The 57671-nt window shown below is 39.1% G+C and carries 59 protein-coding genes, 1 pseudogene and 2 riboswitches (2 of these 62 running past the window's edge); of the genes and pseudogenes, 39 read left to right on the top strand and 21 right to left on the bottom strand.

What is annotated here, in order from left to right; translation table 11 throughout:
• The 5 genes from hmpA to AAHB15_RS10530 form a co-directional block, all read left to right on the top strand.
• A protein-coding gene (gene hmpA, locus AAHB15_RS10550; RefSeq protein WP_342042351.1) for an NO-inducible flavohemoprotein crosses the window boundary here: on the top strand, positions 1-482 show its end. It extends 733 nt beyond the left edge of the window; the window shows 482 of its 1215 coding nt (coding positions 734-1215); the start codon falls outside the window, past its left edge; the stop codon is at positions 480-482.
• A gap of 164 nt (positions 483-646) precedes the next feature.
• Entirely contained in the window at positions 647-1423 is a 777-nt protein-coding gene (locus AAHB15_RS10545) for an SGNH/GDSL hydrolase family protein (RefSeq protein WP_335575790.1), read from the top strand.
• Positions 1424-1435: 12 nt separating this feature from the next.
• Positions 1436-2350 (top strand): ABC transporter ATP-binding protein, encoded by a 915-nt coding sequence (locus AAHB15_RS10540; protein WP_335575789.1) that lies wholly within the window; start codon positions 1436-1438, stop codon positions 2348-2350.
• Positions 2343-3323: an ABC transporter permease gene (locus AAHB15_RS10535; RefSeq protein WP_335575788.1), complete on the top strand. Its 981-nt coding sequence runs from the start codon at positions 2343-2345 to the stop codon at positions 3321-3323. The genes AAHB15_RS10540 and AAHB15_RS10535 overlap by 8 nt, the downstream gene beginning before the upstream one ends.
• Before the next feature lie 149 nt (positions 3324-3472).
• On the top strand, positions 3473-3841 hold the full coding sequence (locus AAHB15_RS10530) for a VOC family protein (RefSeq protein WP_335575787.1): 369 nt from the start codon (positions 3473-3475) through the stop codon (positions 3839-3841).
• A gap of 148 nt (positions 3842-3989) precedes the next feature.
• Here the strand turns inward: AAHB15_RS10530 and AAHB15_RS10525 are convergent, their stop codons facing one another.
• The 3 genes from AAHB15_RS10525 to AAHB15_RS10515 form a co-directional block, all read right to left on the bottom strand.
• Complete coding sequence (locus AAHB15_RS10525) at positions 3990-4259, bottom strand: hypothetical protein (protein WP_335575786.1); 270 nt, start codon at positions 4257-4259, stop codon at positions 3990-3992.
• On the bottom strand, positions 4217-4747 hold the full coding sequence (locus tag AAHB15_RS10520; RefSeq protein WP_342042350.1) for an NAD(P)/FAD-dependent oxidoreductase: 531 nt from the start codon (positions 4745-4747) through the stop codon (positions 4217-4219). The genes AAHB15_RS10525 and AAHB15_RS10520 overlap by 43 nt, the downstream gene beginning before the upstream one ends.
• 156 nt (positions 4748-4903) lie before the next feature.
• Positions 4904-5218: an FAD-dependent oxidoreductase gene (locus AAHB15_RS10515; protein WP_335575784.1), complete on the bottom strand. Its 315-nt coding sequence runs from the start codon at positions 5216-5218 to the stop codon at positions 4904-4906.
• Between the two features lie 280 nt (positions 5219-5498).
• Between AAHB15_RS10515 and AAHB15_RS10510 the strand changes: the two genes are divergently transcribed.
• Complete coding sequence (locus AAHB15_RS10510) at positions 5499-6032, top strand: hypothetical protein (protein WP_335575783.1); 534 nt, start codon at positions 5499-5501, stop codon at positions 6030-6032.
• A gap of 308 nt (positions 6033-6340) precedes the next feature.
• Here AAHB15_RS10510 and AAHB15_RS10505 read toward each other — a convergent pair whose 3' ends face one another.
• From AAHB15_RS10505 to AAHB15_RS10480, 6 genes are all read right to left on the bottom strand, one after another.
• Positions 6341-6556: a twin-arginine translocase TatA/TatE family subunit gene (locus tag AAHB15_RS10505; protein ID WP_098531656.1), complete on the bottom strand. Its 216-nt coding sequence runs from the start codon at positions 6554-6556 to the stop codon at positions 6341-6343.
• A gap of 81 nt (positions 6557-6637) precedes the next feature.
• Positions 6638-7222 carry a hypothetical protein gene (locus AAHB15_RS10500; protein ID WP_342042349.1) on the bottom strand — a complete coding sequence of 195 codons (585 nt, stop codon included), beginning with the start codon at positions 7220-7222 and terminating at the stop codon, positions 6638-6640.
• Positions 7223-7370: 148 nt separating this feature from the next.
• Positions 7371-8420 carry a M42 family metallopeptidase gene (locus AAHB15_RS10495; protein WP_335575780.1) on the bottom strand — a complete coding sequence of 350 codons (1050 nt, stop codon included), beginning with the start codon at positions 8418-8420 and terminating at the stop codon, positions 7371-7373.
• Positions 8421-8781: 361 nt separating this feature from the next.
• Positions 8782-9732 carry a magnesium/cobalt transporter CorA gene (corA, locus tag AAHB15_RS10490; protein WP_342042348.1) on the bottom strand — a complete coding sequence of 317 codons (951 nt, stop codon included), beginning with the start codon at positions 9730-9732 and terminating at the stop codon, positions 8782-8784.
• A gap of 77 nt (positions 9733-9809) precedes the next feature.
• Positions 9810-11243, bottom strand: a complete 1434-nt coding sequence (locus AAHB15_RS10485; RefSeq protein WP_335575911.1) for a hypothetical protein — start codon at positions 11241-11243, stop codon at positions 9810-9812.
• Positions 11244-11468: 225 nt separating this feature from the next.
• Entirely contained in the window at positions 11469-12650 is a 1182-nt protein-coding gene (locus AAHB15_RS10480; RefSeq protein ID WP_342042367.1) for a TIGR04053 family radical SAM/SPASM domain-containing protein, read from the bottom strand.
• Between the two features lie 362 nt (positions 12651-13012).
• Here AAHB15_RS10480 and AAHB15_RS10475 point away from each other — a divergent pair, with 362 nt between their 5' ends.
• The 3 genes from AAHB15_RS10475 to AAHB15_RS10465 all read left to right on the top strand — a co-directional run bounded on the left by AAHB15_RS10475 (position 13013) and on the right by AAHB15_RS10465 (position 16107).
• Positions 13013-13774, top strand: coding sequence for a C40 family peptidase (locus AAHB15_RS10475; protein ID WP_342042347.1), 762 nt, complete (start codon positions 13013-13015; stop codon positions 13772-13774).
• Between the two features lie 187 nt (positions 13775-13961).
• Positions 13962-15392: a PAS domain S-box protein gene (locus tag AAHB15_RS10470; RefSeq protein WP_335575461.1), complete on the top strand. Its 1431-nt coding sequence runs from the start codon at positions 13962-13964 to the stop codon at positions 15390-15392.
• 82 nt (positions 15393-15474) lie between these two features.
• Positions 15475-16107 (top strand): TVP38/TMEM64 family protein, encoded by a 633-nt coding sequence (locus AAHB15_RS10465; protein WP_335575462.1) that lies wholly within the window; start codon positions 15475-15477, stop codon positions 16105-16107.
• Here AAHB15_RS10465 and AAHB15_RS10460 read toward each other — a convergent pair.
• The gene (locus AAHB15_RS10460) at positions 16104-16454 is read right to left on the bottom strand and encodes a hypothetical protein (protein ID WP_335575463.1); all 351 of its coding nucleotides are present in this window, start codon (positions 16452-16454) and stop codon (positions 16104-16106) included. The two genes, AAHB15_RS10465 and AAHB15_RS10460, sit on opposite strands and share 4 nt — an antisense overlap.
• A gap of 291 nt (positions 16455-16745) precedes the next feature.
• On the opposite strand from AAHB15_RS10460, the gene AAHB15_RS10455 reads away from it, so the two are divergent.
• From AAHB15_RS10455 to AAHB15_RS10435, 5 genes are all read left to right on the top strand, one after another.
• Positions 16746-17108 carry a hypothetical protein gene (locus AAHB15_RS10455; RefSeq protein ID WP_342042346.1) on the top strand — a complete coding sequence of 121 codons (363 nt, stop codon included), beginning with the start codon at positions 16746-16748 and terminating at the stop codon, positions 17106-17108.
• Positions 17109-17440: 332 nt separating this feature from the next.
• On the top strand, positions 17441-18457 hold the full coding sequence (locus AAHB15_RS10450) for an XdhC family protein (protein ID WP_335571542.1): 1017 nt from the start codon (positions 17441-17443) through the stop codon (positions 18455-18457).
• A 25-nt stretch (positions 18458-18482) separates the two neighbouring features.
• Positions 18483-20813, top strand: a complete 2331-nt coding sequence (locus tag AAHB15_RS10445; protein ID WP_342042345.1) for a xanthine dehydrogenase family protein molybdopterin-binding subunit — start codon at positions 18483-18485, stop codon at positions 20811-20813.
• The gene (locus AAHB15_RS10440) at positions 20800-21636 is read left to right on the top strand and encodes an FAD binding domain-containing protein (protein ID WP_335571544.1); all 837 of its coding nucleotides are present in this window, start codon (positions 20800-20802) and stop codon (positions 21634-21636) included. Before AAHB15_RS10445 ends, AAHB15_RS10440 begins: the two co-directional genes overlap by 14 nt.
• Before the next feature lie 19 nt (positions 21637-21655).
• On the top strand, positions 21656-22111 hold the full coding sequence (locus AAHB15_RS10435) for a (2Fe-2S)-binding protein (RefSeq protein ID WP_335571562.1): 456 nt from the start codon (positions 21656-21658) through the stop codon (positions 22109-22111).
• A gap of 69 nt (positions 22112-22180) precedes the next feature.
• Here the strand turns inward: AAHB15_RS10435 and AAHB15_RS10430 are convergent, their stop codons facing one another.
• Positions 22181-24250: a peptidoglycan D,D-transpeptidase FtsI family protein gene (locus AAHB15_RS10430; protein ID WP_342042344.1), complete on the bottom strand. Its 2070-nt coding sequence runs from the start codon at positions 24248-24250 to the stop codon at positions 22181-22183.
• 171 nt (positions 24251-24421) lie between these two features.
• Between AAHB15_RS10430 and AAHB15_RS10425 the strand changes: the two genes are divergently transcribed.
• The 3 genes from AAHB15_RS10425 (at position 24422) to pssA (ending at position 28088) form a co-directional block, all read left to right on the top strand.
• On the top strand, positions 24422-25957 hold the full coding sequence (locus tag AAHB15_RS10425) for a carboxypeptidase M32 (protein WP_335571546.1): 1536 nt from the start codon (positions 24422-24424) through the stop codon (positions 25955-25957).
• A 267-nt stretch (positions 25958-26224) separates the two neighbouring features.
• Positions 26225-26998 carry a TerC family protein gene (locus tag AAHB15_RS10420; RefSeq protein ID WP_335571547.1) on the top strand — a complete coding sequence of 258 codons (774 nt, stop codon included), beginning with the start codon at positions 26225-26227 and terminating at the stop codon, positions 26996-26998.
• 388 nt (positions 26999-27386) lie between these two features.
• Positions 27387-28088 (top strand): CDP-diacylglycerol--serine O-phosphatidyltransferase, encoded by a 702-nt coding sequence (gene pssA / locus AAHB15_RS10415; RefSeq protein WP_176541289.1) that lies wholly within the window; start codon positions 27387-27389, stop codon positions 28086-28088.
• Positions 28089-28159: 71 nt separating this feature from the next.
• On the opposite strand, the gene qoxD is transcribed toward pssA, so the two are convergent.
• Genes qoxD through qoxA form a run of 4 tightly spaced genes read right to left on the bottom strand, consistent with a single transcriptional unit; the run spans position 28160 to position 31994 of the window.
• The gene (qoxD, locus tag AAHB15_RS10410) at positions 28160-28453 is read right to left on the bottom strand and encodes a cytochrome aa3 quinol oxidase subunit IV (protein ID WP_335571548.1); all 294 of its coding nucleotides are present in this window, start codon (positions 28451-28453) and stop codon (positions 28160-28162) included.
• 1 nt (position 28454) lies between these two features.
• The gene (gene qoxC / locus AAHB15_RS10405) at positions 28455-29060 is read right to left on the bottom strand and encodes a cytochrome aa3 quinol oxidase subunit III (RefSeq protein ID WP_098531637.1); all 606 of its coding nucleotides are present in this window, start codon (positions 29058-29060) and stop codon (positions 28455-28457) included.
• Positions 29050-31026 (bottom strand): cytochrome aa3 quinol oxidase subunit I, encoded by a 1977-nt coding sequence (gene qoxB / locus AAHB15_RS10400; RefSeq protein ID WP_335571549.1) that lies wholly within the window; start codon positions 31024-31026, stop codon positions 29050-29052. The genes qoxC and qoxB overlap by 11 nt, the downstream gene beginning before the upstream one ends.
• A complete protein-coding gene (gene qoxA / locus AAHB15_RS10395) occupies positions 31026-31994 on the bottom strand; it encodes a cytochrome aa3 quinol oxidase subunit II (protein WP_335571550.1) in 969 nt (322 codons plus the stop codon). Before qoxA ends, qoxB begins: the two co-directional genes overlap by 1 nt.
• A 370-nt stretch (positions 31995-32364) precedes the next feature.
• On the opposite strand from qoxA, the gene AAHB15_RS10390 reads away from it, so the two are divergent.
• The 13 genes and pseudogenes from AAHB15_RS10390 to AAHB15_RS10330 all read left to right on the top strand — a co-directional run bounded on the left by AAHB15_RS10390 (position 32365) and on the right by AAHB15_RS10330 (position 45068).
• On the top strand, positions 32365-32670 hold the full coding sequence (locus tag AAHB15_RS10390; RefSeq protein ID WP_335571551.1) for an iron-sulfur cluster assembly accessory protein: 306 nt from the start codon (positions 32365-32367) through the stop codon (positions 32668-32670).
• Positions 32671-32813: 143 nt separating this feature from the next.
• Entirely contained in the window at positions 32814-33563 is a 750-nt protein-coding gene (locus tag AAHB15_RS10385) for a Cof-type HAD-IIB family hydrolase (protein WP_420491078.1), read from the top strand.
• A gap of 109 nt (positions 33564-33672) precedes the next feature.
• On the top strand, positions 33673-33873 hold the full coding sequence (locus AAHB15_RS10380; protein ID WP_098531632.1) for a cold-shock protein: 201 nt from the start codon (positions 33673-33675) through the stop codon (positions 33871-33873).
• 295 nt (positions 33874-34168) lie between these two features.
• The gene (gene katA / locus AAHB15_RS10375) at positions 34169-35629 is read left to right on the top strand and encodes a catalase KatA (RefSeq protein WP_342042340.1); all 1461 of its coding nucleotides are present in this window, start codon (positions 34169-34171) and stop codon (positions 35627-35629) included.
• 355 nt (positions 35630-35984) lie between these two features.
• Complete coding sequence (locus tag AAHB15_RS10370) at positions 35985-36455, top strand: GyrI-like domain-containing protein (RefSeq protein WP_335573253.1); 471 nt, start codon at positions 35985-35987, stop codon at positions 36453-36455.
• Positions 36456-36577: 122 nt separating this feature from the next.
• A riboswitch (FMN riboswitch) is annotated at positions 36578-36724 on the top strand.
• Between the two features lie 187 nt (positions 36725-36911).
• A complete protein-coding gene (gene ribE / locus AAHB15_RS10365) occupies positions 36912-37571 on the top strand; it encodes a riboflavin synthase (RefSeq protein WP_335573252.1) in 660 nt (219 codons plus the stop codon).
• Between the two features lie 30 nt (positions 37572-37601).
• Positions 37602-38228 (top strand): annotated as a pseudogene (ribB, locus tag AAHB15_RS10360) (3,4-dihydroxy-2-butanone-4-phosphate synthase); the annotation flags it as partial.
• 26 nt (positions 38229-38254) lie between these two features.
• Positions 38255-38725 carry a 6,7-dimethyl-8-ribityllumazine synthase gene (ribH, locus tag AAHB15_RS10355; RefSeq protein WP_098531626.1) on the top strand — a complete coding sequence of 157 codons (471 nt, stop codon included), beginning with the start codon at positions 38255-38257 and terminating at the stop codon, positions 38723-38725.
• Positions 38726-38855: 130 nt separating this feature from the next.
• Positions 38856-39043, top strand: a riboswitch (cobalamin riboswitch).
• A gap of 131 nt (positions 39044-39174) precedes the next feature.
• Positions 39175-40998: a DUF4430 domain-containing protein gene (locus AAHB15_RS10350; protein ID WP_335573251.1), complete on the top strand. Its 1824-nt coding sequence runs from the start codon at positions 39175-39177 to the stop codon at positions 40996-40998.
• Between the two features lie 49 nt (positions 40999-41047).
• Positions 41048-41875, top strand: coding sequence for a DUF4430 domain-containing protein (locus tag AAHB15_RS10345; RefSeq protein ID WP_335573250.1), 828 nt, complete (start codon positions 41048-41050; stop codon positions 41873-41875).
• An 18-nt stretch (positions 41876-41893) separates the two neighbouring features.
• A complete protein-coding gene (locus AAHB15_RS10340) occupies positions 41894-42772 on the top strand; it encodes an energy-coupling factor transporter transmembrane component T (protein ID WP_335573249.1) in 879 nt (292 codons plus the stop codon).
• Positions 42754-44376 (top strand): ABC transporter ATP-binding protein, encoded by a 1623-nt coding sequence (locus AAHB15_RS10335; RefSeq protein WP_342042339.1) that lies wholly within the window; start codon positions 42754-42756, stop codon positions 44374-44376. Before AAHB15_RS10340 ends, AAHB15_RS10335 begins: the two co-directional genes overlap by 19 nt.
• Positions 44376-45068, top strand: a complete 693-nt coding sequence (locus tag AAHB15_RS10330) for an ECF transporter S component (protein WP_335573247.1) — start codon at positions 44376-44378, stop codon at positions 45066-45068. The genes AAHB15_RS10335 and AAHB15_RS10330 overlap by 1 nt, the downstream gene beginning before the upstream one ends.
• Positions 45069-45103: 35 nt before the next feature.
• Here the strand turns inward: AAHB15_RS10330 and AAHB15_RS10325 are convergent, their stop codons facing one another.
• On the bottom strand, positions 45104-47206 hold the full coding sequence (locus AAHB15_RS10325) for a transglycosylase domain-containing protein (protein WP_335573246.1): 2103 nt from the start codon (positions 47204-47206) through the stop codon (positions 45104-45106).
• A gap of 169 nt (positions 47207-47375) precedes the next feature.
• Between AAHB15_RS10325 and AAHB15_RS10320 the strand changes: the two genes are divergently transcribed.
• Together AAHB15_RS10320 and AAHB15_RS10315 are read left to right on the top strand one after the other, a co-directional pair.
• On the top strand, positions 47376-47642 hold the full coding sequence (locus tag AAHB15_RS10320; RefSeq protein WP_335573245.1) for a phage holin: 267 nt from the start codon (positions 47376-47378) through the stop codon (positions 47640-47642).
• A gap of 164 nt (positions 47643-47806) precedes the next feature.
• Entirely contained in the window at positions 47807-48016 is a 210-nt protein-coding gene (locus AAHB15_RS10315) for a hypothetical protein (protein ID WP_335573244.1), read from the top strand.
• A gap of 48 nt (positions 48017-48064) precedes the next feature.
• Here the strand turns inward: AAHB15_RS10315 and AAHB15_RS10310 are convergent, their stop codons facing one another.
• Positions 48065-48304, bottom strand: a complete 240-nt coding sequence (locus AAHB15_RS10310) for a hypothetical protein (RefSeq protein WP_144562040.1) — start codon at positions 48302-48304, stop codon at positions 48065-48067.
• 158 nt (positions 48305-48462) lie between these two features.
• Between AAHB15_RS10310 and AAHB15_RS10305 the strand changes: the two genes are divergently transcribed.
• From AAHB15_RS10305 to AAHB15_RS10295, 3 genes are read left to right on the top strand one after another with little or no spacing between them, the layout of a single operon-like run.
• Positions 48463-50064 carry a spore germination protein gene (locus tag AAHB15_RS10305; RefSeq protein WP_446715856.1) on the top strand — a complete coding sequence of 534 codons (1602 nt, stop codon included), beginning with the start codon at positions 48463-48465 and terminating at the stop codon, positions 50062-50064.
• The gene (locus AAHB15_RS10300; RefSeq protein WP_335573242.1) at positions 50061-51269 is read left to right on the top strand and encodes a Ger(x)C family spore germination protein; all 1209 of its coding nucleotides are present in this window, start codon (positions 50061-50063) and stop codon (positions 51267-51269) included. Before AAHB15_RS10305 ends, AAHB15_RS10300 begins: the two co-directional genes overlap by 4 nt.
• 22 nt (positions 51270-51291) lie before the next feature.
• Positions 51292-52398, top strand: a complete 1107-nt coding sequence (locus tag AAHB15_RS10295) for a GerAB/ArcD/ProY family transporter (protein ID WP_335573241.1) — start codon at positions 51292-51294, stop codon at positions 52396-52398.
• Between the two features lie 45 nt (positions 52399-52443).
• On the opposite strand, the gene AAHB15_RS10290 is transcribed toward AAHB15_RS10295, so the two are convergent.
• From AAHB15_RS10290 to AAHB15_RS10275, 4 genes are all read right to left on the bottom strand, one after another.
• Positions 52444-54102 (bottom strand): PAS domain-containing sensor histidine kinase, encoded by a 1659-nt coding sequence (locus AAHB15_RS10290; protein WP_335573240.1) that lies wholly within the window; start codon positions 54100-54102, stop codon positions 52444-52446.
• Positions 54103-54226: 124 nt separating this feature from the next.
• Complete coding sequence (locus tag AAHB15_RS10285; RefSeq protein WP_335573239.1) at positions 54227-54484, bottom strand: YpbS family protein; 258 nt, start codon at positions 54482-54484, stop codon at positions 54227-54229.
• Positions 54485-54512: 28 nt separating this feature from the next.
• A complete protein-coding gene (locus AAHB15_RS10280; protein ID WP_335573238.1) occupies positions 54513-55016 on the bottom strand; it encodes a GNAT family N-acetyltransferase in 504 nt (167 codons plus the stop codon).
• 193 nt (positions 55017-55209) lie between these two features.
• Entirely contained in the window at positions 55210-55362 is a 153-nt protein-coding gene (locus AAHB15_RS10275; RefSeq protein ID WP_098531610.1) for a YpzG family protein, read from the bottom strand.
• Positions 55363-55524: 162 nt separating this feature from the next.
• Here AAHB15_RS10275 and AAHB15_RS10270 point away from each other — a divergent pair, with 162 nt between their 5' ends.
• The 4 genes from AAHB15_RS10270 to AAHB15_RS10255 form a co-directional block, all read left to right on the top strand.
• Positions 55525-56292, top strand: a complete 768-nt coding sequence (locus AAHB15_RS10270; protein WP_342042335.1) for an SDR family oxidoreductase — start codon at positions 55525-55527, stop codon at positions 56290-56292.
• A gap of 175 nt (positions 56293-56467) precedes the next feature.
• Positions 56468-56827, top strand: a complete 360-nt coding sequence (locus AAHB15_RS10265) for a DUF3147 family protein (RefSeq protein WP_098531608.1) — start codon at positions 56468-56470, stop codon at positions 56825-56827.
• An 18-nt stretch (positions 56828-56845) separates the two neighbouring features.
• Positions 56846-57217 carry a DUF3147 family protein gene (locus AAHB15_RS10260; protein ID WP_098531607.1) on the top strand — a complete coding sequence of 124 codons (372 nt, stop codon included), beginning with the start codon at positions 56846-56848 and terminating at the stop codon, positions 57215-57217.
• A 187-nt stretch (positions 57218-57404) separates the two neighbouring features.
• On the top strand, positions 57405-57671 hold the start of the coding sequence (locus AAHB15_RS10255; RefSeq protein WP_335573236.1) for an acyl-CoA dehydrogenase family protein. It continues 912 nt past the right edge of the window; only the first 267 of its 1179 coding nucleotides appear in the window; it begins with the start codon at positions 57405-57407; the stop codon falls past the right edge of the window.

Genomic DNA, 57671 nt, shown 5'->3' with positions numbered 1-57671 from the left:
GCGAAGGAGACATTCTTAAAGTCAGTGCACCTGCAGGTGATTTTATTCTTGATACCAACAAGACGACTCCTGTTGTGTTATTAAGTGGTGGGGTCGGCTTAACACCAATGATGAGTATGTTGAAAACAGTTGTAGAAGTGCAGCCTGGACGTCAGGTAACGTTTGTCCATGCAGCAGCAAATAGCAATGTTCATGCCCTAGGCGATGAAGTTAAAGAATTATCTGATCTCGATTATGTGAATTCATACGTTTTTTATGATGCACCTACAGATGAGGACCGTTTAAACAAAAGGTTTGATGTTGAAGGTTATGTCACTCGTGAGTGGCTAAAGGATAATGTATTGATTGAGGAAGCAGCCTTTTATTTCTGTGGACCAGTGCCTTTTATGAAAGCCATCAACCGTTCTTTAAAAGAATTAGGTGTCAATGAAGGCAGAATTCACTTTGAGTTCTTTGGACCAATGGGGAATTTAGAAGAATAGTAAATGGATTAGCCGGTTTCCAATTTGGAAATCGGCTTATTTTTTGTTTAATATTTAAAAAAATGAATTTAATGTTTTTTTAATCTAAGACACCTATGTCAAAAGTTTGATTCGGACCACAACTGTGATTTAATAAAAGAAAAAGGGCAGAAAGGGTTTTAAGTATGGGTAAGAATACCATCCGTACCATCACGGCCATTGGGGGATTGTTTTTACTCCTCTGGGTGATTGGACTTGGCTGGGCAGTAGGGCAATATTATGCAGACCAGCCGGACAAGGTTCCTGTGACAAATACCGTTAGCAAAAAAGTGGAAAACAAAAAGGGTCTCACGATAGTCGCTTTAGGTGACTCGTTAACGAGGGGAACAGGGGATGAGACCGGAAAAGGGTATGTCGGAGATCTGACCGATGAAATCAAAGAAAAAACAAAAAAGCCGGTCCAGCTTACCAATTTAGGCATCAATGGGCAAACATCAGACCAGCTTCGTAAACAGGTTCAACAAACAGAAGTGGCTCGTCAAATCAAAAAGGCGGACATGGTGTTAGTAACCATTGGCGGAAATGATTTGTTCCGGGGAGGTCAAGGCCTAACCGATTATTCATCAAAAAATATAGCTGCCATCGAAAAAAAATATCTGGAGAACCTAAAGTTTATTCTTGAGCAGATTCGCAAGAACAACAAAACAGCCAATGTTTTTTTCATTGGATTATACAATCCGTTTATAGAATTAGATCAGGGAAAAGAAATGTCAAAAGTTGTTCGTCATTGGAATTATGACAGTGCCGAGGTAAGTGCAGCATTCTCGAAAGTCGTATTTGTACCAACATTTGATTTATTTGAATTAAAAGTGAATGATTATTTATATTCAGACAAGTTTCATCCGAACTCAAAAGGGTATCGTTTAATTGCAGAACGTGTAGCCTCACTGCTTACCTGGTAAGGAGAAGAATGAATGGAGAAAAAAATTACCTTAGCTGTAGAAAATTTAAAAAAAGTCATTGGAAAAAGAGAAATTATTAAGGGCTTGACATTTGATCTGCGAGAAGGGGAAGTATTTGGGTTCTTGGGACCAAATGGTGCCGGAAAAACAACAACAATCCGAATGTTGGTTGGGCTTATCAAACCGACGGATGGGAACATCCATATCTGCGGATACAATGTAACGGATCAATTTCAAAAGGCGATGAGAAACCTTGGCTGTATTGTCGAAAATCCGGAATTATATCCTTACTTATCAGGCTATAACAACCTGCTCCACTTTGCCCGTATGCTTGATGGAATAGGGGAAGAACGTATTAAAGAGGTCACTGAGCTAGTCGGATTGACGGATCGAATCCATGATAAAGTGAAAACTTATTCGTTAGGAATGAGGCAGCGTTTGGGGATTGCCCAAGCCCTTTTAGGCCGGCCCAAGGTATTAATACTCGATGAACCGACAAATGGGCTAGACCCAGCAGGAATTCGGGAGATGCGCCAATTTATTCGCTTTCTAGCGGAGCAGGAAGGGTTAAGCGTCCTTGTATCGAGCCACTTATTAAGTGAAATTCAATTATTGTGCGATCGGGTCGCTATTATTTCAAAAGGAACGATTATTAAAATTGATACAGTAGAGCAGCTCCTTGCGAATCGTGAACGGGCCGTCTGGCGGTTATTTCCGCTTGAAAAAGGGGAACAGGTATTAAGTACTTTAACTACAATTGAAGTTAGTGATGATGGGACGTTTTTAACGGAATATGATGAACAAAAAATACCGGTATGGAATAAGGAGCTTGTTTCGGCAGGAGTGTCCGTCACGGAAATTAATCGAAAAATGCCTGTGTTGGAAGATTTATTCCTCGAACTAACGGGGGGGGACTCGATTGAGTAAATTAATCCAAAATGAAATGATGAAGCTGATCGCTAAAAAGAGGTTAGTGGTCATTGCATTAATAATCGGTGTCCTTGTCATGTTGTTTACATATGCGCAATATAAGCAAGTCCAGACACAGCGCGAAAAATTAGGAACAAGTGATTGGCGTACGATACTACAACAGCAGATTGTCGATACGACCAACCGTTTAAGCAGCAGCCGATTATCAGACGAATGGAAAAAGCAGCTGCAAATCTCATTGCAGCAGCAGCAATATTATTTGGATCATGATATCAACCCATCAGAGCCTGGTGCACCTACGTTCATGCGCATCTTTTTAGAAAACTCAATTGATTTATTTATCCCTTTGATGGTCATGGTTATTGCCAGTGATTTAGTTTCCTCGGAACACAGTCTTGGTTCGATTAAGCTGCTGCTGACTAGGCCGGTCAAAAGGTGGAAGGTGCTATTAAGTAAATATATCACGCTATGTTTAGCAGTATCGTTAATTATTGCGATAACTGGGATCCTCTCCTATCTCATTTCTGGATTGGTCTTTGGATATAAGGGGTGGGGTGCGCCAATCTTAACGGGGTTTAATGTAACGGACACGGGATTAAATACTACAGATGTAAAACTTCTCAGCCTATGGAAGTTTCTATTGATGGATTTTGGATTAGTTTGGTTTGTTGCTATTGTCGTCGGCACCTTATCGTTTATGCTATCAGTACTAATCCGGAGCACCGCCGCCGGAATGGGGGTTATGCTGGCTGCACTGATCTCTGGAGCGATTTTAAGTAACATGGTATCCTCCTGGGAATCGGCCAAATACCTTTTTATGGTGAATTTACGGTTAACCGATTACATGAAGGGAACCGCTCCACCAATTGAGGGAATGGATCTTTCCTTTTCCTTGATGGTCCTACTGATTTGGTGGGCCGTGGCATTAGTAGTTTCCTTCGTGGTCTTTACAAAAAAAGATGTTTATTAAAATAAGAAGCTATTCCTATCCTGGGAATAGCTTTTTTTATTGCGCTTTTTGCATATTTCCGTCAATTTAAAGTAGCGTAACTTAAAATTTGATAGAATATTATTAATTTTATAAAATGGTGATGAAAGATGAGAAACGGAGGGGTCTAAATGTCATTTGCAATAAAAAAGATCGATCATGTGCAGCTTGCCGGTCCAAAAGGGTGCGAAGATGCCGCAAGAGGATTTTTTTCAGGCATCCTTGGATTAACAGAGGTTGAAAAACCGGAAGAGTTAAAAAAACGCGGCGGAGTGTGGTTTGAGTTTGGAACTTTTCAACTGCATATTGGCATTGAAGATCCATTCTCACCAGCTAGAAAGGCTCATCCAGCATTAATCGTTGAAAATATCGAGGGACTAAAAAAACATCTAAAAGAACATGAAATTGCTTTTACAGAGGATGATAGCCTCCCAGGAGCTAGTAGAATCCATGTATTTGATCCTTTTGGTAATCGTCTTGAATTCCTTGAATGGGAATAAAGGTAATCCTGCAAAATAAAACAGCCCCATCCCCAATATGTAGGGATGGGGCTGTCTACCTTACGATCGGGGGATTTAAGGCATTCATTTTGGGAGCCATTAGCCAATGGCAGGGAGGAGGGGGATCCTCTGCTTGGAAAACAAGATTTTAATTTATTTTACTTTTTGCTGCTGTTTTCAACGGTACACGGTTAACTCCAAAATGCTGCTTGATGATTAAGGATGGACCGCCAAGATAAAAGAGATAACGAGCTTCAATGACTAGTTTCATAAAGGCTCCAATTAACCCGGATAAGCGGACACTTCCAACCTTGCCGACACCGCTTTTAAGTCCAATGGATGCAACTGAACCCTTATGGTGGTACTCAAAAGCCTTTAAGGATTCACCTGAATAGAAGCGATAATATTTTTCGCACATACAGGCGCTTGTTGGAGTGCAACTTGGGCAGTTGGTGCCAACGCATTCTTTTCATCTTTCATAAATAGGGAGCAATCTCCAAGGCTAAAGACATTCTTCATGTTTTTAACACGAAGATAAGAATCAACCGCAATTTTTCCTCTTTCAATTGGCAAACTCCAATGATGAACAATGGTATTTCCTTTTACACCACAGGACCAAATTAAGGTCCGAGTTGGAATATCGCAATTAGGATCTATGACAACCTTTTTGGGTGTACATTCAAGAATCTTTCTGCCAGTGATCAGTTCGATATTCATTTTTTCCAAGACCTCAGTTGTATACTCAATCGATTGTTTAGGGAAGAAAGGAATGACTGATGGCGCGGCCTCAATGGCAACAATTTTAACCTTTTCAAATGGAATATTGTGTTCCTTGCATAGTTTTGGAAGTCCACAGCAAACTCTCCAAGCATTTCGACGCCAGTAAAACCGCCGCCAGCAAGACAAAGGTTAAGCGGGAAGGATCTTGATCTTGTTTATACAAGTTAAATTGTTTAATAATTTGATTATAAATAGCTTTTGAACTTCTAAAACTTCTTATTTCGAAGGCATTTTCCTTAATACCAGGTGTCCCGTATGTTTCAACCTCAAATCCTAACGCGATTAATAGATAATCATATGGAACTGTGTCGCCGCCTGCAAGGAGCACTTCTTTTTTTGAATGTCGACAGATGATACTGTAGCTTGTAAAAAGTGTGTTTTACTGGAATTAATTAGTTCAGGGATGGACATAGCAATTTGGCGATCGGCTGCTGTTCCTGCTACTGTTTTATGAAGCTGAGTAGTAATGTAGTGATATTCATGCTTATTAATCAGGGTAACATCTGCTTCTTCTGATTTTAGTAGTTTCTCAAGACTTTTACTTGTGATGATTCCGCCATATCCGGCACCTAAGATTACAATTTTTGGCTTATTCATTGAACTTCCCACTCCAAACCCATTTATTTATCTATTGTCTATTTATCAATTTGTGAAATTGTTCACATTATAACATTAAAAAAATAGAGCAAAGCTCTCTTTCTAAAAAATGTGAAATGTTTCACATTTAATTTATGATTATAGAATACGCTAACCTTTTTGATTTCACAAGTGTTTGTTACCTAAAAATATGTCAAATTGGTAAATTTTTTTTGACAAATGGGGCATAATAATTCCATGCTTTAAGAAAATTTTTAAGACAGTTGGAAGGAGAGTTGTTATGAAGTTTAGAGGATTAGTTTTAACATTTGCAATATTAGTAATGCCTACTGTTGCACTAGCTAATACGTTCCCTGAGGAAAAACCGTGTGATTGCAAGGAAGGAAAACGCCACCATATGACCCATAAAGATTGGCAGGCGATGATGGCGGAAAGAGAGCAAAAGCTTCTTGCATGGGTTAGCCAATATACCCCTGAAAAAAAGGCCGAATGGACGAGGGTTCTTGAGGAAAAGAAAAATCTTCGCAACCAATGGATGAGCCCTGAAAATTCCGCCAAACGTCAGCAATGGAAAAAAGAAAGAATAGCGAAAATGGAAGCTCTGAAGAAGCAATTTGAATCGGGAAAGATTACAAAAGAGGAGTTTATTAAACAATCACATGGCGGGAAAGAAATGGGCCACTGGAAAACCTTCCATGAGCTAAGAATAGCTGTTGATAAAAAGGATAGCAAACAAGCAGCCATTCTTTTAAATCAACTGTTAGAACAAACCAAACAGCATAATCAGCTAATGAAAGAAAAACTGGCAAAGTAAAAAACGTTCAGGAGCATCTTTGGGTAAAAGTGTTCAAAAGTCAATTTCCTAATTGGAATTAACTTCTCTTCTTTATAGGTACTAATATCGTCGTTCTAAGGAAAAATAAATTAAAGATGGCAATTCCATGGAGGATGATACAAATGAAAAGAAAAACATTGATGATGACAACCATTGGTTTAGGAGCAGCATATTTGCTGCGCAATCCCGATTCTAGAAAAAAATTAATCAATCAATTCCAAACGATGACAAAAAGAAGGTAACACACGAGGCACCCCCTTAGAATGGGGATGCCTCATGTTTATTCCTTACTTCTTTAAATTGATTTGGTCTTTTTTTGCCTCGATAATATCCTCTTTAATTTCTTCTTTTATATCATCAGCAATTCCTTCAGTTGCCTTTTTGAATTCGCGAATCGATTTCCCAAATGCACGTCCGATTTCAGGAAGTTTGTTTGGACCAAAGATAACTAAAGCCACAATTAGAATTAAGATTAATCCGGGTACACCAATATTAGAAAACATTTCTTCATCTCCTAGTGATGAGTTATAACCAATTTAACGTTATTATAACGTTTTTTCTCCTATAGTACTAGTGAAGAATGGTTAAGAGAAGTTAGCATGGATGAAAAATAAAATCAAAAAAGTGATGGCAAGTTTGAAATGCCAATTGCGATCCTTTCTTTTAAAGCGCATAAGACCCATAAACATTAGAGGAAGTAGAACAAGGACTGTCACAATTCCGGAAATATAAGTAAAATCCAGCTTAAATCCACGCAAAATAGCCATATAAACATGGAGAAAAACGATACCAGTTGACAGTAATGCAATAGGAACATGCCATTTACGAACCAGTTTACCGATAAATTGTAATCCCGTTTTTAACTCAATTGTTCCCCATTTAATCCCTTTTATCTGTTTACTTTTTAATAAAAGAAAAACTGGATAAATAGAGAGCGCAGTATAGAAACCTATTTGTGCAATGGAACCTAACTGCTTAAATGTTCCCTTGTAGTGTCGAAAATCTTGGGTCATTAGCTGTTGCCGATTGAAATAAACAAACAACACTTCAACCAAAATTAGACCAATCGTTATCATTAAAAATAGATTGATTCTTCGCCTATCTTTTGGATTAGCAATTAAATTTGCAAATAAGCCGTATTTTCTCTGCGGAAGGGAACCTTGTTTCATGTATTTCACACCTTCATCCAACTTTACTTTGATTATAAATGACAAAAAGGAAAAGTGTTTAATTTTAAGGGGATTTTAATGAAAGGAATGGTTGTAAGCATCAGCCGGTGGAATGATTGCCGGCTGATGTTTTATGTTTATGCCAACATTAAATTACTAATTTAGATTGAACGTAATAGTATAAAAGCTTGGCTGTATTTTCAATTGAAGATACATGTGTTCGTTCAAACGCATGGGATGAATCAATTCCCGGTCCAATTAAGCCATGGACAATATCATGGCCTGAACGAATTGCTGCAGAAGCATCTGATCCATAGAAGGGATAAATGTCGAGTTTATAGCCAATTTTATTTTCTTCGGCAAGACGAACTAATTGTTTGCGTAATTCATAGTGATAGGGACCACTAGAATCCTTTACACAAATAGAAACCGTATATTCATCTGTAGTCTGGCCGTCACCCATTGCTCCCATATCGACAGCTAAATATTCGACTGTTTCAGGTGTAATATTGGAATTTCCACCATAGCCAATTTCCTCATTGTTAGATATTAAGAAATGAGTCGTATACGGTAGCGTAATTCCTTCACTTTTGATTTTTTTGATCAATTGAAGAAGGATGCCTACACTTGCCTTGTCATCCAAATGTCGGGATTTGATATAGCCGCTCTGGGTAAGTTCTACACGGGGGTCAAACGAAACGAAATCACCAACTTCAATTCCAAGTGCCCGTACTTCATCTGCTGTATGTACTTTTTCATCAATGCGTATTTCGATATTATCTTGATTTCTCTCAAGCTTTCCTGCGTCTTTATAAACATGGACAGAAGTTTGGTGCATGAGGATCGTTCCGGTATATTTCTTGCCATTCTGTGTTTCAATTTGGCAGTATTCACCCTCGATCGAGTTATATCTGAAACCGCCAATAAGGTCAATTTTTAATCTTCCATTTGCTTTTACTTCCTTCACCATAGCCCCAAGTGTATCCACGTGGGCAGTCAGCATCCGATGTTTGCTTTTATCCTGTCCTTCGATGGTGGCAATTAATCCACCTTTTCGATTTCGATATGTATCAACCTGTAACTCTTTTAAAAACTTCTCTACAAATGTCACGATCTCATTTGTATTTCCGGATGGACTTGGAATTGAAACTAAATCAGCAATCAACTTCATTGTTTCTTCAGAATTTATTTGCACCATTTCAATACCCCTTTCAGTTTGTGCTCTCTTTTATTATACCTAATCTTGTCTAAAGAAGTGCTTTTATAGAAAAAAGAGCGCAAGTGTATAAAAAGACACTTGCGCTCTACTTTATGAATAATAAAGTATAAAAGCTTTTGAATTTGAGAATTGTCTAGCTCCAGCGCCTAGCCCCTCGAGGTCACAAGTCAATCCGTCCAAAAGGTTAAAAGGCAACCTTCCGGCCGGCTTGTCTTGTGCTTGGCTACAGAAAGCTATCGCTTTCTGTACGCATTAAGGGCGACTAGTCTTTGACCCTGCTTTCGCCGGCCAGTCGACAAGTCGCCCTATATCGGTGCTGACCAAGGCGCTTGCGCTTTTCTTATTTGAACCAGCCTTTCTTTTTAAACCATAATGACATCCCAATTGTAATAAGTGCCATGATAATTAGCGCCCAGGGATAACCGTATTTCCAAGTCAGCTCCGGCATATAGCGGAAATTCATCCCATATAAGCCTGCGATAAAGGTGATTGGCATGAAAATCGTGGTGATGACGGTTAACACCTTCATCACGTGATTGGTTTGATGAGAATTTAATGAGATATAGCTGTCACGTATATCGGTGGTTAATTCCCGATTAGCTTCAATCATTTCTGTTAATTTAAGTAAATGGTCATGAATGTCTGAAAAGTATTCTGTTTTTCCTTTTATGTATGTTTCTCTTTGAGAGTTAAGAATCCGATATAAAAGATCTCGCATCGGTGTAACCGTATGCCTTAAGGACAAAAGACTGTGCCGCGTTTCAAATAAGTCCTCAAGCAAGTCTTCCATTGATCTTCTTTTCGAATTATCATCAATTTCATTTAACATGTCCTCAATTTGGTAAACAAGCGGAAAATAGTTGTCAACCATATTATCCAAGACAGAGTAAAATACATGGGATGCATCCCATTTCTCGAAGTTTTCACTCTGAACTAATCTCTTCCATACATCATCAATTTCCGAACTAGGCTGATGGTGAAAGGTAATGATAAAGTTCTTACCTAGAAAAAAGTCTACTTCTTCTTTCCTTGTTGGTATGGAATTCAAGGTCTGGGTGACAAAAAAAGTATATCCCTCATAGTAGTCGAGTTTGGGACGCTGCAGGTGATGCATACAATCCTCGATTGCTAAAGGATGAAAAGAAAAGGGAGTTCGCAAATAATTGCTCTCTTCTTCGGTAGGCTGGTGAAAATCAACCCAGTACCAGCGATACTCTCCGTTTACTAGTTTTTCAATTTCTATATCTTTGATCAGTTGGTTTTGCTGATCAACCGCCATTGTTCTTAACATAAGATCAGTGTATCTCCTTTTAAACATCAATACCTTCACTATATAGGATTGCCAAAAAAAGAAAAGGCCATTTTTTCCTAATTCTTCTTTTTCGAGGACCAAACCGTATTCCGGACCCATTTTTTTCGATTCGTAATGTTTTGATACCATTGAATGATTCCTTTAATGGCTAGTGTACCTACCACGACTATTCCGCTAAAGACGATAAAAACCGCAAAATATTCGAAGGGATTATAGGTTTTAAAATGATCCCACTTTAAATTTCCTTGTAAATCATGGGTGAACAGATTCATACTAAAAATTCCACAAATAACCGTATATAAAGTTAACACCAACAATAACATACTGTCATTTTTCGCGACATTATTATCTTCATACTTAACCAAGCTAAATAAAATTTCCTTGGTATTAGCATACAATTGATCAATACGAAAGGTTTTTCTTATCAGTTTAAAAATTTCTTGTCCTTCAGAAGTAAGCGGGTAAACCGTATAAAAGTAATTAGACGTAAAGGAGTTTAATTGATAAAGCAGGCTCTCTATCTTTTGTTTATCCTGCTCAATATGGATGGCGGAATAGCTATTTGCTATTTTTAATAACACCAATTTATGAAAAAGACTAAGCAGCAAAGCATAATAATAAAATCCGTAAAAACGTTGGGTCTGAGAACATGAATGAGCCGTTATTTCTGATGTCGTCAAACCAACTAGACAGTTTTGTTGAGTAAGATAATTTGATGTTGGTGCAAATCGGTCATACGTGTATCCCTGAAGACAGTGTGAAATAAACTCCGAATTATTGGCATTTACATAAGGTTTCCCAGTGGAATCATAGCCGCATAATGTGCCAAAACGATAAAGATCAACTAGGTTAATTGATTCTGTGCTTTCAATAGACAATAAGGATTGAACAAACATTTTTTCTTTTTCCAAGAAAAGGACATCGTCATTGTTAAAAAAGTTAGGAAGCTGAGGGCAAAAACGACTAACTATGAAGTTGATGATAGTCGGATATGTACATCCCTCAAAATCAATCTCAAAATTATTAGTCTCACCCTTAATTTTTCTCATACATTCGGCGAATTCAATTGATTGTGTGAAAGAAATAGTTTGTATTTCGATACGTAAAGTTAAAAAACCTAGACCAAATGGGCAAGTAATAATGTCGATTGAATGGATTTTAAAAGGAATAGTGGAGTGTTCAGTATTTAACTGACCATCAACATTAAGTTTTTTAGAGTATCGTTGAAAGCCCTTCTCCATCTGTGCAATGGGAAAGAGAATATTAGCTGTTAAAGGGAGAAAATAATTTTCGATCTCCCTATGGTTCAAACGGAATCCACCATAATAGGCATTTTCCGAGTCCACATCATCTAAACGAAAAAGGGTAAAATTTATATCCTGTAAATAATCTATTACTGTGCGGGAAGCGCTGGCTTTCAATGAAAAAGGGAAAATAAATTGAAAAATACCTTTGGGAACATGTTTTTCTTTTAAATTGATGGGCTGCATCTAGTGAATTTCCCTTCATAAATATTTCTAAAAACAACATTCCCAAAATCGAGGAAACTTAACCAATGATTATGGGATTATAGCTGCTAATTGAAGAGGGGGGGTATTTTTTAGAATAAAATGGCAAGTTGAATTTAAGGTTAAATCAAAAGTACAAATTGAGGATACGGGACTAATTGAATAGAAAAGGCATTCCGCAAAGTCGGAATGCCTTTTCTATTCAAATTAGACAGTAGGTGCTGTTTCTTTATTTCTCAATGCCTGCGGAATGTAAACGCAGAATGGTTCACTTTCCAAATAATCACCAGTTACCGCATAGGCCCTTGAGCGGGAGCCACCGCAAATTTTGTTGTATTCACAAACGCCGCATTTTCCCTTATAGTTATCTGGCTGGCGAAGTTCCTTAAATACTTTTGATTCACGATAAATTTCAGCAAGTGGTGTCTCACGAATATTACCGGCAACGATGGGCAGCAAGCCACTTGGTACAACATCACCAATATGTGTTACAAACGCAAAGCCATTGCCATCATTAACGCCTTTTGGTGCACGCTTTAAGCCATCATGCATGGAAGCAAAGTCTGTTGTAATTGAATCTTCGTAGTGGATTTCACCTTTTTCAATTAGGTGATCCCGAGTTTTTTGCTGCAGAACAACGCGGCGGTAATGCTGTGCCGCAGTAGTTTTAATATCATATGGTGCTGTTTTGCTTAATTCATAAAGCCAACGGAATACCTTTTCATGTTCAGCAGGAGAGATACAAGCATCTTTTTGTCCTCTTCCTGTAGGAACAAGCAGAAAAATATACCACATTACTGCCCCTAGCTCGGCCACTAATTTTGCCATTTCTTCAAGAGAATCATAATTATAGCGAGAGATGACCGTGTTTATTTGTAACGGCATCTCAAGTTCATTTAAGTATTTAATTTTCTCCACCGTTAAATCAAATGATCCTGGTGTACCGCGAAAATGGTCATGGATTTCCGGTGTAGGTCCGTCTAAGCTAAATCCCCACCGAGATAGACCAACCTCCTTAAACTGTTTCATTTTTTCCTTTGTTACATTACTTGTAGCACTAGGCGTCATTGAGACACGCATTCCTTTTTTAATTGCATAATCAGCAATCTCATAAAGATCTTCTCTTAACATGCAATCCCCGCCAGTGAAAACCAGCATAGGATTATCCATTTCGTATATTTGATCAATTAAATTGATTCCTTCTTCATGTGAAAGTTCTCGTGGATCTATATTTAGCTGAGCATCGGCCCGACAGTGAACACATTTAAGCTCACAAGCTCTTGTTACTTCCCAAATGACAATAAATGGGTTAAGGTCATAATCTATTTTCTTTCCTGCTCCATGTGGATGTCCCATTGTATGTGGATGTCCTTTACCAATACCTTGCATCTTCATCACCAAAATTCATTTATTTTTTTACCATTAATGGTGTTTCTATAGGTTAATTATAAATAAGCGATTCTGTCGTGGCTGAAGGGTTTGTTACAATATTTCTACATTCATATATAAATCACAAAATATTACAAGAATGTTACAATTTGATGAAGAAAAAATATTAGATTTTAAGGGGTTGAGGCTGTAATCCTTACTATGTTAGGAATTGGCCATAATAGTGGCTGTCACATAAAGTGCTGTTTTTTCTGTTTTTGGAGATAAATGTATTGAAAACCATATCTTTGGTATTTTAACAATATACAGCTCTCGCTTAGTATAAAAGTAACAATTAACGAAATAAAGGAGAGCTATCATCTATGAAAAAACAGCTTTTGACAGCTGCTGCAACTGCAGGCATTTTATTTGCATCATTTACTGGTACCGCAAGTGCCCATGAACTAATTTATACAGTACAATCAGGTGACACCCTCTGGAAAATCTCGCAGGCTAACAAAATATCAATAGCTGATTTAAAAATTTGGAATAACCTAACAAGTGATACCCTCTATGTAAATCAAAGACTATCATTATTAGCACCGCATAGCCATGTTACCACCTATACCGTTCAAAGCGGTGACACGCTTTGGAAAATTAGTTCTCGCTTTAATATTTCCGTTACACAGCTTAAAACAATCAATAACTTAGCATCGGATACTATTTTAGTAGGACAAGTCTTGAAGGTATCTACTTCTATTACAACAGCACCTGAAACTACGGTTGCAAACGTGCAAATGGTAATTAACGAGGCGAATAAATATATCGGTACTCCATACTTATGGGGAGGAAACACGCCTGCTGGATTCGATTGCAGCGGCTATACGAGCTACGTATTTGCTAAAGTAGGAATCACCATTCCAAGGACCGCAGCAACACAATGGTCTGGATTAAAACCGGTTAGTAACCCAAATCCAGGAGACCTCGTATTCTTTGAAACCTACGCCCCAGGTCCTACACATGTAGGCATTTATTTAGGCAATAATAAATTTATTCAAGCTGGATCTTCTGGTGTTTCGATTGCAGATATGACCAACACTTATTGGAAACCTAGATATTTGGGCTCTAGAACGGTTATAAATTAATAGATTTAAAAAAGGATGTCTTAAAGCGTTATTACCGGCGGCGACATCCTTTTTAGTTTTCTAAAAATTAAAAAATTAGTACTTTATGAATTGCCCAATTCGCTATATACTTATAAAGTGTCTTTTTTTCTAAATGACAGAGACCTCAAAATATTGAAAAAATGGAATGGAATGGTTGGAGGTTTAGATGTTTAATTTAACATTGTTTCGAGCGGTTTTTTATCAATCCCGGATTCCGCAATTAATAAGTTCAATAGATTTAAACATGGTTCAATTTAATCCAGCGTTTTGCGAGTTTGTTGGTTATTCGCCCGATGAACTGGAAAAAATGTCAATGGAAAAGATTTCCCACCCTGATGATATGGCAGCTGATGCACAATTATTTGGAGAATTATTAGATCGAAAAAGGGATGAATATCAGCTGGAAAAGAGGTATATCCACAAGTCGGGAGAAATTAAAACGGGGGTATTAACAGTATCGAAAATACATGAACAATTGACGGGTGAAGAATATTTACTCGGTCAAGTTCTCGACATCACTGAGAAAAAACATATGGAGAACGCTTTAAAATATAGAGAGAAGAAATACCGGCTCCTTGCCGAGCATTCTTCTGACATCATCATGTTACATAAAGTTGATTTTTCCTGCCTTTATATTTCTCCTTCAGTTAAAACCGTACTGGGATATCAACCCGAAGAAATGATTGAAAAAAGTCCTCTAGAATTGATCCATCCTGATGACCTAATCGAATTAAGAAAACAGCAAATTTGTGACCATATTGAAGAAACGAAACTTATAACCTACCGTTGCCGCAAGAAGGACGGTTCTTTTATATGGATTGAATCAACGGTTAAGGCGCTAGTGTGTACAGAAACAGGAGAAGTGAAGGAGATTGTCACAGTTTCACGGGATATTGAGCAGCGGATGGAAACGCAGGACCGATTGCGAAAGTCCGAAAAATTAGCAGTGGTTGGACAAATGGCCGCCGCCGTTGCCCATGAGATTCGAAATCCATTAACACCTATCAAGGGCTTTATGCAGCTCTTAAATACGGAACAAGAAATGAATCCGGTTTATTTAAAAATTGTTTTGGATGAATTACAGCGAGTGGAGGCCATTATTTCTGAATTCTTAACAATGGCTAAACCACATACAAAAAAGTTGAGAATAGTTTTTGTTGACCAGTTAGTTAAACAGGTTGTACAACTATTACAGACAGAGGCTAAACTGGAGCAAAAAGGCTTGTATTTAGAAGTTGGCCAACCTATCCTTTCTATTATGGGTGATTCGAATTCCTTAACACAGGTGTTTCTAAATATCATCCAAAATGCCCTTGAGTCACTTTCTAAATGGGGGCAGGTTCATATAAGGGTCATGGCTGATAGTACGGGTGTGACGGTGAAAATTGAAGACAACGGTTGTGGCATCCCTAAAGAACGATTATCGAAGCTTGGCGAGCCGTTTTACTCGACAAAGGAAAGAGGGACTGGCCTTGGTTTAATGACCTGCTATAGGATTATAGAAGCACATCAAGGACGAATCGATATTGAAAGTGAAGAAGGGGAAGGGACAACTGTTACCATTTGGCTTCCTTATAGGACGGAAAAAAGTGAATAACCCCACTTGTTTTTATATCCCTCTTAAAGGTCGATTATTGATATTATATGATGGGTAATAATGTGAACGCGGAGGGGAATCCTTGCAAAAAAGAATTATCAGTATTTGTATTCTGCTCGTAATTATCGCGATCGGTTTATTTCAAAGAGATGTGTTGTTAGAAGTTGTTAAACATGGTGGCAGCTGGTCGATTATCGTCAGCATGATATTAGTTGCTATTTGTGTTTTCTTTCCTATTGTCCCTTTTCCTGTTTTGGCCGGTGTTATTGGTGCAGTATTCGGGATTACGCAAGGTGTATTTATATCTTTAACAGGGGCTATGGCCGGCACAATGGGTTTCTTTTATTTGAGCCGTTATGGTTTCAGAGATTGGGCTGAAAGAAAGCTGGCTTACTATTCAAAAATAAAAGAATATGAAGAGTTGCTAAACCGAAATTCGTTTATTGCAATTCTAAACTGCCGTCTTATCCCTGTTATTCCAGCACCAATAGTAAATATAATCTGCGGATTAAGTAGAGTAAAAGCGATTATTTTCTTTACAGCTTCACTAGTGGGGAAATTTCCAAATATCCTGATATTGTCCTATGCCGGCTTGCTTTTTAACAATAATAAGCTTTATTCCTTTGGGATTTATGGCTGTTATGTATTAATCATATTTTTTATAAATTTTGCGATTTTTTATCGCCGGTCTGCGAATAAAACTTCTCTTGATTAAATCGCTTGTTGCTGATTCAAGTCTTTTTGTTTATCAATCATGATGAATTCGTGGAAATAGCTTTTTAAAATAAGCCATTTTGCTGGATAAGTATAAATAAAATCTTCAACAGCCTGCAAGGAATAATAGATAAAATAGTCAAACGAGGTATTCTCTTTGCGCAAATCGTACAGCAGGGCATGAGGGACGGAGTAATAATCCTTCAACTGGTAAGGGTTCAAAGTAACAGCTTGGATATTTTGTTCGGCAAGATAATTTTTTATGGATTGTTCTTGTAAACTAACGCTTTCTTCCCTGGTTCGTCCATCGATGCTTATACGATCATTTATAAAATAAATACCATTCATACTAACCACCCTCTCAAAATTCATTGGTATTGTTATTGACAGGGATAGATAGAAGTATACGTATAGATAGAGAATGATGTTAAATAAGGTATCTGCAATCAATATGTGGGGTACAGCTATTTTTCTTATTTTTTCACTAAAATAGCATGATAACACCACGCATTTATTGGAAGTTTTGTTCCGAATGAAAACCTCTAAAAGTGCGAAATATAATCTTGGGTTGAAGGTTTAACCCGTTGATTCTTAAGGGTTTGTATTGCATCTGATATCCAAAAAATTGGAGGTAAATACATGAACACTCAACATACGATTACACACGTTAATCAATGCCGTCAACTCTCGCAGCAGCTTATCCAGCAAACACAGTTTAGTAATCAGCAATACCAGCAAATGCTGCAAAATGAGCAGCAGAATGTTCGTATGCTAGAGCAAATGCTGCAAAAAGAAAGAATGGCGGTTCAAACGATTCAACAAAGCTTACAAGGGCATGAGATGGCGATTCAACGCTGTCAAGAAGTTATTGCTCAGTGTAATCAATTGGAGAGAGAAATAGCGGGACAAATGGGGGCATTTGGATATCAAACAGTTACAAATATAAATCCTGCTTTTCAAACCCAAACATATCAACAACACCAATCTCACTCATTCCGTTAATTAGAAATAAGCGCGCACATTTCGATGTGCGTGCTTTTTTTTAGATAAAAAAAGGACCCGGCAAATACCGGGCAGGTTAAAACCTAATCTATATTAAGGGGGGCGGAGGTTAAAAAGGTTCTTTAAGAGAACCTTTTTATATCTTAATAGATAAATATGAACAAACTATGAAGGATTAGTTAATAGTTTAAGAAGGTTTTTAATAGATTATTTAAAGGGCCTATTTCGCAATATTTCCTCATTAATAAGTAAAGATTTCCATTCTAGAAATAGCTCACTGCTTAATATAAATAACAATAGGGAATTTATAAATCTAAAAGTGGGGGGAAAGTGTGGAGGATTTTTATCAAATTTTAGATGTTCTTGATTACCCTGAGGAAAAAGTAATAGCAACAATCATCGGTGTCAAAGGTTCTGCATACAAAAAAGAAGGTTCCTCAATGTTATTTTTTTCAGATGGAACTCAAATAGGAATGTTAACAGCCGGCTGCTTGGAAGAGGACCTGGCCTTAAAAGTAAGGGAGGTCTTTAAGAAACAAGAGGCGATAATTCTCCAATACGATATGTATATGGAGGATGATTTGGATTGGGGGCAAGGAGCTGGCTGCAATGGCACAATTGATATATTAATCGAACCGGTCACCGAGCAATTAACAGAGGATCTTCTTATGGTTAAAGAACTTCTTAGCCAGCATAAGCCTGTTATTGCTTTAAAAAAGCTGGATGATCTCGGGGAATATGTATTTATCGAGGAGGATGGGGAGCCGTTTGGAAACTGGTCGGGTCCGCTCCCGACAATCGAGTTTACTTCTAAAAGCGGCAGCATCACACGGGATGGCTCGCCAGTCTTTCAACAAACGTTTTATCCTAAGCCGCGCTTAATTATCTTCGGTGCAGGACCAGATGCAAGACCACTTGTCTCATTAGCGGCTGAAATCGGTTTTTCAGTAGTGGTTTGTGATTGGCGGGAAACATTTTGCTTGAAAGAACATTTTCCTTCGGCAGCCAAAATTCTGCAAGGTTTTCCTATCGATCTCCTTCAACGGATTTCCTTTTCACCCTATGATTTTGTGGTCATAATGACCCATCAATTCAAAAGAGACCAAGAATTGTTGAAGAGAATCCTAAATAAAAATATTCGATACTTAGGTGTTTTGGGACCAAGAGAACGAACCAGGAGATTGCTAAATAGCGAGGACATTCCGAGAGGGATATTTTCACCAATGGGTGTGGCAATAGGTGCAAAGGGTCCTGTTGAAATAGCGGTTAGTGTAATGGCACAAATGATTGAAGTATGGAGAAAACCGTTGCACGAAAGAATAGAATTGCTTTGGACCATTCCAGATTAGCAACAAAGTGTTAGGAGGTTGAACTGTGGAGGTTATTGGGAAAAGTGTTATCCGCAAAGATGCACTTGAAAAGGTGACGGGTCGAGCAAAGTATACCAACGATTATTATACAAATCCAATGCTGTCCGGAAAAATGGTCATCAGTCCCTATGGTCATGCAAAAATCGTCAATATTAACACAATTGAGGCATCCCAAGTCCCCGGTGTCAGAGCGATCCTTGCTGGCCAGCATTTCCCATTAACAGGTGAGGCTATCAGGGATCGACCGCCAATAGCCGTTGATAAGGTTCGGTACCATGGTGAACCTGTGGCACTTGTTGTCGCAGATACCCCTGCCCAGGCAAAAAAGGCCGCAGACTTGATAAAGGTTCAATATGAACTACTTCCGGTCGTCAATTCGCCAACCCAGGCATTTAAAGAAGGGGCACCGCTGGTCCATGAAGGACTTGGAAACTATGATAAAGATGAAGATTCCCACCCTGTTCCGGGGACAAATATCGCCACCCTTATTAAAATACGTAAAGGGAATATAGAAGCCGGATGGGCAGCGAGTGAAATCGTAGTCCAAGAAAGCTTTTCCTTTGCACCTTCCGATCATGCCGCCATGGAAACAAGATGTGCAACCGCCGAAATCAAGCCGGATGGAACAATCATGATTATGACCTCATCACAGGCTCCATTTATGGTCAAACAGCTTATCGCCAATTACTTTAAGGAGGATATTGGCAAGATTGTAGTCCAAACACCATTGGTTGGCGGAGCCTATGGGGGGAAAGCGGCTGTACAGCTGGAGGTCCTTGCATACCTTGCTTCTAAGGCGGTCGGAGGAAAGCCAGTCAAAATATTAAATGATCGGGAACAAGATATCATCACTTCTCCGTGTCATATCGGACTAGATGCCACTATTAAACTAGGGGCAGACAGGAAGGGGAAAATAACAGTAGCTGAAATTCAATATTTATGGGATGGCGGTGCTTATTCAGATAAGGCAATCGATGTAACGCGGTCAGGAGCCGCGGATTGCACAGGGCCTTATAATATTGAAAATGTGTGGTGTAATTCCTACTGCATGTATACCAATCATCCGTATGCCTCTCCATTTCGGGGATTCAGCCATTCGGAGTTGTCATTTTGCATTGAACGCACAATGGATATCCTTGCTCAAAGATTAAATATGGACCCGTATGATCTTAGATATATCAATGCGATCATGCCAGGTCATACCACCCCCACTAGGGTTAAGCTGAATAAAAGCAATGTTGGTAACCTGCAAAAATGCATTCAGAAGGCCCGAGAGTTAATTAAATGGGATGAAGGAGCCATAAAGGAAATAGATGAACGATTTGTTCGAGTAAAGGGAGTAAGCTGCAGCTGGAAAACCACAACCATAGATCCTAACGCTCCATCAGGGGCAATCATTACCTTCAACCGCGATGGAAGTTTAAATTTAATGTCTGGCGTTATTGAGATAGGGACAGGGACAAAGACCATCCTTGCTCAAATCCTCGCCGAAAGGCTAAAAATGGACATAGATAAAATCCATGTCCGAATGGAGGTAGATACGCAAACCACACCAGAACACTGGAAGACCGTTGCCAGCCGCGGGACTTACATGGGTGGAAGAGCGGTCCTAAATGCAGCGGAGGATGTAATTAATCAGTTAAAAGAGGTCGCCTCTTGTGTCCTTCGGGCCCCAAAAGAGGATATTGAAGTTGCTAACAGCCGTGTCTTTTTGCGGGATGACCCTACCATCGGTCTCGATTTTAAAGATGTCGGCTACGGTTATCAATATCCAAACGGAAATGCTATCGGAGGGCAGATCATTGGCAGAGGAAAATTTATTTTACGACACCTGACACATTTGGATCCCGAAACAGGAGAAGGAAAGCCCGGTCCAGAATGGACTGTTGCGGCATATGGGGTTGAAATTGAATTAGATAAAAGAGACTATACGTACCGGCTGTTGAAAGCATGTACCGTGGTGGATCTTGGCAGAGTAATGAACGAAAAAGCCGCCCTTGGTCAGGTAATGGGGGCGATGAGCATGGGATTGGCCTTTGCCGGCCGTGAAACCTTTTATTTTGATGAGTTAGGAAGGGTCTTGAATCCTCAGCTCAGAACCTATAGACCGCTAAGATACGGAGAGCATCCTGAATACCTTGTCGGTTTTGTTGAAACTCCACAGCTAGACGGCCCATATGGAGCCCGCGGTGTCGGAGAGCATGGACTACTGGGGATGCCAGGGGCGCTGGGGAACGCATTATCACTCGCTGCAGGTGTATCGCTTCGGAATCTTCCGCTCCTTCCGGAATTAATCTGGAGGGCAAAGGAGGCATCCCATCATGCTCCCCTTTGATTTTGAATATTATCGTCCAGAAACATTAAAGGAGGCTGTTGATTTATATCAAAAATTAGATCAACAGGGGAAGCAGCCGTTTTATTTTTCTGGAGGGACTGAATTAATAACACTTGGAAGAATTGACTTAGCATACACGGAGGCTGTTATTGATATCAAAGGAATTCCTGAATGTAATATTATGCAAGTTTCTGGAGACCATTTATTGCTCGGCAGTTCACTCACTTTAACGGGTTTAGAAGAAGCTGGTCTCTTCCCGCTATTAACAAAGACATCCAGTGAAATTGCAGATCATTCAGCTCGCGGGAAGATTACTTTGGGGGGCAATATTTGCGCGCGGATTTTTTACCGGGAAGCGGTCCTGCCCTTTTTACTAGCCGAAAGCATGGTCTTGATAATTGGAACTGAGGGAAAAAAAATGGTGCCAATTAATGATGTGTTTCAAGGTCATTTACGTTTGAATAAGGGAGAATTTTTAGTTCAAACGGCTACGGAAAATCGTTATATACAGGCCCCGTACTTTACGGTTAAACGAAGGCAGCAATGGGAAACTGGTTACCCGTTGATTACGTTAGCAGCCTTAAAAATCAATCAAAAAATTCGGGTAGCGGTCAGCGGTTTATGCCCATTTCCGTTCCGGTCGCCCGCTGTGGAGGAATCGATCAATGCACGGGGGAATTCGATTGAAACAAGGGTAGAAGGAGCCCTTAATGCATTGCCTCAGCCTATTTTAGATGATATAGAGGGTTCCAGTGAATATCGTTTATTTGTCCTGCGGAATTTGCTGTTGGATGCGTTAGCAAACCTAGATAGGGAACAGTAATAATAGGGAGGAGAAGGCCCTGAGATCCTATTCCATAACATTAGATGTGAATGGTGAAAGTTATACTTTGTTGGTGAGTCCAGCTGATACTCTTTTGTATGCCCTACGAAGCTATCTCGGCCTGACTGGTGCAAAGCCAGGCTGTTTAAATGGGGACTGCGGTGCCTGTACAATTAATATTGACGGATGGCCGATGAAGTCCTGCTTGATGCTGGCTGTCGAAGCGGCTGGGAAAAAAGTGACGACAATTGAAGGACTTCATGAAACAGCAATACAAAAAGCGTTTATTGAAAATTTTGCTTTTCAATGCGGCTATTGTACGCCAGGCTTTATAATGAATTGTCACTCGTTAATCGAGCAGCATCCCGATGCTGATGATGAAACGATAAAGGAATGGCTGGAATCAAATATTTGCCGATGCACAAGCTACGCTGAGATTGAAAAAGCTGTCAAAACAGTGTTGCGGAAGAGGTAAGCATTGGTTAGTTTGTTTAACCGATTGATGCTTTTTCCAAAAGGTCAAATAGGGTGCGATGAATGCACCCTATTTGCCTTTCATTCGAAAATACGTATCCAATACACGACGGCCAATTTTAAGATTTGCTCGATTATCCTCTTTGCCGTCGTATGCCCATGGAACTATAACGGCCATCGCCACCTCTGGATTAGAACTTGGAGCATAACTCACAAGGCTTAAATTCATAACAGGCGGTGGTTCTTTGCCAAAACGACTACGCATTGGCCCATCATAAAAGGCCTGAGCGGTTCCTGTTTTTCCGGCAGGAGAGTATCGGGCACCTTCGAAAAACTTGTAAGCAGTTCCGCCAGGTTCTTGCATTACTTTTTTAAAGCCTATTTGCACGCGTCTAAGCCATTCTTTTTTTACATCAATCGTATTAAGGACGGTAGGGTTAATATCTTTCCATACAGGCCCCAGCGTCTCTCCATCACGCGCAGGTTCTCTGATTTGTTTAACGATATGCGGCTGCATTCGGCAGCCCCCATTGGCAATCGTTGAAACATATTGGGCTAGTTGCATGGCTGAATAGGTATCATATTGTCCAATTACGAGGTCAAGTAAATATCCCGGCAGCTTACTTTCACCCTTAAAACCTGTCTGCTCATTCGGTAAATCAATTCCAGTCCTTGTTCCTAAACCGAATGAGGCAAAAGAACTCCTTATCGTTTCAAAAGCCATTTTATTGGTAAAATTCAGGGGTTTGTCATATTCATAATGCCCTTTGCCAATCCTTATAGCGGTATGGAACATATAAACGTTAGACGACTTTTTTAAGGCATTAATTTCATTTAACCGACCTAAATAAGTATAGGATTTTTTAATAGGCGTACCTTTGATTTTGATCCCTCTATCATCAAAATAAGTATTAGGTGAAATGGCTCCTGTCTTATAGCCGGTTAATATGGTAGCTCCTTTTACAGCTGACCCTACGCTATAGGTTGTCGTAAAGGTTCCCAGGGCATCATCCATCATTTCGGTTCTTCCAGTTTTTGAGTCTTTTACGATTTTCCTTCCTGACATGGCCAGTACATCACCAGTTTTAGGATCCATTAATACCACATAAGCTCGGTCGGTTAAACGTGTACCAGGCCATCTTTTCGCTGCCCAAAGCTCTTCGTCAATAATTTTATTAACGGCTATCTGCAAATCCATATCGATGGACAAAACAAGGTCTTTTCCTTTATTACCTGGTAACACTGTTTCGGTTTCAATCACATTGCCTTCTTTATCGGTAATGTTTTTCACCTTTGATTTATTACCTTGCAGGACATCCTCATATTGCGCCTCTAACTGGCTTTTCCCAACCCTGTCATTACGGCTATAACCTCTAGCAAGAAAATAATCTAATTGGTCAGCGGGGAGTCCATCCCCTGATTTGGTCACGTTACCTAAAACAGACCTTAACGTATTTTCAAAGGCATAGGAACGGTCCCAATCAGTTGTAGTTTCAACACCAGGGAGGGATTGGAGATTCTCACTTACAACGGCAAATTCCTTCTCAGAGACGCCTTCGTTTTTAACGATTACTGGTATAAATTTAACGCCTTTGCTGAATTCCCTATAAATCGCTAACATCTCCAGATCTTTTTCTGTAAGTCGATTTAATTCTGCCGCAGTGATCCTGTCAAGTTTTAATTGATAGAGGTCAATATCTGTAAGTTTCTTGGCACGATACAAAGCTTTTTCTTGCTCGGTAATTTTTGCGTTAACCTGCTCGGGGTATTTCATCATCCAATAGTCCCGTTTATCTCTTTCGGTAACCATATCTGTTTTTTTCTCGATGAGATGCGCTAATTTTTTAGCTGTTTGCATCATTTCTAACTGACTAAAACCTATATTAGTAAAGGTAATCGCACTTTTTGGAATATTATCAACAACGACCCGGTAATCCCGGTCATAAATTTTCCCCCTTGGGACAGGATTACTTACAGTTATGTCTTCCTTTCTCTCCAAATCTCTTTTGAAGTTTTCTCCGTAAACAATTTGGACAAAACCAAGTCTTAGTATCAAGATGGAAAATAGAAAAAACACACTAAAAAAAAGCATATTTAAACGAAAAGGAAAATGAGATTTTTTCTTTTTCTGATTTTCCAAGTTGGCAGCACATCCTTTTTTCCAAATAGTTTCCTTTTCTTAGTATGCCTATTAGAAATAATAGGTACAACCAAAAGTAAAGAAAGTAAGTATTTCAAAACTTTACCATTATTTGAATTTTTACTTTATAATAAATGAGATGCTTTAGTTATCAGGTAAGGGGGTCTAAAAATGGCGGAGAAAGTGGTTCAACCATCATCATTGCAAAAGGCAATGGAACAATTTAAACTTCTAGACGAGAAAATAACGCATTACTCAAGTATCTTAGGTTTAGCAGATTGGGATCAAAAGGTGATGGCACCGAAAAAAGGCCGGAACGTTTTTGCCAAAGCGACTGGAACATTACGAACCGAAATCTTTCAACTGTCGGTTTCACCAGAAATGGGCCATTTGTTAGAAACGCTAACTTTAGAAAAACATTATTCTCAATTGGATCAAGTGACTCGGGCAAAGGTGCGGGAATATAAGACGTATTATCAAAAATCTAAAGCCATACCCGCTGATCTTTTCAAGGAATATAGTATTTTAACTGCTCAGGCAAATGATGCTTGGGAGGATGCAAGAGAAAACAATGATTTTGCCAGCTATCTGCCTTTTTTAGAAAAAATCATTGACTACAAACGCCAATTTTCGAAAATATATGGTTATAATGAACACCCATATGATGCTCTGCTCGATGAGTTTGAGCCAGGATTAACGGTGAAAAGATTGGATCCTTTATTTGCAAAATTACGGGAATCTAGTGTGCAATTATTAGAACGAATCAGAAAAAATGGCCAGCCTACAAAAGTGAAAGTGTTCGATCAATCATTTGAAATTGAAAAACAAAAGGCCTTTAATCGGTTTATTTTACCACTGATTGGTTTTGATATGCAGGCAGGCAGACTTGATGAAACCGTCCACCCGTTTGCGCAGACCGTTAATATTGGGGATGTCCGATTAACAACACGATACTTAGAAAAAAATGTCCGTTCGGCATTGTTTGGGACGATCCATGAAGCAGGACACGGTATATATGAGCAGCATGTCAATCCTAATTATGAAGAAACCGTGCTGCAAAGTGGGGCATCCTTTGGAATTCACGAATCACAATCAAGATTTTTAGAGAATATGATAGGACGCAGCCGGGAATTTTGGCATTTCTTTTTTCCAAAGCTTAAGGAGTATTTTCCAGAGCAATTGAAAGATGTGACTGTTGAGGAATTTTATCGTGCGGTTAATACCGTTCAGCCATCCTTGATCCGTGTGGAGGCTGATGAACTAACCTATAACCTGCATATCATGCTGCGCTATGAAATTGAAAAAGCCTTAATCGGCGGGGAGATTGAAGCTAGGGATTTACCGGCGATTTGGAATCAGAAAATGATGGATTACCTAGGGATTTCGCCTGGGACTGATACAGAAGGGGTCTTGCAGGATGTGCATTGGTCATTCGGCGGAATCGGCTATTTTCCTTCGTATTCATTAGGGAATTTATATGCAGCTCAAATTCTCCGCGCGATTCAAAAGGACATTCCGGATCTTTACAGCAATATTGAAAAGGGCAAGTTTAAGATTATACAAGAATGGTTGAAGGAGAATATCCATCAGTATGGAAAACTCTATACACCAAATGAGTTAATCGTTAAGGTAACAGGTGAGGAATTAAATGCAGATTACCTGATCGATTATCTGGAGAAAAAATATGCAGAGGTATATTGCCTATAAAAAACGTTGACATTTTTATTACAGTTTAGTATATTAATAGTAATTAAATATTTCCTTTTAAAGGGGAGTAGCTGCTACAATAAAGTCGTCATTTCGAGAATGTATTTCTCCGGCTTTATTGGCAACATGAACGTTGTTAGCAAGACCTTTACTTTACTGTAAAGGTCTTTTCTGTGTTTTTTTAGGCCTTTACTGTTACAGTAGAGGCCTATTTTTATGGCGTGAGGGAGTATTTGGAAAAAATCAACTACTTAGGAGGAATTTTGAATGGATTTTACTTTATTACTGGAATACAGTTGGGTTTTACTCATCTTGGTGGCTTTAGAAGGACTATTAGCAGCAGACAATGCCCTCGTCCTCGCGATTATGGTGAAACATCTTCCGGAAGAAGACCGAAAAAAAGCGTTATTCTACGGTTTGGCCGGGGCGTTTGTGTTCCGTTTTGCATCTTTATTTGTGATTTCGTTTCTCGTAGACGTGTGGCAGGTTCAAGCCATTGGAGCACTGTATTTAATCTTTATGGCCGCTAACCATATTTTCCGGAAAGTTGTAAAAGAAAAATCAGAAGAAAAGGATGAAATGGAAACTAAGAAGAACAGCAGATTTTGGACAACAGTTTTGAAGGTGGAATTGGCGGATATAGCCTTTGCTGTTGATTCGATCTTGGCCGCCGTCGCGATGGCGGTTGTTCTTCCTGACACGCCGCTGCCAAATATCGGTGGGCTCGATGGCGGTAAATTCCTTGTCATATTTGCAGGCGGGATTATTGGCTTAGTAATCATGCGTTTTGCCGCAAATCAATTTGTAAAACTCTTGGAAAAGAGACCTGGTCTTGAAATCGCAGCTTTTACGATTGTTGGCTGGGTCGGAGTGAAGCTTGCCGTTTACACACTTTCACATCCATCATTGGCAATATTAAACGAAGAATTTGCTCACTCTACGGAATGGAAAGTAAGCTTTTATTTAGTATTAGTTGCAATTGCAGCTGCAGGATGGTTCTTCTCAAAAGAGCAGCGGGAAACAAAAAAAGTAAATGTTTGATAAAGGGGGAACTCGCCAATTGGCGGGTTTTTCTTTAAAAGATAAGAAAGTATAAATTTAACTTCGAGAATTTTCCAGCTCTAGGCGCCATCGGCTCGAGGTCACAAGCCAATCCGTCCAAAAGGTTAAAGAACAACCTTTCGGCCGGCTCATCTTGTGCTTGTCGCCGATAGGCAGGCGCCTTACGCTTTTCTTATTCTTTAAGTTAGTGTCAGTTTCTGTTTCACATACTATTCAAAGTAAAAGAGATATTATAGATAGGATTAACATTTATCTTGTCAGTGGCGATAGGTAAGGACTACCATTTTGTTTTTCCACTTTTACAAAAAAAAGCGTTATAATAAGAAGTATTAAAGGCAAAGCTGCCTAATTTTTTAATTTTTTTGGAGTGATACATATTATTAGAAACAGTATTCCTAACTTATTTACACTTGCAAATTTATTTTTTGGTTTTTTATCTGTAATGAACTCTGCAGAAGGGGATTACAAGAATGCTGCAATTTTAATCTTGATTGGTATGATGCTTGACAGCATGGATGGGCGAATTGCCCGAATGTTGCGGGCAGATAGCGAATTAGGGAAGGAATTGGACTCCTTGGCTGACATAGTCACCTTCGGAGTTGCACCTGCGATGATGGCCTATTATTCGTACTTTTCTTCCTTTGGCATTCTTGGGATGGCAGTTGCCGGACTATTCCCGTTATTTGGCGCCTATCGGTTAGCTCGGTTTAATATCAATGCTGTTAAGTCGTCGCTAAAACATTTTACAGGTGTTCCGATTACAGCAGCAGGTGGGCTATTAACTCTTTTAACGTTATTTCAATTAAAAATGCCAGGTTTCATTTTTGTGATTGCCTTTTTTGTATTATGTATTTTGATGGTAAGTACGATTAAAATCCCGAGCTTAAAGGAAATACCTCTGCCGAAATACGGAATTATCATAACTCTTTTCTTGGGTTATGCACTCTATATTGTCTTTAAAAAAGAACAGCACCGTTTTCCATATTTTATTTATGTCGCAATACCGCTTTATGTAGCCTTCATCGGTTACCAAATGGTCCGGACAAAAAGAAAACACACAACAAAATAAGTAAAAGCAAAAGAAAAGGTGACAGGCACCATGTGAAGAATTCACATGGTGCCTGTCACCTTTATTAATGGTTACATTCCAAATGACATGACCCAAATAGATCCAGCTACCGCTACGAATGCGATGAATACTCCGGAAGCGATGTTGATCATATTTGATTTACCGTCTTCACCTTCGTTCAAGTGCATGAACATGAAGAGCTGCAGGGCCGCTTGGATAACCGCTAAACTGCCAATCACCCATAAAATCGTTTTGAAGGAAAGGGATGTTTTTAAGGCTACGAAAAGGGCTGCGAAGGTGAGTACCAACGAAGAGATAAAGCCCAAGACGTGAGATATAGGAAATCCTTTTGTATTTTTAGCCATCTTATGCCACCATCCTTGCTAAATACACAAATGTGAAAATAAAGATCCAAACAACATCCAAGAAGTGCCAGTATAGCCCGATAATAAACGTCTTTCGTGCAGTAACAGGTGTTAAACCTCTTTGCAGTAATTGGATAATAACCATTGTTGCCCAGCCAATACCCATACTAACGTGAAGACCGTGGGTACCAAGCAAGACAAAGAAGCTTGATAGGAAGGCACTTGTAGTCCATGTTGCACCTTCATGTACATAGTGAATAAATTCAGTTATTTCAAAGAATACAAAGCCTGCACCCAGCAGCAGGGTAATGACAAACCATAGAATTAACCCATTACGATTGCTTCGGCGCATTTCATAAATAGCAAGACCCATGGTAAAACTACTTGTTAATAGCAAGATGGTCTCAATCATGACACCCTTTATTTCAAAGAGTTCATGTGGAGTAGGGCCACCCGCATATCTTGCATTAAGAACCGAGAAAGTTGCAAAGAGTGTTCCAAAAAGGATAATCTCGGCTCCTAGGAAAATCCAGAAGCCAAGAATGTTCATACGGTTTTGTTCTGTTTGATATTCAAGTGGTAGAGCTGTATTTACATTAGCTGACATGGTTGTTCACCCCTTTATCTTTACCGCGCCATGCCTTTTCAATCTGTTTAATTTCATCTACTTTTACATGGAAGCCGTCATTATAATCGAAAGAACGAACGATTAAACCTGCAAGGATTCCAACAGTTGCCACAAGGGCAGCGATTTTCCATTCAAAGACAAGTAAGAAACCGGCAATTCCGAAGATAACGCCCATATAGAATGGCAAGCCCGAATTGCTAGGCATATGAATTTCTTCAATTTCTTCTTCTTTCAAAGTAAGACCTTCATTATGCTTTTTCATATACCAGAAAGCATCGATTGACTTTACTTCTGGTTGTTTAGCAAAGTTATAGAATTGAACAGGTGAAGCAGTTGCCCACTCTAGTGTTCTAGCATCCCATGGATCGTTAGAAATATTACGGTCAGCATATCTAGCACTCCAATAAATGTTATAGCAAAGAACTGCAAAACCAGCGGCTAAAATAACCGCACCAATAGCAGAAACTAAGAACAATGGAGCAAATCCTGATTCAGCAGAGAAGGTGTACGCACGACGTACGGCTCCATCAAGTCCAAGGAAGAACATTGGCATAAATGTTACGTTAAAACCAATTACGAATAACCAGAAATGAATCTTACCAAGTTTTTCATTTAACATATGACCGAACATCTTTGGCCACCAGTAATATAGAGCCCCGAATACCGCAAACACAACACCAGGAATTAATACATAGTGGAAGTGTGCTACAAGGAATAGGGTATTATGATATTGATAATCTGCTGCACCCATCGCAAGCATAACCCCTGTGACACCACCGATGACAAAGCAAGGAACGAACGCTAGTGCCCAAAGCATCGCTGTCGTAAATTGAATACGGCCTTTTCTCATCGTAAATAACCAGTTAAACATTTTAACCCCTGTCGGGATCGCAATCATCATAGTTGTGATCGAGAAAACTGAGTTTACGGCAGGGCCTGAACCCATTGTAAAGAAGTGGTGAACCCAAACTAACATACTTAATGCTGCAATTCCGACAATGGAAAATACCATTGATTTATAACCAAAAAGCTGTTTATGAGAGAAAGTTGAAATAATCTCAGAGAACATACCGAATGCTGGAAGTACCACGATGTAAACCTCAGGGTGTCCCCATAACCAGAATAGGTTCGCCCACATCATATCCATACCGCCTGCGCTTAATGTAAAGAAGTGAGTACCGAAAATACGGTCAAAAGTCATCAACGCAAGGGCAACTGTGAATATTGGGAAGGCCGATACAATGATAACAGACGCAATAAAAGAAGTCCAAGTAAACATTGGCATTTTCATAAGGCCCATGCCTTTTGTTCTCATTTTTAAAATTGTTACTACAAAGTTAATCCCTGTCATCAGGGTACCGATACCCGCAATCTGCAAGGCTATTGCATAATAGTTGTTCCCGATACCTGGGGTAAATTCTTTACCCGCAAGAGGGAAGTAAGCAGTCCAACCCGCATCAGGTGATCCGCCCACAACAAACGAGATGTTAAAAAGCATCGCACCTGCAAAGAATAACCAAAAGCTTAGTGCATTCAATTGAGGGAACGCGACGTCACGTGCGCCAATTTGTAATGGAACAACAACGTTCATGATACCAATTAATAATGGCATCGCTGCAAAAAGAATCATGATAACGCCATGAGTCGTAAAAATTTCATTGTAATGCTGTGCATCCAAAAACTTTAATTCCGGACGTGAGGTTTGGGCTTTCATTAGAAGACCATCTACACCACCACGGAAAAACATTAACACACCAGAAAGGATGTACATAATCCCAATTCGTTTATGATCTACAGTGGTTAGCCATTCGCGCCAAAGCCACTTCCATTTTTTTAAATAAGAAACACCTGCTACAATACCAATCATCGTTAGTAAAATAGCAATCTGGGAACCTAGGATGAGCGGGTTGCCGACGATAAAGAAATCATGCCAATTAATGCCCATCAATGTTCACCTCCATTTGATTTATCAGTCGTATTCGTCGAGTCTTTTGAAGTTTCAGTAGATGGTTCTTCATCCTTGAAAATTTGGCCTTTTACGCCATGAACTTCATATAATTTTGGATTAGTAAAAGTTTTAGAGTTCATTTGTGAATGGTCAACCCATTGTAAATGTGTACCGACGTAGGTTTCACGTCCTAAATGTGTTGGGTTCAGCAATTCATAATATTTCTTTTCAGTCAATTTAGGAGCAGTGTCTTTAACTTCATTTACCCATTTTTCAAAGTCTTTAGTGTTCTTAGCTTCCACGGTAAATTCCATATCCGCATAGCCTTTTCCGTTAAAGTTTGTATTTCTGCCTAGGTATTCCCCAACTTCATCAGCAGTTAAATACAATTCTGTTTCCATTTTATTCATGGTGTACTTTTGACCGCCCAATTGTGGAACCCAGAACGATTGCATAGTGCCTGCAGATGTTAATTTAAACTTAACAGGTGTTCCGACAGGAATGTTTACATAATTGACAGTTTCAATCCCTTGTTCAGGATAACTAAAAATCCATTTCCAGTCAGCTGAGGTAACATTAATCGTAATCGGCTTTTTATTTTCATAACCAGCCGGAACCTTTTCAAGCTTGTAAATCGTAGATACAGTAGGAATCGTGAGGGCAATGACAATTAGAATTGGGATAAAGGTCCAAATTAACTCTAATTTCGTACTGCCATGTTCCTCTGGTGGCTCATAGTCTTTATTCTCAGGTGTTGCACGGTATTTCCAAACGATATATCCGAATAAACCAAATACCACAACTACCACAAGTGCCATAAAGACTAATGACCAGTTAATTAAGCCAAGAATTTCTCTTGCTGCTGGACCTTTTGGATCAAAAACAACCATTTTTGAATCACAACCGCTAAGGAGCAGCACAGGCAATAAAGCCAATAGTGGAACAATAAAGATCTTTCTAAACATGTCCGTTTTTCCCTCCAAAATATTTGTTCATTTGTTCACAATTTTAACGTGAATGTATTCACAAACTTCAATAGAATAATACATTCACTTCAAAATTACAAGCATTTAAATTAATTATTAACTGATATTTATTAACAACTCATTGCGATATCACAATATTAACAATTACGCCATGATGTTTATATAGGTTTTTTGAAAAAGTTGTGACAAATTTGTTAAGGATTTAAAATGCTAATATGGAAATTAATTGGAATCTGGCACGTGCATTTTTCAAATTCCCTTTATATAAAGGGTTTTAGCGTTTAAAACTGTCTATTTTAGTCTTATCGTGGGATAATAAAATAGAATACATAATAGAGGAGAGCGCAAAATGAAGGTAAAAATTAATCGCCATGCTGCAAAAGAATTGAAAAAGATGTTGGAAAGTGAAGAGGCAGAAGGCAAACTATTTCGTGTATATGTGACAAGCATGCACGGAGATCATGCCCATTATGACTTGATGCTTGACACACCAACTGAAAATGATGAAGTTGTCAAAACGGATAAGGATATTGATTTTATCCTTGATAAAAGTGATGAGTACTTGGATGGCGTCTGGATTCAATTTTTCCATGTCCCAAAAGAGGAATGGCTCATTACCAACCCATCAAAAGGCGGACACCATCACCATCATTAATAACATTTATGATCCTGCTGTAGAGCAGGATTTTTTATTTAACCATAACTATATTATGTAAACTAATACGGTTATTTTTGAAAAGTTACTAATAAAAATGTTATCTTATAAAGGACCATGGGAGAAGGGAGTTTATGACAGTAATGGAAAATTTCAAGAATGATGTTGAAATCAAGTTAGTTGCGCTCGATATGGATGGGACTTTGTTAAATAATAAAGGCCAAGTTTCAGAAGAAAATCGTAAAGCGATTAAGGCTGCAAAAGATAAAGGTATAATCGTTGTTCTCAGTACAGGGCGTTCTATACTTACCGTTCGAGAACATGCGGATGATTTAGAGCTCACCTCCTACTTAGTAACAGTAAATGGCAGTGAGATTTATGATGAAAAAAGGGGTCTGGTTGAAAGAAACCTTGTCAATACAGAGCATATCCAGTGGATGTGGGAACTGTCAAAACTACATAAAACTAAGTTTTGGGCCATTAATACAGAGCGTACCTGGCACAATGAAATGCCGGATGATTTTCATAAACTGGACTGGTTGAAATTCGGCTTTACGATTGAAGATGATGCAACTAGGGAACTGGTTTTTAACGAACTGACCTCAAGAGGTGAATTTGAATTAACGAATTCCACGTTAAAAAACATTGAGGTTAATGCAGCCGGTATTAATAAGGCGCGCGGGCTGGCGCTTGTCTGCTCCAGGTTAGGAATCGAAATGAAGAATGTAATGGCAGTTGGCGACAGTCGAAACGACTTAATGATGATCAAAGAGGCTGGACTGGGTGTTGCAATGGGTAATGCCCAAGATGTGGTCAAAGAAGAAGCAGACTGGATTACGTCAACAAATGAAGAGGATGGGGTAGCTAAAGCCATCCAGAAATGGGTTCTTTAGAATAATTAAAAGTTATTGGTATAAAGGATTATTACTTTGGTAAAACTAAATTTGCAAATAAATTTTGCAAAATTATGTAATGGCTACGTGCTAGGAGGCTACAAAGAAAATGGAACATGGTAAAGTAAAATGGTTTAACAGCGAAAAAGGATTTGGATTCATTGAGCGCGAAGGCGGAGAGGATGTATTCGTTCATTTCTCAGCTATTCAAGGCGAAGGGTACAAGTCTTTGGATGAAGGTCAAGAGGTTACATTTGAAATCGAAAATGGCCAACGTGGACCGCAAGCCGTCAACGTTCAAAAACAATAGACCTATCAATAAAACAGACCCTTACAAAGGGGTCTGTTTTTTGATTTTTTTCCATTCATCCACATGGATCACTGATTCATTTTAATATATCCTTTAATTAATAAGTAAAATTTTTGGACGTTATTTCTTAAATTGGGAATAACGTCCTTCTTTTTTTAATACGAATGTAATAGTGAGTACAGGTTATATTTTATATTTTTTATCAGATTATAATTATTATAATTTAGTATTGATTTTCACTAAAAATATATTATAATCTAGTTAAGTATTAAAAAATAGATTACGAGGTGATTAAATGAGTAATACGAACAAACATTTAACAACTGGAACAGGTGCCCCTGTCGGCGATAATCAAAATTCTATGACGGCTGGTTCGCGCGGACCAACCTTAATACAAGACGTCCACTTACTAGAAAAATTAGCACATTTTAACCGTGAACGCGTACCAGAGCGTGTGGTTCATGCAAAGGGGGCCGGTGCACATGGATATTTTGAAGTAACAAATGATATGTCTAAATATACAAAAGCAAAATTATTTAATGGGGTTGGTAAACGTACGCCAATGTTCATTCGCTTCTCCACCGTTGCCGGTGAACTGGGTTCTGCAGATACAGTACGGGATCCTAGAGGTTTTGCGGTTAAGTTTTATACGGAAGAAGGAAACTATGATTTGGTGGGTAACAATACACCAATCTTCTTTATTCGTGATGCGATTAAGTTTCCGGACTTCATTCATACACAAAAAAGAGACCCTAAAACCCATTTGAAAAACCCAAATGCAGTTTGGGATTTCTGGTCCTTATCACCTGAATCCTTACACCAAGTTACCTATTTAATGGGTGACCGTGGTCTCCCTGCCACATTGCGCCATATGAATGGTTATGGAAGCCATACCTTTAAATGGGTAAATGAGAATGGTGAAGCTTCTTGGGTAAAATATCACTTCAAGAGTGAACAAGGCGTTAAAAACATGTCCGCAGATGTAGCGGCGAAATTAGCTGGTGAAAATCCAGATTATCATACTGAAGATTTATTTAATGCGATTAAAAATGGCGACTTCCCAGCATGGAGGCTGCATGTTCAAATCATGCCATTTGAAGATGCCAATACGTATCGGTTCGATCCATTTGATGTCACAAAAGTGTGGTCACATAAAGATTATCCTTTAATCGAGGTTGGCAGAATGGTCTTAAACCGCAACCCTGAAAACTATTTTGCGGAGGTTGAACAGGCCACCTTCTCGCCAGGTACAATGGTACCAGGAATTGAGGCATCACCTGATAAAATGCTTCAAGGGCGTATATTTGCCTACTCTGATGCCCACCGTTACCGGGTGGGTCCGAACCATAACTTACTTCCAATTAACCGTCCGAAGGTAGAAGTGAATAACTATCAGCGTGATGGTGCAATGCGCTTTGATAATAACGGCGGCGGATCAGTTTACTATGAGCCAAACAGCTATGGCGGTCCAAAGGAAGTACCTGAACAACGACAAACACCTTTTGAAGTTACTGGTGCTGCAGCGCAGGTTGCTTATGACCATGAAGATCATTATACACAGGCCGGTGATCTATACCGTTTAATGTCGGAAGAAGAACGAACTAGATTAGTTGATACGGTAGTAGGGGCTATGAAACCGGTAGAGAGAGAGGATGTTAAATTACGTCAAATTCAGCACTTTTATAAAGCCGACCGACAATACGGCGAGAGAGTGGCCAAAGGATTAGGATTGGCGATTCCACAGGAAGTGAAATAAAACAGGTACAGGTTGTTCTTTCATGAACAGCCTGTTTTTTATTATATTCTCCAAATTCCGACAGCATTTTTCTTCTTATTAGACTAGTTTTAAGATAGGAGGAATTTTTTAATGTGCAAAAATTTATTTTTGCCTTGTATCGTGTAATCCTGGTCAGGGGAATTGTCCGGCGTCCTATGGCGGATTCACAATCAACAATGGGGATATTTCTGGAAATACAACCGTAGCAGACTCAAATTTTTAAAAAAACTTTTCCAGAAAAATTTTTGTAAAACGTCGAATTTTTTCGGAAGGATTTTAATTATATTATCCGAATTATAAGAATAGTATGTAGTAAAAAAAGGGGGTCTTAAAATTGGGGATTAAGGTGGTAGAGAAAGAAGAAATAAAAGTGGTTGGTATAGCTTGGACAGGTACATACTCTGAAGTAAAAACAATCCCAAATCTTTTTAACAAAATGGAAAATCGTTTAGCGGAAGTTTCTTGTCTGACCAACGAACCTGTTGTGATTGCGCCATTTCATAGCCGTGAAACAGAGTTTACTTATTATGTTACAAAACCTGTTGGAAAAATCGAGAATGTACCAGAGGGAATGGTTGGTTTCTCAATTCCGAGAAAGAACTATGTCTGTACTACTCATAAAGGAAGCCTGGAAGAAGTAGAAAATACATATCAACAACTGTTCAATTGGATGAAAGAATATGGTTATGAACAGGATTACCACGCCTTAGGGTTAGAAATTTTTAAAGAAGAGCATAAGCTGCAAAATATGTCAGGAGACTTGTATTTTGAGATTTATGTACCGGTTAGAACCTATAAGGAATAGTTAAAAAAGGAGTTTTTAGACTCCTTTTTTAAAATAAATGTGAAGAAATGGACATTACTTGTCTTCAAGCATTTCCCTTTACTATTTCTTTTTAGTATAATAACATTATATACAAAGCTAAATATTTCCTTCGGGGTCAGGTGAAATTCCTAACCGGCGGTGATGAAGCCAATGCTTCTTAGTCCGTGACCCGGTTAACATAATGTTAAACGGTGGATCTGGTGAAACTCCAGAGCCGACAGTTAAAGTCTGGATGGGAGAAGGAAAAATAGTGGGTTATGATTAGGGAGAAATTTGCCCATTTATACCCTTTATTTCCTATTGTCATTTTTAAGACCCTAAAGAAATTCTATTCTTTAGGGTCTTTTTTATACTCTGAAGGTATTTTATATAGCGTGGATCTAGTAAAAATGGGATTAGAATCTTGCCCGAGCCAAAGTAAGGAGAAGAAGGATTATGTTTACCGGAATCATTGAGGAAATAGGTAAAGTAGCAAAGATTCAGCGGACAGCCAATTCGTATGTATTAACAATAGAGGCTGAAAAAATACTACAAGATATACATCTTGGTGACAGCATTGCTGTAAACGGGGTCTGCCTGACGGTTACTTCTATTTTAGGAAAGCAGTTTACAGTAGACGTCATGCCGGAAACAGTTAAAGCGACCAGCTTAAATAACATTAAAAGTGGGACAAAGATTAATTTGGAACGTGCAATGGCTGCAGGCGGCAGATTTGGCGGGCATTTTGTCTCCGGACATGCTGATGGAACCGGGGTTATTAAAAGAAAACAAGCCTTAGAAAATGCAGTTTATTACGAAATAGAGGCAGATCCTGAAGTTTTAAGATTTGTTATTGCTAGAGGCTCTGTTGCGGTCGACGGGACAAGTTTAACTGTATTTGATGTTTCGGAAAGTAGTTTTACACTCTCACTTATCCCTCATACCCTGTCAGAAACAGTTATAGGTCTAAAGGGTCCAGGCGATATCGTCAATCTGGAATGCGATATGATTGGCAAATATATCAGCCATTTTATAAAAAATACTGGCAATGATACGCCTCAAAAGAAAAAATCGGGAATCAGCCAAAGTTTTTTAGAAGAAAACGGCTTTTATTAAGCATTAAAATGATGAAAAAGGAGTGATCACATGTTTGATTCAATTGAGGAAGCCCTTTCCGATTTAAAAGCTGGCAAGGTTATTATAGCTTGTGATGATGAAGACAGGGAGAATGAAGGGGATTTTATCGCCTTAGCGGAAAAAACAACACCTGAGGTCATTAACTTGATGGTTACTCATGGGAGAGGACTAGTTTGTGTTCCGATCGTGGAAGAATTAGCTGAGAAACTAGACTTAACGCCAATGGTCGCTCACAACACAGATTATCATGGGACGGCTTTTACAGTAAGTATTGACCATAAGTTTTCGACGACAGGAATCTCTGCTTATGAACGGTCTGCAACTGTATTAAGTTTACTGGATCCAGAAGCAAAACCGGAAGATTTTAAACGGCCGGGGCATATGTTCCCGCTTATCGCGAAAAAAGGCGGCGTTTTGCAGAGAAACGGGCACACAGAAGCTGCAGTAGATCTTGCGAAATTATGCGGTGCTAAACCGGCCGGGGTTATTTGTGAAATTATGAATGAAGATGGCACCATGGCCCGTGTACCACAGCTTAGAGAAATAGCTGATCATTTGAACATAAAAATGATTACCATCAAAGCATTGATTGAGTATATAAGCAAAAAAGAAAGTCCTTTAAAAACCAAGGCTGATTAAAAAATTATATTGGAGGAATCATCATGTCGAATATTTTCGAAGGTAATTTAGTAGGTAGTGGGTTAAAAGTAGGGATTGTTGTAGGAAGATTTAATGAATTTATTACAGGTAAATTATTAGACGGTGCAAAAGATGCCTTAAAACGTCATGGTGTAAGCGAATCTGACGTGGATATTGCCTGGGTCCCAGGTGCGTTTGAACTGCCGCTAATTGCCCAAAAAATGGCATTCAGTAAAAAATATGATGCTGTAATTACACTAGGAACAGTTATCCGCGGTGCAACACCACACTTTGATTATGTATGTAACGAAGCGGCTAAAGGGATTAATGCCACTGCATTAGCGAGTGGAATTCCAGTCATTTTCGGAGTTCTTACAACAGATTCAATCGAGCAGGCGATTGAGCGTGCTGGAACAAAGGCAGGTAATAAGGGCTGGGATTCAGCAACGTCTGCGATTGAAATGGCGAACTTGATCCGAAATATCGAACAATAAAATGTTTAGCTTTAGCAACAGAGTAAAAACAGGCAAATCTAACGCCTGTTTTTATTCTGAATTATCATTGTTTTTCATATAAGGTATATACAAACCAAACCAATTATCTATATAATGGTCATATCATAAAAAAATAGCACGGTAAACAGGTGCTTAAGTCTTTACTAGACTCTAAGCTTAATAGGGAAGTTGGTTGAATGCCAACGCGGTCCCGCCACTGTATATGGGAGTAACCTATAGATGCCACTGTCGAAAGATGGGAAGGCATAGGAAGCAATGACCATGAGCCAGGAAACCTGCCTGTTTTGAACACCAAAAGTCTACGCGGATAGGAGAGTGTTAAGAATAGGAACGTCTTTATTTGTTTCCGCTTAACGTACATACACTCCTCCTCCTTAATAGGGGGATTTTTTTATGTCTATTTTTATAATGAAAGGAATGCAAGTAGAATGCTAAATAGAAAGAATCTTTGGATGTCTATGCTGTTAGTTTTGATGGTACTGACATACGGCTTGCAAACACCAGTATTGGCAGCAGAGGCAAAACAAGGTACTGTTACAGTCCTTGGACTAGACTCCACACCGGTAGTTCCAGAAAAGACACTCCAATTGGCTGAGAAAGAAACGGCTACCGAAGCATTGATCGATGCGGTTGGTAAAGATAATCTCGAATATACGGATACCAGTTACGGGCCAATGCTCACAGGTATTAATGGAGTAAAAGCGGGGGAAAACCAATTTTGGGCGTTCTTTATTAATGGAATCTCAGCACAAATGGGACCCGATTCTTATGTCCTTCAAAATGGTGACAAAATAACATACCGACTAACCGATTTTACGAAACCACCACTATCCACTGTTTCACTGAAAGTTGTTGATGATAAAAAGAATACAGTTGCTGAACTTTCATCCATTGAAGTAATCGGAAGTCCAAATGCCTTTCAGCTTTTACAAACAGCCTTGGGTTCTGATCAGGTTGGGTTTGAAGAAACAAACTATGGAAAGATGATTACCTCTCTTAAAGGAATTAAAGCGGAAGGATCTAACTACTGGGCATTTTATGTGGATGGGAAAATGGCAACACTTGGTGCAGAGGGCTATCAGCTGCAAAATGGTAACCAGTTAAGTTTTCAACTTGAATCCTTTGAACCAGCACCAGGAGATGGAGGTAATGGTGAGACAACACCAACAACACCGTCAACTCCAACAACACCAACTACTGGAACAGTTACAGCTCAAGATTTGCAAACAGCTGTGAACACTTCAAGTGCTTACGTACTAAAAAACGAAGTTGGTGAATGGCAGGTAATTGCCTTGAAACAAGCAGGAAAAGAAATTCCTAAAAACTACCTTTCTGATGTAAAAGCCATTGTAAAAGAAAAACAAGGAAAGTTTTCAAGAATTACAGATACAGAACGATATGCTTTAGGGATTTTAGCTGCAGGCGGCAATCCGACAAATGTAGAAGGTTATAATTTAATAGAAGCAATTTATAATGGAAATGTGACAAAACAAGGTTTAAATGGGGTTGCATATGCCCTAGTAGCTCTAGACAGTGCCAATTTCACAATACCATCTACGGCCCAATGGACAAAAGCCAAACTCATCAGTTATTTGACAGAACGACAAAACAGTGATGGCGGCTGGGCATGGGACGAAAGCACTACAAGTGATATTGATACGACAGCAATGATTTTAACCGCACTTGCGCCATTTAAGGATCAAGTCGGTGTAAAGGAAAAGGTTAAGGCAGCCGTCGAGTATCTATCTACTCAGTACAAGGCTTCCAAAATCGATAATAGCTCAACTGCAGCCCAAGTGATGATCGCATTATCAGCTCTTGGAATCGATGCAAACAGCGGAGATTTTTCAAAAGACAATAGCGGTCTTGTTCAATATCTGCTTTCTTTCCAAAATAAAGATGGCGGTTTTGACTGGCAAGGCGGAGATGAGAGTGATCCATTTACTACGTCTCAAGGGATTCAAGCATTAGTTGCCTACCAGATGTTTACTTTAAGTAAAGGTTCTTTATATCATTTTACTCTAACAGCGGATACTCCTGCTGCAGAAACACCTGCTACAGAAACACCTGTTGTCAGCACTACTAAAACAACACAACCGGCAACAGCTGTAGTGGAGACAAAGACAAATACACAGACAGGGCATGCACTTCCAAATACAGCCACAAACATGTATAACCTTTTGGCTCTTGGACTCTTGCTTTTAATTTCAGGTAGTTACATTTATATGAGACAAAGAAAACATAACGCTTAAAAACTAATCCCCTCTTGGCTTCCAAGAGGGGATTGATTGGAGGAAGGACATGAATATACTTTTTAAGATTACATCCCTTTTATCTATTTTATTCATTATTGTAAGCTTAGCTGGATGTGGTTCAAATGAAGCCGATCAGAAAGAAACAAAAAAAGAAACAAAAACAACTGAGGTAACGGCTAAAACAGAAAATAATTCAGAGCAAGAAACAAAACAACAATCTTCCGCAGCTCAAACGAATACTACAGCTGCTTCAACAGAAACAAAGCAGCCACAACCGGCGGCTGAGAAAACAGAGACCGGACAAAGTTCACAAGCTGCCGAGCAAAGTACCTCTACTACAAGTAAGACAGAAACAAGTACGCCTTCAACAACTAATAAAAGTACAGGAACGGCAGCCAACAAAACAACAGGCACGACATCGACAAAAACTACAGGTTCTACTTCGACCAAAACGACAAGTACGACAACGAGTAAAACGACTAGCACGACACCTGACACAACAACTTCAGCTCCAGCTCCAACTCCGGTTCCTAAGCCGGCAGCCACCGCACCTAAGCCAGTCGCAGCGGTGACATTTTCTATAGTAGGGCCAAAAGATCGCGGGACCATTCTTGGAGCTTCTAAGGTAAACATACAAGATGGGTATACTATTTTTGATGTGGTGAAATCAGCAGCCAAAGCGAAAGGAATCATAGTAGATTCATCAGGAAGCGGTGCATCCACCTATATCGAAGGAATTGACAACATCTATGAATTTGATTATGGTGCTAAAAGCGGCTGGATGTTTAAGTATAATGGTGCTAATATTACCAAGAGTGTCGGGGTCATAAAAGTTAAAGCTGGTGATCGTATTGAATGCTACTATACTGAATAATAGTTGGGGGAACAAGCGATGAAAACCCGGTTTGACCGATTTCATCCGCTTGTTACCTTTCTTTTTTATGCAGGGGCTGTTTCATTGATGATTCTAATGGTACATCCTTTCTTTTTGGTCATCTCTATGGCAGTTATTGTTTTTATAAATATACTTCATGATCGCTTGAATGGTTTACGGCGATGGTCATTCTTCATGATCATTACCTTCCTTCTTATGTTAATGATGAATCCCCTATTCAATGAGAGGGGACGCCATTTATTATTTGAAATAAACCAACACCGTGTCACAGAAGAAGCAGTCGTATATGGTGGAATGAACGCACTCTCAATTATTGGGATTATTGCCTTGTTTGTTTCTTATAACGTCATCATGACACCAAACAAACTTTTATTTTTATTTGCAAAAATATTACCGCAATTTGCTGTTCTTCTAATGCTGACACTCCGATTTATTCCTTTAATGCGAAGAAGGCTGGAAGAAATTTCAGTGGTTCAAAAAAGTAAAGGTTTATCCGTTAGTAATGGCAGCTGGAGGTCAAGGGCAAAGACTGGTATGCTATATGTTCAAACGTTACTCACCTTTTCTTTAGAAGAAGCAATTCAGACGGCAGATTCTATGAAAGCCAGGGGATATGGCGAAGGTACTCGATCCTCTTATCAATATTTTAAAATAAACCAAGCAGATGTAATCGCAGTTATTTATTTATTAAGTCTTTTTAGTTTAATAGTAAGTGGGTGGTTTTCAGGATTTGGTGTGTTAACGGTTTACCCGATTATGGAATCATGGCATTTAACTAGGATGGATACATTGGTTCTCATTTGTTACTCGATGTTTTTAAGTTTTCCAATATTAGTTGAAGCAGGTGGAATATTCCGATGGCGCTTATCGAATTAAATAATGTTAGCTTTACATATCCGGACTCTAAGGAACCGGCCATTCGGAATCTGTCCCTAAACATCAACAAAGGACAATTTGTTGTTTTATTTGGTGCATCAGGTTCCGGAAAAAGCTCGCTTTTACGGTTATTAAAAAAAGAGATCCAGCCTCATGGAACGCTGTCAGGAAGAATTATGATAAATGGCCAGCTTGTACAAGAGAAGGAAGGGCTGACTAAGGATGTAGGCTTTGTTTTTCAAGATCCGGAGAATCAAATTGTGGCGGATGATGTTTTACATGAAATGGTCTTTGGTTTAGAGAATATTGGTCTCAATACGAATGAGATGAGAAACCGGGTTGCGGAAATGGTTCACTTTTTTGGTACAGAATCGATACTTTCCCGGAAGTCGGAAGAGCTTTCTGGTGGGAAAAAACAACAAATAAATTTAGCGTCTGTACTATTAATGCAGCCGAATATTTTATTATTAGATGAACCCACTGCTCAGCTTGACCCAGTGAGTGCGAGGGAATTTACTGATATGCTTAAGAGATTGAATGAAGAATTCGGTATGACGATCATCATAGCCGAACACCGGCTGGAAGAAGTATTTACGTTGGCTGATCAAATCATCATGATGGAAAAAGGACATGTAAAGATTTCAGGAGAGCCAAAAGAGGTGCTTCGTGAGCTTTGGGACACCTACTTTAAGACTTATGTGCCGAAAATACCTGCATTATTCTTGAGCTTAGATGGTCATGGTCAGGTTCCTTTAACCGTAAAAGAGGGAAGGGACTGGGTCCATAACCAAAAAATTGAGCCTGTTTTCTCAAAAGGAAACAAAATCTCTTTGAAGACAAGAGAACGGATAAACGTAAAAAATATTTCTTTTCAATATAATAAAAAAAGTGAGTTTATCTTGAATGAGCTTGAGCTAAGCTTAATGCAAGGGGAATTTTATGCATTATTGGGAGGCAATGGTTCGGGAAAATCTACGCTCCTAAAGATGATTGCAGGTTTGATCAAACCTGATCATGGGAAAGTAGTTTTAGATGATTTACCTTTAAGGAAATATAAACAGAACGAATTAGCAAGTAAAATCGGTTATTTACCACAAAGTCCGAAGCTTTTTTTCATACAGGATACGGTTCAAAAAGAGCTTAATATGACGATGGAACAGTGGAAAATAACAAGTGATAAGGAAGTAAAAGAGCTATTAGACAAATTAGAGATAGCTCATTTAATGGCAAACCATCCGTATGACCTTAGCGGGGGAGAACTGCAAAAGGCGGCATTGGCTTGTATTTTAATACGGAAGCCGGACATTCTGTTATTGGATGAACCTACCAAGGGATTAGACCCCATATCAAAAGATAATTTAGCTAAAATTCTCTTATCACTTCAAGCAGCTGGGATGACGATTCTGATGTCCACACACGATGTCGAGTTTGCGGCACAATATGCAAGCAAATGCGGGATGATGTTTCAAGGCAAGATTTCATCTGAGGACATACCAGACAAGTTTTTCAAAGGGAACTTCTTTTATACGACGATGATGCAAAGGGTGTTTCGAGGGTTATCGGATAGCGAAATCCCAATGACGCTTGAGGAGGCCACACGGTAATGCGCAAATACAAGGCTTTAGTTACCAGTTTTCTTTTCATTATGATGCTAGTTTTACTAGGGCTGAATTATATTTGGGAAGATTCCTATTTAGGCTTTAGCTTTGGTCTAGTTCTTTTAGCTTTGTTTCTCTTTTTATTCCGGTTTGAAACTAGAAAGGTAGAACCTCGTGAATTGGTGCTTTTAGCCGTCCTAGCTTCGATTGCGGCGGTGGGCAGGATTCCATTTGCCAGTCTTCCGAGTGTCCAGCCGACGACCTTTGTGATTATGATGTCCGGTTATGTGTTTGGAGCTGAGAGCGGCTTTGTGATCGGAGCAGTTGCGGCTCTAGCTTCCAATATGATTATGGGGCAGGGGCCATGGACACCTTGGCAGATGGTGGCATGGGGTTTGGTTGGATTGACTGCTGGTCTATTAAGAAATACCCTCTTGATGAAAAGAAGATGGGGTCAGATCGTGTTTGGGGTTATCTGGGGTTACCTGTTTGGCTGGATTATGAACCTATGGGGATTTATCGCGTTGATTCAGTCCGGCGGCTCGCAAACTTGGAAGGCGTTTATCGTTTATATGATTGGAAGTGCCACTTTTGATACCTTTCATGCCATCTCCAATGTTTTCTTCTTGGTAGTTTTTGGCGGGATTTGGATTAAGATTTTATCCAGGTTTAAGCGGAAATATGGATTACTAGAATAAAAAAACTCCAGTTTTAGCTGGAGTTTTTTTAGTGGTTATTGTCCAAGGACCTTTGCTTTATCGATTAATACATTAATCCCTTTCCCAATCGTATATAAGACTTTTTCAAGTCCACTTTTCAACTCAGGGGCATGCTCTTTGATCGTAGAGCTAATTTTCTTTGCATTATTATTCAATTCTTGCCCTATGGCCTTCGCCTGATCATTGATACTTTTTTTAGTTGCCGCTTCACCTGCAAGCTGTGCGTTAATGGAGGTGACTTCAAAACTTTCATTAGGAAGATGGCGGATAGATTCCCGCATAATCTCTTTAAATATAGGTACTACATTGGATGAACTAGCACTTGGCAGATAGTGCTGCCTGTCAGTTTGGTCATAGCCAATCCAGATGGCACCGACAAGGTTTGGCGTATATCCGACCATCCACTGATCCTTCGTTCCGTTAACCCCGCTGAATGGCAGCTGGGTAGACCCTGTTTTTCCGGCAATTTGGACACCTTGGATATGAGCTTTCCTTCCCGTACCTGTCTCAACTACGTTCAATAACATCGATGTCATTTGATTCGCAACTGTTTTGGAGGTTACCTTAGTTATTTTCTCTTCCCGCTCGGCAATCACATTTCCAGTCGGACCGACGATTTTGGTAATCAAATGACTATCCTCTCGGATCCCATCATTAGCAAAAGCAGAAAAGGCATTAGCCATCTGTAGTGGAGAAACCCCTTTACTCATCCCGCCAAGAGCAATTGCAAGGTTTTCGTCTTCTTTTTCAACCGGAATACCAAACCGCTTTAATGAATCTAAACCCTTATTTAGGCCAATCTCATGTAACAGCCAGACAGCCGGAACATTTAACGATTCTTCAAGGGCTTTATACATTGGTACTTCCCCTTGGAATGTTTTTGAAAAGTTTTCCGGTGTGTAGTTCCCAATGGTGGTTGGCTTGTCTTCAAGCACAGATGAATATTTATAGCCGTTTTCTAAGGCAGGGGTATAGACTGCCAAAGGCTTAATGGAGGACCCCGGTTGGGCCTGCAATTGGGTGGCCCTGTTAAAACCACGGAAAACATGCTCACCGCGGCCGCCGACGAGGGCTCGAACACCGCCTGATGCGGGGTCCATTAAAACCGAACCGCTTTGGACCATTTTTCCTCCCATACCGCTAGGGAACAGATAACTTTTGCTATAAACCTTTTCAAGCCCAGCTTGTAAATTTTGATCCATTTCTGTATAAATCCTGTAGCCTCTAGTTAAAATCTCATCTTGTGTTAACCCGTATTTAGAAATGGCTTCATTTAAAACAGCATCGACATAATAAGGGTAATTACGCTCAATATTGCTTCCACCGCCATCGTGAAGCTTAATCTTTTCTTTCTTCGCTGTATTGTACTGATCTGCCGTAATCATACCTTGTTCCTTCATCTTAGCTAAGACAACATTTCGGCGCTTCATCGCTAAATCATAGTTATTATAAGGATTAAGATAGTTTGGCGAGTGTAATAGGCCTGCCATCATGGCTGCTTCGCTGATGGTCACATCGTTAATATCCTTATTAAAATATTTTTTCGCAGCATTACTGATTCCCCAGGCCCCGCCGCCAAAATAAACTTGATTTAAATACATTTGCAGAATCTCATCTTTTGTATAAACCTTTTCAATTTTTACGGCTAAAAATAGTTCTTCTGCTTTCCTTTTATAGGTCCTTTCAGGGGAGAGCAGGGCATTTTTTGCTAGCTGCTGTGTTAAAGTACTACCGCCGGCCGTAACCCTTCCAGCAAATAGGTTCCCGAAAAGGGCACGGGCGATTCCTTTTATATCAAAGCCGCCATGCTCATAGAAACGCTCATCCTCTATCGCCACTACCGCGTTAGGGACATACTTAGGTACTTCATTAATAGATATGCCCTTCGTTCGATTGGTAGCTACATTGCTGGCGACCTCTCCATCTTTATCGTAAATAACCGTTGGCTGACTTAAGCCTTGTTTTAATTGGTCAACGTTGGCCCTTGATGCCAGCCAGCCAAAATAAGCAATCGTTACTAATACTACGACTAGAAGTAATAATAATAAAATTTGGGTTAGATGTCTTCTTTTCCAGAACCCGACAAGCATTCCCCAAATGGGCTGTAATTTTTCCATATTATCTCCTAACTTTCAAAAGAAATTTTCGATTTCTTTATTATAGAATTTCTAGACGAAAAAGACCAATATTTAGCTAAAGGATGGGCATCTATGACATATGTGGACAACCATTCCAAATCGTAAGCATATATTGATAGAAAAAGTATATAAGGAAGGGGTGGGGGGATTGATTAACTGGAAAGTCCGCTTTAAAAACCGGAATTGGGTGATTGCCTTTCTCTCACAGCTTATGATCGTAGCCGAACTGGTTTTATCTGGTTTACATTCAATGGGTCTCGTTCATTTTCAATTAACCGATTCAATCCAAAATTCGATTTTAACATTAGTTAATGCAGTGTTTGTGTTGTTATCCTTGTTAGGGATTATCCAAGATCCGACAACCAAAGGATATAAGGACAGCGATCAAGCGTTAAAATATAAAGAGCCAAAATAATCTAAAGGGAAATATAATTTTTAACAAATTGTCTACAAGTTGGAAAAATTTTGATAAGATGAAATATATAGATAAATAGGAAAAAAATGACAGTAAAGGAGACCCTTCTTGAATAAGTTTTTGAATATAAGGATGAACTATTCAGCAGAAAGGGGGAAATTAAAATGTCAGTCTGGTGTATGATTGCAGGGGCTTTCTTACTGATTGTCTTTTTAGAGGAATCTATTTACTATGGTTGGAATCGGTATGTATATGGTAAAAATATCCGGATGATAAGTAAATGGAAAAACCGTTTGTTTGTTGTATTAGGATTCTTTAAGCGAAAAAAATCAATTGATATCGAAACAAATCATCAAGAAAAGAGCTCAAGCTAAAGCTGGAGTTCTTTTCTTTTTGGGTCAATGTAAAAGCTGAAACACAAGTCAGTTTGTTTGTGACTCATTCTGTTTTTTCTTCTTTTTAAAGTAAGACTTAAGCAATCGAATGCAAAAGAAGAGGGCAAATAAAAACACAATCACGTATTCAGCGGGTTCCATTACTCGGAATGGGTTTAAGGCCTTCAAGATAAGCAAGTTTGGCGCTGTTCCCATAATAAAGTCTAGGAGAAGAATTAAGCCGAACATCCCTCCGGCTAATATAAAAACAACCATTATTGCTTTCAATATGTTCACCCTCATTCCACGTTACGGATTAGTATTCAGAGTTTTAATAGCCCTTATACTCTAAATACCAAAGTTTTTTGCTAAGATGGATATTGGTGTGTTTTTTGGGGAAAATACCCATTATCAATCTCTAGGAAATGGGGTGGAGACTTGTGTCAATCCTGTCACAAATTTTGAAAAAGAAGCAACAGAAGAGACAGAATGATAATTATCGGCAAAAGCAAGATCCACTTAAGCCAGAGGAATTGCCAATCCTACGTGACTATAAAGAGAATATCGCTAGGATAAAAGAAGAATTTGGTAATAGTTCTGATGTTGTTATTCGCGTCATAAGTGTAAGCAATCATAAGGCTGCTTTGGTTTTTATCGATGGATTAGTAGATACAGTAAGCATAAGTGATTTTCTTTTAGAACCGTTTATGGAGCAGGTTGTTATTCCTGAAAAAAAGGATATATTTCAATTCTTAATTGATAAGGCGGTTGCCTTAGGAAGTGTCCAGTCGATTGATAATTGGAATCAAGTATATGATTCGATACTATCGGGAAATACAGTCATTTTTATAGATGGATGCAACAAAGCAATTAGTACTGAAACAAAGGGATGGGAAAAGCGTTCCATAACAGAACCAACAACACAGCTATCGATCAGGGGTCCAAAGGATTCCTTTACAGAAACACTAAGAACCAATACAGCGTTAATAAGAAGGCGGATTAAAAGTCCTAATTTATGGGCAGAACCGATGAAAATAGGGACCGTTACCCAAACCGATATTGCAATTATGTATATAAAAGGAATTGCCAACGATAAAATTGTTACCGAAATCAAAAAAAGATTACAACGAATTGATATAGATGGCGTTATCGCATCAGGGTATATTGAACAATTAATTGAAGATCAAACATGGACGACATTTCCAACCACCTTTCATACAGAGCGGCCAGATGTCGTCTCATCGCAGCTGCTTGAAGGAAGAATAGCGATTGTTGTGGATGGAACGCCATTCGTCCTAACAGCACCGGCTATTTTTGTGCAATTTTTCCAGGCACCAGATGACTACTACTCCCGTTTTGATATCTCAACAGGAATTAGGCTTCTTAGGATTATTGCATTTTTAATTGCACTTGTAGGTCCGGCTACCTATATTGCAGCTACAACGTTTCACCAAGAAATGATTCCGACCACAATGGCCATTGCTATCGCAGCACAACGAGAAAATGTTCCGTTTCCAGCATTTGTCGAAGCTCTCATTATGGAAATCACCTTTGAAATTTTAAGGGAGGCGGGCTTAAGGCTTCCACGTGCAGTTGGTCAGGCCGTTTCAATTGTTGGTGCGCTTGTAATTGGGCAGGCAGCCGTACAAGCCGGTTTTGTTTCACCTGTAATGGTAATCGTTGTTTCGGTTACAGCAATTGCTAACTTCTCCACACCGATTTTTGCCATGGCAATCGCAGCGAGATTAATTCGCTTTGTCTTGATGGGGTTAGCCACCATGTTAGGCTTTTATGGAATGATGCTTGGCCTAATGTTTATGGCGATTCATTTATGTTCACTGCGCTCGTTCGGTATCCCATACATGATGCCATTAGCACCATTTAACATTACTAATCAACAAGATGTCTTTGTTCGCTTTCCTCTTTGGTCATTTAAAAATAGACCTCCATTTATTAGTAAAGGAAATATGAAGAGGACTGGAGATAATCAAAAGCCTAGTCCACCAAGTCCTGATGAGCAAAAAAGTAATCAAGGTGATGAGTCATGAAAAAGGGATTGCTCATTTTAATCATATTATTCATGCTTATGCCTTTGCTTAGTGCCTGCTGGAATCAAAAGGAATTAACGGATTTGGCCTTTGTAATGGCGTTAGGAATCGATAAAGGAAAGGATAAAAAGTTTAAGCTTTCCTTCCAACTGGTGAATCCAGGTAACGTAACAACAGGACAAGGCAGCGGTGGAGGTCAGGGCCTTCCGATTGCTGTTTATCGAAGTACCGGGGACACAATAACAGAAGCTGCACGGAACGCAACCAGAAAGGTATCGCGGCGCCTTTATTACGCTCACACTAATGTTGTTGTCGTTAGTGAAAAAATCGCAAAAAAAGATCTACTATATATTTTGGATGCATTAGACCGGGATCCTGAATTTCGAACAACTACTGAAATGGTCATTGCCAGGGGCTGTACAGCAGAGGATATTGTAACAACCCTTACAATTCTCGATAGGCTTCCTGTTAACAAAATTACGAAACAGTTAAAAGCTTCACAAGCGATGCTGGGTGAGAATATGACGGTATCTATTGACGACTATCTTAGTGCATTAGTCAGCAAGGGCAAACAGCCTTTTTTAAATGGTTATAGCTTAATTGGTATTAAATCAAAAGCAAGAAAAGCCGAGAATCTCCAAAAAACCACAACGGATGCCTTTCTTTCTTCCAATGGGTTAGCTATCTTTCATAATGGAAATTTTCGGGGCTGGGTCGATGATGACAAAGCCCGGGGGATCGTCTGGATTCAAAATAAACTCAAAAGTACTGATATTGTGATTCCGTGGAAAGAAAAGAAAAAGGCTCTTGTTGTCGCACCAATCCGCTCCATAACAAAAGTTTCTGTTCACTTTGTCAATCAAAAGCCGGAAATAGATATTGCTATTAATAGTGAAGGATGGATTAGTGAAGCCAATACTGTCATTGATTTAAACAATCCTGTGATTATCGAAAAAATAGATAAACTCGTCGAAAAGGAAATAAGCAGGCAAATTTTAGACTCGGTTCACGCCGCGCAAAAATTAAAATGTGATATTTTTGGATTTGGAGATAAAGTGCATATTACTAACCCTATTTTATGGAAGAAAATCCAAGGAAATTGGGATGAGGAATTTGCCTCATTAAAGGTCAATGTCACCACAGACTTTTATGTTCGTCGTGAAGGAATTCGGACACTGCCTTTTTGGTCTTCAATGGGAAAATAAGAACTGGCAAGGGGAGGCGTGTATGGAAAACGCAAAAATTAAGGCATACCAGCTATTTGTGCTGGTTGTTCTTTTTGAAATGGGGAGTGCGATCCTCGTTGGCCTGGGAGCGGAGGCCAAGCAGGATGCCTGGATGTCTATTCTATTAGGTCTTGGAGGCGGGTTAGCGGTTTTTCTAATTTATTATCAATTATATAAATATTATCAGGACATTCCGCTAACCAGTTATGTTCAAAAAATTACAGGAAAATGGATTGGCCGTATTATTGGGGTTTCGTATATAATTTATTTCCTCTATTCTGCTGCCAGGGTGCTGCGAGATTTTGGTGAATTATTAACTTCTACTATATACACGACAACCCCTTTAATTGTCATTAATTGCTTAATGATCTTCACGATTATTTATGGTATTCATAAAGGTTTTGAAGTGATTGCAAGGGTTGGAGAACTCTTTTTTATTGTGGTTTATATGATGGCCCTTGTAGGCTTTTGTTTAATTATGTTTTCGGGATTAATTCATCCAGAAAATCTTCGTCCCGTCCTAGAGAATGGCTGGAAACCTGTGCTGAAAACTTTCTTAATGGAAACCATTAACTTTCCTTTTGGGGAGATGATAGTCTTTACAATGGTGCTCCCCTATTTAAATGATGTCAAAAAGGCAAAATGGGTTTGCATGGGTGGGATGGTCCTTAGCGGCATTAATATCACGATTACAGCTGTGATTAATGTAGCCTCTTTGGGGACTGATTTGTTTACTCGGGCTCCTTTTCCGTTATTATCAACAATAAGTAAAATTCAATTAGCCAATTTTATTGAACGGCTTGATGTTCTATTTATGCTCTATCTGGTCATTGGCGGATTCTTTAAAATATCCATCTTTTTTTACGCGGCAGTTGCAGGAACCGCTGATATCTTTGGATTTAAAAATCAGACTAAGCTTAGCTTTCCTATGGGGGCACTTTTATTATTTTCATCCATCACGATTGCTTCCAATTATTCGGAGCATATAAAAGAGGGACTAAAAATTGTTCCAATCTATATACACTGGCCATTCCAAATTTTGCTCCCCTCATTTTTATTAATCATTGCCTTTTTCAAAAACAGAAGAAAACAGAAGGAACAATCATAAAAAAACTGCCATTCAAATGTTCACTTAAATGGCAGTTTTTTTGATTTATTTATTTGTAATGGCATTCTTCGTGATTTCCTGCCTAATCGGCAAGGAGATGTCAACAGTAGTTCCTTGGTTCTTTTGACTGTTAAAATGAATCATACCATTGTGAGCTTGAACAATTTTAAAGCTGACAGTTAATCCAAGACCGGTTCCTTTTTCTTTCGAAGAGTAGAATGGTTCACCAAGCTTGTCTAAGCGTTCCTTCGAAATTCCACAGCCATGATCCTTCACCGAAATCATTACGTGTTCACCTTTAGCAGAATGAATAACAATTTCAACTGTTCCGCCTTTTATAGAAGCTTCAATCGCATTTTTAATTATATTAATAAAGACTTGCTTCAATTGATTAGGTTCGCATTCAATGTAAATTTCCTCTTCCGGAAAAGTAGAGACGATTTGAACATTATAGTAAATGGCTTCCGTACTTAATAACGAGATAACATCACTTAGAAGCTTTTGCATATCTGTTGTGGAAAATTTAAGATGCTGCGGCTTGGCTAAAAGCAGCAGTTCCCCAACAATGTGATTAATCCGGTCTAATTCATCCATCATAATCCGATAGTAAAATTGATGTTTTTCATCTTCCATTTGTAAAAGCTGAACAAACCCTTTTAAAGAGGTAAGGGGATTACGAATCTCGTGTGCCACACTAGCGGAAAGTTCCCCAACAACAGACAGCTTTTCTGTTCTCCTTAGCCGTTCCTCCGCTTTTCTTAAGATGGTTACATCTCGGCCGTAACCAATAATTCCGGAGATGATCCCATTAACAATAATCGGCACAGAGGTACATTGAAGGGTAATTTCATTTCCATTCCGGTGAGGAATCTTAATTTCATACATAACCGGCTTCACTTCATCTGCCACTGATTGGATAAAATATGGCAGGGATTTTTTATATTTTTTTGGTAAAAGAGTCGAAACGTTTTGACCTATCACATCTTCCCGCTTGAATCCAGTAATCAGGTCAAAGTGCGGGTTTAAATTGGTAATGGTTCCAGCCAAATCCAGCATATAAACAATATCCGGACTATATTCGAACAGTGATTTATATTGCTGTTGACTTTCTGCAAGTTGTTTGGCCATTTCCCTTTTTTCAGTAATATCACGACCGATCACAACCAACCCTTTACGGCTGTCATCAGGATTGAACAGAGGGACTTTAATAGTATCAAACGTCCTAAATTTCCCATCTGGCATGTATAGAACCTCTTCCATTCGCGTTATGACTCGTTTCTTCCATGTCTCTTCATCAGATATTTCACAATACCTAAGGGCATCACTATGGAACTCAGAATAATCCGCTAACTCGGAGTCCTTCTTCCCGCGATAATCTACATGCTCAAGTCCGAACAATTTCAATCCAAATTCATTGGCCTCAATCCATCTGCCATCCCCATCCTTAAAGTTGACGAAATCAACCATTGCATTGATCAGGGTGGACAGCCTGTTTTGATCTTCAAGGGAATCTATTAATTCCTGTTGTTTACTGTAGGAAAAATAAATAAATAAACCTGTAACCATAATATAAAGAATTTCCTTTGTTCTCTCTACAGCCCAGATAAAGGGTGAAGGAACAAATTCTTCAACGAGATAATTTGTTCCATAAATCCAAATAATACTACTAATTATATATAGGATAACTAGCTTTTTTTTATCCATACATTTCTCCATATTCTTTCTAGGAAGATAATTTCCTAGCATAATAGAAAACATTTCTACTATATAGTACTAGAAAATGTTCTTTTTTGGAATAATAAAAAGCTATGTACTATATAATGGAAGATTATTCGTTTTTCAGCGCATATTCTCTGACCATCTCTACTGAGACTAATTTCCGAGTAGGAATGATTCCCTGTTTAGCTAGGTCATTAATCTGATTTGTAACCATATTGATTTTTTCGGTTGTAAATGGTTTTCCTTCTCTGCATAATGTCACTGCTTCTTCTATATACATTTCTCTTAATTGGTCAAGCGATAGGAAATCGTTAATTTTCTTATTTTGTTTGTTAACGTGTTCTGTAATTGCCTTATGTACACTCATCTTTTTCTACCCCTTTGTTGTCATTAATTTAGTATACTCTTTTTCCAAGAATGAGTAGATCCCTTTCTACTCCATCTAACTCTGCTACATTTGGCAGATGAGCCCATTTTTCAAACCCAAAGCTCGTAAACAGTTTTATACTTGGTTCATTATGGCCAAAAATGAACCCTAGTAATGTCTTGATCCCAAGTTGAGGGCAGGTATCGATTGCCTTTTGGATCAAAAACTTGCCCAGTTTTTTACCGCGAAAATTGTGATGAATATAAATACTTACCTCTGCGGTCGCGTTATAGGCAGGTCTGCCATAAAACGATTGAAAGCTGACCCAGGCGCAAATTTCCCCGTTTGTTTCTACTACCCATAAGGGACGAAACACTGGTGAATGATCATAGAACCACTGCAGCCTGCTTTCAACTGAAACAGGTTCTAAATCAGCTGTAACCATTCGGCCAGGAATAGTGGAGTTGTAAATATCAATAATGATTGGCATATCCTTTTTTTCTGCATCTCTTATTGTGAAAGCTTCAAACATGGGTATTGTCACTCCGTTGGTTAAGATGTAATTAGATTTTATGATATCGTTGAAACCTTATCTTTTCAAGCCATTTAGAATAATAATTCCTGCAAAAAGAAAGACCCTTTTTCAAATGTGAAAAGGGTCTTTCTCCATTTGGCTGCACGATTCGTTATACAGACCAATTTCGTTTCGATGCCAAGACTCTAGGTTACCAGCGATGGGCCTTAGCATTGCTCCTTAAGATGATTTGGTTTTGCGACACTCTAGTCTGACCGTTTACCTGTGCTTTCGTATGCTTGGGTCTCGTAAAAGTGTAGTGAAAAAGCTCCGACTGTGAATCTAACTGGTCTCTGTAGCTCATCAACAATCACCTCATCATAGGATTTGAAACGGATATTCAGAAGAATATCATCCTTATCATTTGTAAAAAAGGGAGGAAATAGTCAATAATCTTCAATGAATCAAAAAAGTTCTAAACGTTAAAATAAAAAGACAGTCAAAATATAAAAAGGATGAATTTTAAATGAAGATGACAGGAAATACGATTTTGATTACGGGCGGGGCATCAGGCATTGGGTTTGCTTTTGCTGAGCGGTTTTTAGAGAGAGGCAATGAGGTGATTATTGTCGGCCGTCGTGAAGAAAAATTGCGTGAAGTAAAGGAAAGATTTCCGTCCATACATACAATGGTTTGTGATGTTTCCAAACAGGACGAGAGAATCAGTTTGTTTGAATGGGCAACGAAAGAATTTCCTCAACTAAATGTAATTGTTAACAATGCCGGTATCCAACAGAGAATTAATCTCTTAAATGCCAAAGAAGATTGGGATTACTACCGCAATGAAATTTCGATTAATGTAGACGGTCCGATTCATTTAACGATGCTGTTTACACCTCATCTTGAAAAACAGGCACAGGCGGCGATACTAAATGTCACGTCCGGATTAGCGGTGATGACCGGTGTTTGGGTGCCTGTTTATAGTGCAACAAAAGCTGCGCTTCATTCTTTTACCACATCACTGCGCCATCAATTGGCAGAAACAAACATTGAGGTCATCGAAATCCTCCCTCCTGCTGTCAACACGGATTTAGGCGGAGTTGGTTTACATACCTTTGGTGCTCCGTTAACGGATTTTGCCGACACGATTTTTGCCGAGCTTGAAAAGGGAGAGGTTGAAATCGGCTATGGTGGCACAAAGGAACGACTTCAAGCGACAAGAGAAGAAATTATGCAGGGCATTAAAGGGGCATGGCAGAACTTTTTAAAAAATAACCCCAGCTTTCGCAGTTAAAAAATAGGATGACGTGTGCTTAAAGATGAAGAATGAATGTGAAACCGCTTCAAAAACAGTAATAAAGTGTTCACAAGATTATTCATTGGAATGATGTACAATGAATACATGAATTGGTTTGTGATTCGAATCACAAACCAAAATACAACGTGCAATACAAAAGAGGCGACTAAAAATGGCTCATTTATCTTTAAGCGCACTGCTGATCCGTTTCCTGTTAGGAGGACTAGCTGTTGTCGCTTGTACAATCGTTGCGAAAAAACTAGGAGATAAGGTTGGAGGAATCTTCGCAGCTTTCCCAGCTGTTTATTTAGCGGCACTACTGACGATTGGTTTAGATTTTCATGGTGGTCAGCTTATTTCTCATTCCATCATGTTATCACGAGGCGCTATTTTTGGAATGGCGATTAATATAGTAGTGGCTCTTCTTGCAGGATATCTCCTTCCTAAGGTTGGCTGGAAAAAAGGTATTGTGCAATCAATGGCTTGCTGGTTTGCTGTTTCCGTTATTGTCGTATTAATTACATCACATTAATTGAAAAGGGTGAGCAACATGAATAAACAAGATTTATTTATGCGTTTTTTACTCGGCGGGACAGCAGTTTCCTTAAGTTATCTGATTACAGTCGTTTCTCCATGGAAGATTCTCGCCGGCATCTTTGCTGCTTTTCCTGCTGTTATGCTGACAGCTGTTATAATGGTGGGAATCGCATCTGGAACGAAGAAAGCGACCAATATCGCCAGGGGTTCCGTTTATGGGATGATGGGGGGAATTATTTGTGTCATCACAGTCCTTCTATCTCTACAGGAAACTAGTAATTGGCTTTTTAGTATCAGCATTGGTTTAATTTCTTGGCTGGTAAGTTCTGTTGCTATTTCAACCATACGCGAGCGCGCTACTAGAAAAGCAGTCCGCCAGGCATAGGTTCTCAGCTGTTTTAGCGGCTGAGGATTTTTTTTTACAAAAAAGTTAGTAAATACTTGTATTATCTGAAATTTCCGAATAAAATTAAAGTACACATACTAACCGGTAGGTATGTGTTGGGTTATTCTTGCATACTCTTTTATGGAGGAAAAAACTAGATATCAAGATTAAGAATGGAGTGAAAAAAATGCATTTACGCCTAACCGATGAACAAAAAATGGTGCAAAAAACAATTAGAAGATTTGTAGAAAAAGAACTCATTCCACTTGAAAACGAAGTATTAAGAAACGAGCGAGAAGGAAGACCAAGTCTTCCATCAGGCAAATTAAAAGAGCTGCAATTAAAGGCAAAGGAAGCAGGATTTTGGGGAATCAATACACCGGAGGAATATGGCGGCGCCGATCTTGGGCAGATGATGATGGCAATTGTCCTAATGGAGGTTTCTAAAACCTTT

Origin of the sequence: Bacillus sp. OTU2372, from assembly GCF_038440275.1 — a bacterium.
Classification (GTDB): domain Bacteria; phylum Bacillota; class Bacilli; order Bacillales; family Cytobacillaceae; genus Neobacillus; species Neobacillus bataviensis_B.
This window is presented reverse-complemented; position numbering and strand designations above follow the sequence as displayed.

Coding starts and splice junctions, on each gene's coding strand:
- qoxB (WP_335571549.1), bottom strand. CDS start 31,026: ATGGGCATTAATTGGCATGATTTCTTTATCGTCGGCAACCCGCTCATC.
- AAHB15_RS10265 (WP_098531608.1), top strand. CDS start 56,468: ATGGCTCATTTATCTTTAAGCGCACTGCTGATCCGTTTCCTGTTAGGA.
- AAHB15_RS10470 (WP_335575461.1), top strand. CDS start 13,962: ATGTTTAATTTAACATTGTTTCGAGCGGTTTTTTATCAATCCCGGATT.
- AAHB15_RS10420 (WP_335571547.1), top strand. CDS start 26,225: ATGGATTTTACTTTATTACTGGAATACAGTTGGGTTTTACTCATCTTG.
- AAHB15_RS10390 (WP_335571551.1), top strand. CDS start 32,365: ATGAAGGTAAAAATTAATCGCCATGCTGCAAAAGAATTGAAAAAGATG.
- AAHB15_RS10510 (WP_335575783.1), top strand. CDS start 5,499: ATGAAGTTTAGAGGATTAGTTTTAACATTTGCAATATTAGTAATGCCT.
- ribE (WP_335573252.1), top strand. CDS start 36,912: ATGTTTACCGGAATCATTGAGGAAATAGGTAAAGTAGCAAAGATTCAG.
- corA (WP_342042348.1), bottom strand. CDS start 9,732: ATGTTAAGAACAATGGCGGTTGATCAGCAAAACCAACTGATCAAAGAT.
- AAHB15_RS10350 (WP_335573251.1), top strand. CDS start 39,175: ATGCTAAATAGAAAGAATCTTTGGATGTCTATGCTGTTAGTTTTGATG.
- AAHB15_RS10480 (WP_342042367.1), bottom strand. CDS start 12,650: ATGCAAGGTATTGGTAAAGGACATCCACATACAATGGGACATCCACAT.
- AAHB15_RS10505 (WP_098531656.1), bottom strand. CDS start 6,556: ATGTTTTCTAATATTGGTGTACCCGGATTAATCTTAATTCTAATTGTG.
- AAHB15_RS10285 (WP_335573239.1), bottom strand. CDS start 54,484: ATGAGTGTACATAAGGCAATTACAGAACACGTTAACAAACAAAATAAG.
- AAHB15_RS10280 (WP_335573238.1), bottom strand. CDS start 55,016: ATGTTTGAAGCTTTCACAATAAGAGATGCAGAAAAAAAGGATATGCCA.
- AAHB15_RS10440 (WP_335571544.1), top strand. CDS start 20,800: ATGCTCCCCTTTGATTTTGAATATTATCGTCCAGAAACATTAAAGGAG.
- AAHB15_RS10315 (WP_335573244.1), top strand. CDS start 47,807: ATGTCAGTCTGGTGTATGATTGCAGGGGCTTTCTTACTGATTGTCTTT.
- AAHB15_RS10380 (WP_098531632.1), top strand. CDS start 33,673: ATGGAACATGGTAAAGTAAAATGGTTTAACAGCGAAAAAGGATTTGGA.
- AAHB15_RS10260 (WP_098531607.1), top strand. CDS start 56,846: ATGAATAAACAAGATTTATTTATGCGTTTTTTACTCGGCGGGACAGCA.
- AAHB15_RS10295 (WP_335573241.1), top strand. CDS start 51,292: ATGGAAAACGCAAAAATTAAGGCATACCAGCTATTTGTGCTGGTTGTT.
- AAHB15_RS10325 (WP_335573246.1), bottom strand. CDS start 47,206: ATGGAAAAATTACAGCCCATTTGGGGAATGCTTGTCGGGTTCTGGAAA.
- AAHB15_RS10300 (WP_335573242.1), top strand. CDS start 50,061: ATGAAAAAGGGATTGCTCATTTTAATCATATTATTCATGCTTATGCCT.
- AAHB15_RS10495 (WP_335575780.1), bottom strand. CDS start 8,420: ATGGTGCAAATAAATTCTGAAGAAACAATGAAGTTGATTGCTGATTTA.
- AAHB15_RS10525 (WP_335575786.1), bottom strand. CDS start 4,259: ATGTGCGAAAAATATTATCGCTTCTATTCAGGTGAATCCTTAAAGGCT.
- qoxC (WP_098531637.1), bottom strand. CDS start 29,060: ATGTCAGCTAATGTAAATACAGCTCTACCACTTGAATATCAAACAGAA.
- AAHB15_RS10340 (WP_335573249.1), top strand. CDS start 41,894: ATGAAAACCCGGTTTGACCGATTTCATCCGCTTGTTACCTTTCTTTTT.
- AAHB15_RS10385 (WP_420491078.1), top strand. CDS start 32,814: ATGGAAAATTTCAAGAATGATGTTGAAATCAAGTTAGTTGCGCTCGAT.
- qoxA (WP_335571550.1), bottom strand. CDS start 31,994: ATGTTTAGAAAGATCTTTATTGTTCCACTATTGGCTTTATTGCCTGTG.
- AAHB15_RS10460 (WP_335575463.1), bottom strand. CDS start 16,454: ATGAATGGTATTTATTTTATAAATGATCGTATAAGCATCGATGGACGA.
- AAHB15_RS10500 (WP_342042349.1), bottom strand. CDS start 7,222: ATGAAACAAGGTTCCCTTCCGCAGAGAAAATACGGCTTATTTGCAAAT.
- AAHB15_RS10290 (WP_335573240.1), bottom strand. CDS start 54,102: ATGGATAAAAAAAAGCTAGTTATCCTATATATAATTAGTAGTATTATT.
- AAHB15_RS10475 (WP_342042347.1), top strand. CDS start 13,013: ATGAAAAAACAGCTTTTGACAGCTGCTGCAACTGCAGGCATTTTATTT.
- AAHB15_RS10330 (WP_335573247.1), top strand. CDS start 44,376: ATGCGCAAATACAAGGCTTTAGTTACCAGTTTTCTTTTCATTATGATG.
- AAHB15_RS10345 (WP_335573250.1), top strand. CDS start 41,048: ATGAATATACTTTTTAAGATTACATCCCTTTTATCTATTTTATTCATT.
- katA (WP_342042340.1), top strand. CDS start 34,169: ATGAGTAATACGAACAAACATTTAACAACTGGAACAGGTGCCCCTGTC.
- AAHB15_RS10545 (WP_335575790.1), top strand. CDS start 647: ATGGGTAAGAATACCATCCGTACCATCACGGCCATTGGGGGATTGTTT.
- ribH (WP_098531626.1), top strand. CDS start 38,255: ATGTCGAATATTTTCGAAGGTAATTTAGTAGGTAGTGGGTTAAAAGTA.
- qoxD (WP_335571548.1), bottom strand. CDS start 28,453: ATGGCTAAAAATACAAAAGGATTTCCTATATCTCACGTCTTGGGCTTT.
- AAHB15_RS10455 (WP_342042346.1), top strand. CDS start 16,746: ATGAACACTCAACATACGATTACACACGTTAATCAATGCCGTCAACTC.
- AAHB15_RS10425 (WP_335571546.1), top strand. CDS start 24,422: ATGGCGGAGAAAGTGGTTCAACCATCATCATTGCAAAAGGCAATGGAA.
- AAHB15_RS10515 (WP_335575784.1), bottom strand. CDS start 5,218: ATGAATAAGCCAAAAATTGTAATCTTAGGTGCCGGATATGGCGGAATC.
- AAHB15_RS10530 (WP_335575787.1), top strand. CDS start 3,473: ATGTCATTTGCAATAAAAAAGATCGATCATGTGCAGCTTGCCGGTCCA.
- AAHB15_RS10540 (WP_335575789.1), top strand. CDS start 1,436: ATGGAGAAAAAAATTACCTTAGCTGTAGAAAATTTAAAAAAAGTCATT.
- AAHB15_RS10270 (WP_342042335.1), top strand. CDS start 55,525: ATGAAGATGACAGGAAATACGATTTTGATTACGGGCGGGGCATCAGGC.
- AAHB15_RS10485 (WP_335575911.1), bottom strand. CDS start 11,243: ATGCAGCCCATCAATTTAAAAGAAAAACATGTTCCCAAAGGTATTTTT.
- AAHB15_RS10275 (WP_098531610.1), bottom strand. CDS start 55,362: ATGAGCTACAGAGACCAGTTAGATTCACAGTCGGAGCTTTTTCACTAC.
- AAHB15_RS10335 (WP_342042339.1), top strand. CDS start 42,754: ATGGCGCTTATCGAATTAAATAATGTTAGCTTTACATATCCGGACTCT.